Origin of the sequence: Sphaerisporangium sp. NPDC051011, from assembly GCF_040653595.1 — a bacterium.
In the GTDB taxonomy this organism is placed as follows: Bacteria; Actinomycetota; Actinomycetes; order Streptosporangiales; family Streptosporangiaceae; genus Sphaerisporangium.
The window spans coordinates 41,599-97,472 of record NZ_JBFAGG010000017.1; the positions used below are offsets into that span (position 1 = coordinate 41,599).

53 protein-coding genes (1 of these 53 running past the window's edge) are annotated in these 55,874 nt (G+C 71.9%); 19 read left to right on the forward strand and 34 right to left on the reverse strand.

Features of this window, described 5'->3' with window-relative positions:
• Window positions 1-384 precede the first annotated feature (384 nt).
• Window positions 385-3,069: a CDP-glycerol glycerophosphotransferase family protein gene (locus tag AB0H21_RS32365; protein WP_358524332.1), complete on the forward strand. Its 2,685-nt coding sequence runs from the start codon at window positions 385-387 to the stop codon at window positions 3,067-3,069.
• A complete protein-coding gene (locus AB0H21_RS32370; protein WP_358524335.1) occupies window positions 3,066-4,172 on the forward strand; it encodes a glycosyltransferase in 1,107 nt (368 codons plus the stop codon). Before AB0H21_RS32365 ends, AB0H21_RS32370 begins: the two co-directional genes overlap by 4 nt.
• Window positions 4,173-4,195: 23 nt before the next feature.
• Here the strand turns inward: AB0H21_RS32370 and AB0H21_RS32375 are convergent, their stop codons facing one another.
• Both AB0H21_RS32375 and AB0H21_RS32380 read right to left on the reverse strand, forming a co-directional pair.
• Window positions 4,196-5,242, reverse strand: coding sequence for a sulfotransferase (locus tag AB0H21_RS32375; protein WP_358524338.1), 1,047 nt, complete (start codon window positions 5,240-5,242; stop codon window positions 4,196-4,198).
• A gap of 4 nt (window positions 5,243-5,246) precedes the next feature.
• The gene (locus AB0H21_RS32380; protein ID WP_358524340.1) at window positions 5,247-6,536 is read right to left on the reverse strand and encodes a CDP-alcohol phosphatidyltransferase family protein; all 1,290 of its coding nucleotides are present in this window, start codon (window positions 6,534-6,536) and stop codon (window positions 5,247-5,249) included.
• 347 nt (window positions 6,537-6,883) lie between these two features.
• On the opposite strand from AB0H21_RS32380, the gene AB0H21_RS32385 reads away from it, so the two are divergent.
• Together AB0H21_RS32385 and AB0H21_RS32390 are read left to right on the forward strand one after the other, a co-directional pair.
• Complete coding sequence (locus AB0H21_RS32385; RefSeq protein WP_358524343.1) at window positions 6,884-7,591, forward strand: polysaccharide deacetylase family protein; 708 nt, start codon at window positions 6,884-6,886, stop codon at window positions 7,589-7,591.
• 182 nt (window positions 7,592-7,773) lie between these two features.
• On the forward strand, window positions 7,774-8,004 hold the full coding sequence (locus AB0H21_RS32390) for a DUF397 domain-containing protein (RefSeq protein WP_114032791.1): 231 nt from the start codon (window positions 7,774-7,776) through the stop codon (window positions 8,002-8,004).
• Between the two features lie 141 nt (window positions 8,005-8,145).
• Here AB0H21_RS32390 and AB0H21_RS32395 read toward each other — a convergent pair whose 3' ends face one another.
• Both AB0H21_RS32395 and guaA read right to left on the reverse strand, forming a co-directional pair.
• The gene (locus AB0H21_RS32395) at window positions 8,146-9,345 is read right to left on the reverse strand and encodes an acyltransferase (RefSeq protein ID WP_358524345.1); all 1,200 of its coding nucleotides are present in this window, start codon (window positions 9,343-9,345) and stop codon (window positions 8,146-8,148) included.
• Between the two features lie 103 nt (window positions 9,346-9,448).
• The gene (gene guaA / locus AB0H21_RS32400; RefSeq protein ID WP_358524347.1) at window positions 9,449-10,999 is read right to left on the reverse strand and encodes a glutamine-hydrolyzing GMP synthase; all 1,551 of its coding nucleotides are present in this window, start codon (window positions 10,997-10,999) and stop codon (window positions 9,449-9,451) included.
• Between the two features lie 130 nt (window positions 11,000-11,129).
• Between guaA and AB0H21_RS32405 the strand changes: the two genes are divergently transcribed.
• The gene (locus AB0H21_RS32405) at window positions 11,130-13,325 is read left to right on the forward strand and encodes a beta-propeller domain-containing protein (protein WP_358524350.1); all 2,196 of its coding nucleotides are present in this window, start codon (window positions 11,130-11,132) and stop codon (window positions 13,323-13,325) included.
• Between the two features lie 117 nt (window positions 13,326-13,442).
• Here the strand turns inward: AB0H21_RS32405 and AB0H21_RS32410 are convergent, their stop codons facing one another.
• The gene (locus AB0H21_RS32410) at window positions 13,443-15,305 is read right to left on the reverse strand and encodes a glycerol-3-phosphate dehydrogenase/oxidase (protein ID WP_358524352.1); all 1,863 of its coding nucleotides are present in this window, start codon (window positions 15,303-15,305) and stop codon (window positions 13,443-13,445) included.
• Window positions 15,306-15,696: 391 nt separating this feature from the next.
• On the opposite strand from AB0H21_RS32410, the gene AB0H21_RS32415 reads away from it, so the two are divergent.
• The 3 genes from AB0H21_RS32415 to AB0H21_RS32425 all read left to right on the forward strand — a co-directional run bounded on the left by AB0H21_RS32415 (window position 15,697) and on the right by AB0H21_RS32425 (window position 19,478).
• Window positions 15,697-17,013 carry a pitrilysin family protein gene (locus AB0H21_RS32415; protein ID WP_358524355.1) on the forward strand — a complete coding sequence of 439 codons (1,317 nt, stop codon included), beginning with the start codon at window positions 15,697-15,699 and terminating at the stop codon, window positions 17,011-17,013.
• Complete coding sequence (locus AB0H21_RS32420) at window positions 17,010-18,323, forward strand: pitrilysin family protein (protein WP_358524357.1); 1,314 nt, start codon at window positions 17,010-17,012, stop codon at window positions 18,321-18,323. Before AB0H21_RS32415 ends, AB0H21_RS32420 begins: the two co-directional genes overlap by 4 nt.
• Window positions 18,324-18,476: 153 nt before the next feature.
• Window positions 18,477-19,478 carry a LuxR C-terminal-related transcriptional regulator gene (locus tag AB0H21_RS32425; RefSeq protein WP_358524360.1) on the forward strand — a complete coding sequence of 334 codons (1,002 nt, stop codon included), beginning with the start codon at window positions 18,477-18,479 and terminating at the stop codon, window positions 19,476-19,478.
• 14 nt (window positions 19,479-19,492) lie between these two features.
• Here the strand turns inward: AB0H21_RS32425 and AB0H21_RS32430 are convergent, their stop codons facing one another.
• The 6 genes from AB0H21_RS32430 to AB0H21_RS32455 form a co-directional block, all read right to left on the reverse strand.
• Complete coding sequence (locus AB0H21_RS32430) at window positions 19,493-19,780, reverse strand: hypothetical protein (protein ID WP_358524362.1); 288 nt, start codon at window positions 19,778-19,780, stop codon at window positions 19,493-19,495.
• Between the two features lie 2 nt (window positions 19,781-19,782).
• Complete coding sequence (locus AB0H21_RS32435; protein ID WP_358524364.1) at window positions 19,783-20,574, reverse strand: methyltransferase; 792 nt, start codon at window positions 20,572-20,574, stop codon at window positions 19,783-19,785.
• Window positions 20,571-21,857, reverse strand: a complete 1,287-nt coding sequence (locus AB0H21_RS32440) for an MFS transporter (protein WP_358524367.1) — start codon at window positions 21,855-21,857, stop codon at window positions 20,571-20,573. The genes AB0H21_RS32435 and AB0H21_RS32440 overlap by 4 nt, the downstream gene beginning before the upstream one ends.
• Window positions 21,854-22,654 (reverse strand): phytanoyl-CoA dioxygenase family protein, encoded by an 801-nt coding sequence (locus AB0H21_RS32445; protein ID WP_358524370.1) that lies wholly within the window; start codon window positions 22,652-22,654, stop codon window positions 21,854-21,856. Before AB0H21_RS32445 ends, AB0H21_RS32440 begins: the two co-directional genes overlap by 4 nt.
• The gene (locus AB0H21_RS32450) at window positions 22,651-23,808 is read right to left on the reverse strand and encodes a hypothetical protein (protein WP_358524373.1); all 1,158 of its coding nucleotides are present in this window, start codon (window positions 23,806-23,808) and stop codon (window positions 22,651-22,653) included. The genes AB0H21_RS32445 and AB0H21_RS32450 overlap by 4 nt, the downstream gene beginning before the upstream one ends.
• Window positions 23,809-23,949: 141 nt before the next feature.
• Window positions 23,950-24,081 carry a hypothetical protein gene (locus tag AB0H21_RS32455; RefSeq protein ID WP_358524376.1) on the reverse strand — a complete coding sequence of 44 codons (132 nt, stop codon included), beginning with the start codon at window positions 24,079-24,081 and terminating at the stop codon, window positions 23,950-23,952.
• A 383-nt stretch (window positions 24,082-24,464) separates the two neighbouring features.
• Here AB0H21_RS32455 and AB0H21_RS32460 point away from each other — a divergent pair, with 383 nt between their 5' ends.
• Entirely contained in the window at window positions 24,465-24,629 is a 165-nt protein-coding gene (locus AB0H21_RS32460; protein WP_358524378.1) for a hypothetical protein, read from the forward strand.
• A gap of 31 nt (window positions 24,630-24,660) precedes the next feature.
• On the opposite strand, the gene AB0H21_RS32465 is transcribed toward AB0H21_RS32460, so the two are convergent.
• Complete coding sequence (locus AB0H21_RS32465) at window positions 24,661-25,431, reverse strand: DeoR/GlpR family DNA-binding transcription regulator (RefSeq protein WP_358524381.1); 771 nt, start codon at window positions 25,429-25,431, stop codon at window positions 24,661-24,663.
• A gap of 299 nt (window positions 25,432-25,730) precedes the next feature.
• Between AB0H21_RS32465 and nagA the strand changes: the two genes are divergently transcribed.
• Window positions 25,731-26,858, forward strand: a complete 1,128-nt coding sequence (gene nagA, locus AB0H21_RS32470) for an N-acetylglucosamine-6-phosphate deacetylase (RefSeq protein ID WP_358524384.1) — start codon at window positions 25,731-25,733, stop codon at window positions 26,856-26,858.
• Window positions 26,859-26,940: 82 nt separating this feature from the next.
• Here nagA and AB0H21_RS32475 read toward each other — a convergent pair whose 3' ends face one another.
• Window positions 26,941-28,059, reverse strand: coding sequence for a GuaB3 family IMP dehydrogenase-related protein (locus tag AB0H21_RS32475; RefSeq protein WP_358524386.1), 1,119 nt, complete (start codon window positions 28,057-28,059; stop codon window positions 26,941-26,943).
• 115 nt (window positions 28,060-28,174) lie between these two features.
• Entirely contained in the window at window positions 28,175-29,653 is a 1,479-nt protein-coding gene (gene guaB, locus AB0H21_RS32480; RefSeq protein WP_358524388.1) for an IMP dehydrogenase, read from the reverse strand.
• A gap of 229 nt (window positions 29,654-29,882) precedes the next feature.
• On the opposite strand from guaB, the gene AB0H21_RS32485 reads away from it, so the two are divergent.
• A complete protein-coding gene (locus tag AB0H21_RS32485) occupies window positions 29,883-30,260 on the forward strand; it encodes a DUF5319 domain-containing protein (protein WP_358524390.1) in 378 nt (125 codons plus the stop codon).
• Here AB0H21_RS32485 and AB0H21_RS32490 read toward each other — a convergent pair.
• The 4 genes from AB0H21_RS32490 to groES form a co-directional block, all read right to left on the reverse strand.
• Window positions 30,221-30,427 carry a hypothetical protein gene (locus AB0H21_RS32490; RefSeq protein ID WP_358524393.1) on the reverse strand — a complete coding sequence of 69 codons (207 nt, stop codon included), beginning with the start codon at window positions 30,425-30,427 and terminating at the stop codon, window positions 30,221-30,223. The genes AB0H21_RS32485 and AB0H21_RS32490 overlap by 40 nt on opposite strands.
• Window positions 30,424-31,050, reverse strand: a complete 627-nt coding sequence (locus AB0H21_RS32495; RefSeq protein ID WP_358524592.1) for a sigma-70 family RNA polymerase sigma factor — start codon at window positions 31,048-31,050, stop codon at window positions 30,424-30,426. The genes AB0H21_RS32490 and AB0H21_RS32495 overlap by 4 nt, the downstream gene beginning before the upstream one ends.
• 309 nt (window positions 31,051-31,359) lie before the next feature.
• Window positions 31,360-32,982 carry a chaperonin GroEL gene (gene groL, locus AB0H21_RS32500; RefSeq protein WP_358524396.1) on the reverse strand — a complete coding sequence of 541 codons (1,623 nt, stop codon included), beginning with the start codon at window positions 32,980-32,982 and terminating at the stop codon, window positions 31,360-31,362.
• A gap of 112 nt (window positions 32,983-33,094) precedes the next feature.
• A complete protein-coding gene (gene groES / locus AB0H21_RS32505) occupies window positions 33,095-33,409 on the reverse strand; it encodes a co-chaperone GroES (protein WP_082776538.1) in 315 nt (104 codons plus the stop codon).
• A gap of 317 nt (window positions 33,410-33,726) precedes the next feature.
• Here groES and AB0H21_RS32510 point away from each other — a divergent pair, with 317 nt between their 5' ends.
• Window positions 33,727-34,911 carry a class I SAM-dependent methyltransferase gene (locus tag AB0H21_RS32510; RefSeq protein ID WP_358524399.1) on the forward strand — a complete coding sequence of 395 codons (1,185 nt, stop codon included), beginning with the start codon at window positions 33,727-33,729 and terminating at the stop codon, window positions 34,909-34,911.
• 275 nt (window positions 34,912-35,186) lie between these two features.
• Entirely contained in the window at window positions 35,187-36,701 is a 1,515-nt protein-coding gene (locus tag AB0H21_RS32515; RefSeq protein ID WP_358524401.1) for a hypothetical protein, read from the forward strand.
• Window positions 36,702-36,862: 161 nt separating this feature from the next.
• Here the strand turns inward: AB0H21_RS32515 and tsaD are convergent, their stop codons facing one another.
• From tsaD to AB0H21_RS32565, 10 genes are all read right to left on the reverse strand, one after another.
• Window positions 36,863-37,894 (reverse strand): tRNA (adenosine(37)-N6)-threonylcarbamoyltransferase complex transferase subunit TsaD, encoded by a 1,032-nt coding sequence (gene tsaD / locus AB0H21_RS32520; protein ID WP_358524403.1) that lies wholly within the window; start codon window positions 37,892-37,894, stop codon window positions 36,863-36,865.
• The gene (gene rimI / locus AB0H21_RS32525; protein WP_358524595.1) at window positions 37,887-38,339 is read right to left on the reverse strand and encodes a ribosomal protein S18-alanine N-acetyltransferase; all 453 of its coding nucleotides are present in this window, start codon (window positions 38,337-38,339) and stop codon (window positions 37,887-37,889) included. Before rimI ends, tsaD begins: the two co-directional genes overlap by 8 nt.
• 44 nt (window positions 38,340-38,383) lie before the next feature.
• Window positions 38,384-39,082 (reverse strand): tRNA (adenosine(37)-N6)-threonylcarbamoyltransferase complex dimerization subunit type 1 TsaB, encoded by a 699-nt coding sequence (gene tsaB, locus AB0H21_RS32530; protein WP_358524405.1) that lies wholly within the window; start codon window positions 39,080-39,082, stop codon window positions 38,384-38,386.
• A 51-nt stretch (window positions 39,083-39,133) separates the two neighbouring features.
• The gene (locus AB0H21_RS32535; protein ID WP_358524408.1) at window positions 39,134-39,709 is read right to left on the reverse strand and encodes a class F sortase; all 576 of its coding nucleotides are present in this window, start codon (window positions 39,707-39,709) and stop codon (window positions 39,134-39,136) included.
• Window positions 39,710-39,731: 22 nt separating this feature from the next.
• Entirely contained in the window at window positions 39,732-40,370 is a 639-nt protein-coding gene (locus AB0H21_RS32540; RefSeq protein ID WP_358524410.1) for a hypothetical protein, read from the reverse strand.
• A gap of 167 nt (window positions 40,371-40,537) precedes the next feature.
• The gene (gene tsaE, locus AB0H21_RS32545; protein WP_358524413.1) at window positions 40,538-41,020 is read right to left on the reverse strand and encodes a tRNA (adenosine(37)-N6)-threonylcarbamoyltransferase complex ATPase subunit type 1 TsaE; all 483 of its coding nucleotides are present in this window, start codon (window positions 41,018-41,020) and stop codon (window positions 40,538-40,540) included.
• Complete coding sequence (locus AB0H21_RS32550) at window positions 41,017-42,099, reverse strand: alpha/beta hydrolase (RefSeq protein ID WP_358524415.1); 1,083 nt, start codon at window positions 42,097-42,099, stop codon at window positions 41,017-41,019. The genes tsaE and AB0H21_RS32550 overlap by 4 nt, the downstream gene beginning before the upstream one ends.
• Before the next feature lie 12 nt (window positions 42,100-42,111).
• Window positions 42,112-43,254, reverse strand: coding sequence for an alanine racemase (gene alr, locus AB0H21_RS32555; protein ID WP_358524418.1), 1,143 nt, complete (start codon window positions 43,252-43,254; stop codon window positions 42,112-42,114).
• Between the two features lie 96 nt (window positions 43,255-43,350).
• On the reverse strand, window positions 43,351-44,862 hold the full coding sequence (locus tag AB0H21_RS32560) for an NAD(P)H-hydrate dehydratase (protein WP_358524421.1): 1,512 nt from the start codon (window positions 44,860-44,862) through the stop codon (window positions 43,351-43,353).
• Between the two features lie 50 nt (window positions 44,863-44,912).
• Window positions 44,913-45,263, reverse strand: coding sequence for a holo-ACP synthase (locus tag AB0H21_RS32565; protein WP_358524423.1), 351 nt, complete (start codon window positions 45,261-45,263; stop codon window positions 44,913-44,915).
• 354 nt (window positions 45,264-45,617) lie between these two features.
• On the opposite strand from AB0H21_RS32565, the gene coaA reads away from it, so the two are divergent.
• The 5 genes from coaA (at window position 45,618) to AB0H21_RS32590 (ending at window position 50,093) form a co-directional block, all read left to right on the forward strand.
• Window positions 45,618-46,541, forward strand: a complete 924-nt coding sequence (coaA, locus tag AB0H21_RS32570; protein ID WP_358524425.1) for a type I pantothenate kinase — start codon at window positions 45,618-45,620, stop codon at window positions 46,539-46,541.
• A 109-nt stretch (window positions 46,542-46,650) separates the two neighbouring features.
• Window positions 46,651-47,559, forward strand: coding sequence for an ABC transporter ATP-binding protein (locus AB0H21_RS32575; RefSeq protein WP_358524428.1), 909 nt, complete (start codon window positions 46,651-46,653; stop codon window positions 47,557-47,559).
• The gene (locus tag AB0H21_RS32580) at window positions 47,552-48,466 is read left to right on the forward strand and encodes an ABC transporter permease (RefSeq protein ID WP_358524430.1); all 915 of its coding nucleotides are present in this window, start codon (window positions 47,552-47,554) and stop codon (window positions 48,464-48,466) included. The genes AB0H21_RS32575 and AB0H21_RS32580 overlap by 8 nt, the downstream gene beginning before the upstream one ends.
• A complete protein-coding gene (locus tag AB0H21_RS32585; RefSeq protein WP_358524432.1) occupies window positions 48,463-49,380 on the forward strand; it encodes an ABC transporter ATP-binding protein in 918 nt (305 codons plus the stop codon). Before AB0H21_RS32580 ends, AB0H21_RS32585 begins: the two co-directional genes overlap by 4 nt.
• Window positions 49,377-50,093 (forward strand): ABC transporter permease subunit, encoded by a 717-nt coding sequence (locus AB0H21_RS32590; RefSeq protein ID WP_358524435.1) that lies wholly within the window; start codon window positions 49,377-49,379, stop codon window positions 50,091-50,093. Before AB0H21_RS32585 ends, AB0H21_RS32590 begins: the two co-directional genes overlap by 4 nt.
• 41 nt (window positions 50,094-50,134) lie before the next feature.
• Here AB0H21_RS32590 and AB0H21_RS32595 read toward each other — a convergent pair whose 3' ends face one another.
• The 5 genes from AB0H21_RS32595 to AB0H21_RS32615 all read right to left on the reverse strand — a co-directional run bounded on the left by AB0H21_RS32595 (window position 50,135) and on the right by AB0H21_RS32615 (window position 53,884).
• Window positions 50,135-50,764 carry a hypothetical protein gene (locus AB0H21_RS32595; RefSeq protein WP_358524438.1) on the reverse strand — a complete coding sequence of 210 codons (630 nt, stop codon included), beginning with the start codon at window positions 50,762-50,764 and terminating at the stop codon, window positions 50,135-50,137.
• A complete protein-coding gene (locus tag AB0H21_RS32600; RefSeq protein WP_358524440.1) occupies window positions 50,754-52,016 on the reverse strand; it encodes a hypothetical protein in 1,263 nt (420 codons plus the stop codon). Before AB0H21_RS32600 ends, AB0H21_RS32595 begins: the two co-directional genes overlap by 11 nt.
• Window positions 52,013-52,771, reverse strand: coding sequence for an ATP-binding cassette domain-containing protein (locus AB0H21_RS32605; RefSeq protein WP_358524443.1), 759 nt, complete (start codon window positions 52,769-52,771; stop codon window positions 52,013-52,015). Before AB0H21_RS32605 ends, AB0H21_RS32600 begins: the two co-directional genes overlap by 4 nt.
• A gap of 128 nt (window positions 52,772-52,899) precedes the next feature.
• Window positions 52,900-53,046 (reverse strand): hypothetical protein, encoded by a 147-nt coding sequence (locus tag AB0H21_RS32610; RefSeq protein ID WP_358524446.1) that lies wholly within the window; start codon window positions 53,044-53,046, stop codon window positions 52,900-52,902.
• 490 nt (window positions 53,047-53,536) lie between these two features.
• Window positions 53,537-53,884, reverse strand: a complete 348-nt coding sequence (locus AB0H21_RS32615) for a hypothetical protein (RefSeq protein ID WP_358524449.1) — start codon at window positions 53,882-53,884, stop codon at window positions 53,537-53,539.
• 198 nt (window positions 53,885-54,082) lie between these two features.
• Between AB0H21_RS32615 and AB0H21_RS32620 the strand changes: the two genes are divergently transcribed.
• The gene (locus AB0H21_RS32620; protein ID WP_358524451.1) at window positions 54,083-54,631 is read left to right on the forward strand and encodes a hypothetical protein; all 549 of its coding nucleotides are present in this window, start codon (window positions 54,083-54,085) and stop codon (window positions 54,629-54,631) included.
• 83 nt (window positions 54,632-54,714) lie between these two features.
• Here the strand turns inward: AB0H21_RS32620 and glmM are convergent, their stop codons facing one another.
• A protein-coding gene (glmM, locus tag AB0H21_RS32625; protein WP_358524454.1) for a phosphoglucosamine mutase crosses the window boundary here: on the reverse strand, window positions 54,715-55,874 show its 3' portion. The gene runs 202 nt beyond the window's last position; the window shows 1,160 of its 1,362 coding nt (coding positions 203-1,362); the start codon falls outside the window, past its right edge; the stop codon is at window positions 54,715-54,717.

The window sequence follows — 55,874 nt, forward strand, 5'->3', positions numbered from 1 at the left end:
ACCCGCCGCTGAGCGGCACGCACACCCCGCGCACAGCCCCGCTGGTGGCGGCCCTGGCGGGTGTGGTGCTGCTCGGCTGGCTGGTACGACGGCTGCACACCCGCCGCTGAGCGGCACGCACACCCCGCGCACAGCCCCGCTGGTGGCGGCCCTGGCGGGTGTGGTGCTGCTCGGCTGGCTGGTACGACGGCTGCTCACTCGCCGCTGAGCGGCACGCACACGCGGCGGTGGGCGCAGGCATGCGCGGCGGTGGGCGCAGGCATGCGCGGCGGTGGGCGGTAAAAGTCGGGAAAGGGCTGGTCAGCACTCCTTCGGGAGGGGCGGTACGCGGGGCTGGCCGGGAATACCCCGGGGCAGCGTCGGTGCCGACTGGGGGGAACCAGCATGCAGCCGGATGTCAGCGTCGTGCTCATCACGTTCAACGATTCGGCCAGACTGCCGCGCGCCCTCGCCTCGGTGCTGAACCAGTCCCTGCGCAACCTGGAAGTCATCGTCGTGGACGACGCGAGCACCGACGCCACCCCCCGCGTGATCGCCCGCCACGACGATCCGCGCGTGCGGTACATCCGGAGGGAGTCCAACAGCGGCGGCTGCGGCGCGCCGCGCAACACCGGGTTGGACGCCGCCCGCGCCCCGCACGTCATGTTCCTGGACAGCGACGACGAGCTGGCCCCGCACGCGTGCAAGAGCCTGCTGGAGGAGGTGGAGCGCACGGGCGCGGACTTCGCGTCCGGGCAGATCTCGCGGCTGTTCGAGGAGACGGGCCGTACCCAGCGCTACTATCCGTCCCTGTACGCGCCCCGGCGGGTGGTGGAGGGGATCCGCGCCGAGCCGCGCCTGTTCCTGGACGGCTTCGCGACCAACAAGCTGTACCGGACGGAGTTCCTGCGCGAGCACGGCCTGCGCTTCGCCGAGAACCTCCACTACGAGGACCACGTGTTCACCGCGGCCCTGTACTGCGCGGCCCGCAGGTTCGCGGTCGTGCCGTGGGTGGTGTACGTCTGGCGCCGCGCGGCGGGGTCGACGTCGATCTCGTCGTCGCTGCGGGACATGGGCAACGTCCGCGACCGGGTGCGGGCGGCGCAGGTCGGCGACGCGATCCTGCGCGACAACGGCTGCTCGGACCTGGTCGCCGACCGCCAGCACCGTTTCCTGCAGCAGGACCTGCGCGTCTACCTGAACAAGCTGCCCGGACACCCGGCGGTGTGGGTCAAGGAGTTCGCGTCCGTGACGCGCCCGTACCTGGACGACCTGGAGCCCGGGGTGCTCGGCCGCGCCGACCCGATGATCCGGGTGTGCGCCCATCTCATCCGCACCGGCCATCCCGAGGACCTGGTGGTCGCGGCGCGGTCGCTGACCGGGCCGAAGGCGCCACCGCGGCACGCGCTGCGCGTGGACGGCCGGACGTACTGGGGGACGCGCGCGGACCCGGCCATGGACATCACCGCGCTGCGCCTGGCGGAGCTGCCGTTCCAGGCGTCGCGGATCCGCCACGAGGTGACCGAGATGTCCGCGGCGGGGACGGTCGTGTCGATGACGGTCCGCAGCTACGACCCGTTCGCGGTGCTGCGCCGCTGGAAGTGCGCGGCCGATCTGACGGTCAAGGGCCTGACGGTGCCGCTGGAGCCGCGCCGGCAGGCGGACGGCAGCTACCTCATCCAGGTGGAGTTCGACCTGGCGAAGGCCAGGCTCGGCAGGCTGGGCTTCCATGGACGGCGTGACCCGCGTATCGGCTTCACGCGCGAGGACGGGCACCGTACCGCGGACCGGTTGCTGGTCGACCCCGCCATGCCGCCGCTGGTGCTGACGGTGGGCAGGCACGAGGTCGCGGCCGGCCCGGCGGGCGACGGCGCGGTCCTGCGCGTCTCGTGGCGGCCGGACCCGGCGCTGCGCCGGGCGTCACGGCTGCGCGTGCTGCGCGACCTGGCGGGCCGGGCGGACGTGAAGCTGTGGGCGTACCGGCGGCTGATCCGCGTGCTCCCGCGCCGCCGCGACCTGGCGTTGTTCGAGTCCGACATCGGCGCCGGGTACACCGGGAACCCCCGCTACATCTACGAGGAGCTCGTCCGCAGGGGGCTGCCGCTGGAGGTGCGCTGGTCGACGCGCGGGGACGCGGCGGGCTTCCCGGCGGGCCTGCCTCTGGTGCGGCGGATGAGCTGGCGGTACATCTGGCTCCTGGCCCGCGCGGGCTACTGGGTGGACAGCCACGGCCTGCCGCTCGCCTTCCCCAAGCCCAAGGGCACCCGCTACCTGCAGACCTGGCACGGCCAGACGCTGAAGACGGTCGGGTTCGACGCCCCCGACCTGCGCGGCGACTTCCCGGGCCCGCGCGAGCGCTGGCGGGCGGCCGTGGCGCGGTGGGACGCGCTGGTGTCGCCGGGCGCGGAGTTCGAGCGGGTCTTCCCGCCGTCCAACGGGTACACCGGCACCGTGCTGCGCTTCGGCTCGCCGCGCTGCGACGTGCTGGTCAACGGCGACCCCTCGGCCGAGGCGCGCGTGCGCGAGGCGCTGGAGATCCCGTCCGACCGCAAGATCCTGCTGTACGCGCCGACGTACCGCGACCGGGCGAAGTCGGGCGGCGCGTCGGTGCGGGTGGACCTGGACGCGCTGGGCGACGCGCTGGCGGACGAGTGGGTGGTGGTGCTGCGCACCCATCCGGTCGAGCGGTTCGAGGTGCCCGAGCGGGTGCGCCACCTCGTCCGCGAGGCCGGGTCGTACCCCGAGGTGAACGATCTGATCCTCGCCTCGGACGCGCTGCTCAGCGACTACTCGTCGATCATCTGCGACTACGCCTGCACCGGGCGGCCGATTCTGCTGTACGCCGACGACTACGACGAGTACGCGCGGGTGGAGCGCGGGCTGAACTACGACCTGCGGGAGATCGGGCCCGGCCCGGTGCTGTCCTCCACCGGGGAGCTGGTCGCCGCGCTGCGCGACCTGCCCGCCGTCACGGCCGAGTACGCCGCCCGGTACGCCGACTTCGTCACGCTGTTCTGCGCGGAGGAGACCGGCAAGGCCGCTCCCCGCGTCGTGGACGCCTTCTTCCACGGGCCCGGACCCCGCCCATGAGGGCCGCGGGGACGGCACGCCGTGGCGGCAGGACCGTGGTCTTCGCCTGCATGGACGCCGACACGCTCGGCGGCGTCCAGCGGGTCACGCACACCGTCGCCCAGGGGCTCGCGCTGCGCGGCCACGACGTGCACGTGATCGGCCTGCACGAGGCGGCCGACCCGTTCCGCTACGTCGAACGGCCCCTGTACGAGCACCATGTGGCGCAGCGCAGGCCGGTGGGTGAGGGCAGGCGCGGGGCGGCGCGGGCGCGCGTCTCCCGCCTGCTGTCCTCACTGCCGCCCGGCTACGCCGTGCTGACCTCGCCCACGGTGGTGTCGTGGCTGGCGGGCGCGCTGCCGCCCCGGCTGCGGGCCATCGGCCAGTACCACGGCTCGTTCGAGCACGCGCGCGGCACCTGGCACTTCGCCTCGGTCTGCCGCGCCTACGGCGGCCTGGCGCGGTCGCTGTTCCTCAGCCCCGAGGACGCGGCGCGGTTCGCCGAGCAGGCGCTGCTGCCGAACACCGACCACGTCCCGAACCCGCTGGGGGCGTGGCCGGAGGCGACGTCCTTCCTGGACGTGCCGCGGGTGCTCGGCATCGGCCGTCTGGCGGGGGTGAAGCGCTACGACCGGCTGATCACGGCGTTCGCCCGCGCGTCCCGCACGCGCACGCAGTGGGAGCTGCACCTGATCGGCGACGGCCCCGAGCTCGCGCGCCTGCGCTCGCACGCCGCGTCCCTCGGGGTGGCCGACCGCGTGGTGTTCCGCGGCCGGGTCCCGGCCTCGCGGATCGGCCAGGAGTACCTCAACGGGGCGATCCTCGGGCTGTCCAGCGAGCACGAGGGGTTCCCGCTGGTGGTGGGCGAGGCGGCCTCGTACGGCATGCCCGCGGTCGCCTTCGACGTCTCCGGAGGGGTGCGCGCGCTGGTGCGGGACGGCGCGACCGGCGTGCTCGTGCCGCCCGCGGACGTCGACGCGCTGACCGGCGCGCTGAACGGCCTGATGGCAGACCACGCCCGGAGGCGGCGGCTCGGCGCGGCGGCCCGGGCCCACGCCGAGGCGTTCCGGCTGGAGCGGGTGCTGGACCGCTGGGAGGACGTCTTCGCCCGCATCAGCCGCTGATCTCACCGAGACCGGCCCGCGGTTCAGTGTCCGATGAGCTGCCCTGAGGTCGTACGCGGGCGCGGGATGCTCGCCGGCGAGAGCTGCCCGGAGGTCAGCATCGCGGCCAGCGGGCCGGGCTCGCGCATGCGGTTGATCCGGTCGCGGCCGAACGTGCGGGCCCGTGACAGCGCCCGCCGGGTCGCCGTCCTGCGGTAGGCCAGCAACTGCCGGGCGGACACGCCGGAGGCGCCGGACAGCTCGTACCCGTTGGCGCGCAGGCGGTCGCCGAGGGCCTCCTCGCAGAGCGCCGCCTCCCACGGTTCGAGCCGGCCGGCCCAGCTTCCCACGCTGGCCTGGCTGACCTCGCGGTGGGTGTTGCTGTGCCAGACCTTGTGGGCGGGCACCGCCGTCACCGCCACGCGCCGCGGCTCGCACATCGCCGGGTCGTAGTCCTCGCCGAGGAAGGTGCAGATCTTGGCCAGCTCCGCCTCCGGGTCGGCGGTCAGGTCCTCGTAGCGCAGCTCGTGGTAGCTGTCGGCGGGCAGCCGCTCGGCGTGCCGCCGCCCGTAGTCGACGGCCTCGGCCCAGATGGCGACGGCGTGGTAGACGTCCAGCGTGAACCAGGGCATCTCCTTGAGCGAGGCCACGCAGTCGCGGCCGTCCCTGATCAGGTGGATGAACTGCGCGTCGGGGAACAACCGGAGCAGCACGCCCACGTGCTTGGAGTAGCCCGGCCGCTTGTCGCCCCAGCGCGGCTTGCCGAAGCGCCCGGCGTACGAGCGGAATGTCTCGCCGACCACCGACCCGAGCGACCCGGGGCCCGCGGTGGCCCGCTCGACGTAGGCGTCGGCGTCGATGCCGAGCGCGCGGAACTTGGTGGTCTTGTCCCTGGCGATCCACTCGGCGAGCGCGCGCCGGTTCGCGGGCTCGCGCATGTCCCCGTACCACCGGCGGTGGTAGTACGCCGGGAGCAGGTAGCGGGTCTCCGGCGGCACCGCGATCCGCTCGTGCGCGTGCAGCATGAGCTGCAGCATCGTCGTGCCGGAGCGCGGGCAGCCGATGATGAAGACGGGCCGGTCTGGACGCATCGCTCTACACCCCCGTGAAGAAAGGATCGGTCCGCACGTGCGGCTGTTCGTCCTCCTCGGACGCGCCGGGCCGGGCCCGCGCCGCGAGCGCCCGGGTGGAGAGCCACATGCGGTAGACAAGGAAGATCTCGTTGGCGACGAGCAGGCCGCCCGCGAGGGCCGTGACGGGCAGCAGCGCGCCGGGGCCGATCACCGGCGCGACGACGAACACGGCCGCGTGGAACTCGATGCCGCTCATCAGGTGCGAGCGCACGCGGTGCCGGGCCAGGAAGTGGGCGATCCGCTGCCGCGCGCCCGCCGGGCCGTCGCCCTCCCCTGGCGGCTGCGGCGGCGCCTGGTCGTACGGGCGGCCGTGGTCGAGGTCGTCGGCGCCGCCGGAAGCGTCGGCGGGAACGCCGCCGGTGCCGGAAGCGCCGCCGGGAACGCCGCCGCGGTCGCGCTCCTGGTCATACGGCTCGGACGGCGCGACGCGGCCGGGCGCGGGGCGGTCGTGCGGGAGGAGGCCGGGCGGCGGCGGGACGCGCGGGAACGGGTCGCGGGGAATGGGCTGGGTGGACCCGAGCGAGTCCGGGTACCGGGGCGCCTGCCGGGGAACGGCCGGTGTGGGCCCTGCGGGCTCGTGCGGCGCGGGCGCGTCGCCGGGGCGGACGGCGGGCTCTCCGGCACGGTGGTCGTGGTCGAGGGGCGCGGGCGGCGGGAACGGGTGCTCGTGGGCGGGTGGGGGCGGGTAGTCGTAGGCTCCCCTGTCGAGCGACTCGACGGCCATCGCGTCGCGTACCGCGTCCAGTTCCTCCCTGCGCGCGGCGCGCCGCCGGGCCTTGGCGGTCTGGCGCACGCGCTTCATCTGGGGGGCGTTGACGTAGCGGAACAGGTCGAGGATCGCGATCCCCGCGCCGAGCAGCACGTACGCGAGCCGTCCGGTCGCGGCGTACTGGCCGTAGGCGAGGCCGGCGGCGCAGCAGACGACGCGGATCCGGTCGCCCACGTAGTCCAGCCAGAGTCCGAACGGCGTGCCGGTGCCCTTCAGCCGGGCGATCTTGCCGTCGACACAATCGATCATGAAGCTGACGTAGAAGAGCAGCGCGCCGAGAACCAGGCGATTCCACGCGAAACAGGCCGCCGAGGCCATGCCGAGGATCAGCGAGAAACGCGTCAGCGTGTTCGGCGTGATCTCGGTGCGATTCGCTACGAACAGTGCCACCCGGCACGCGACCGGGTCGACCATGAACACCGTCCACCATGAGTCTCTGCGTTTGCGCGTCGCGAGGACGTCATTCAGCGAATAGGACCTCATGGCTGCCAGCATGGCGACGTGAAGCCACCGAAAACTCACCGTCTGTAACTACCATGTGATCTCTAGGCGCTTTCTTGACCGCCGCGGGCGACTGGCCTCCGCGGCTTGACCTCCCGCCACAGGAAGGCTTCCGGGACGGGGGCCCGGACCCGGGTCCAGTGAACGATTAATACCGATTTTGTGTGATTTTTACGTTCCAATGGGAAACCGGGATAGGGTTACGCGGCGTCGGCGGCGGCGCCGCACCCGGTGTTCGCCCCGGTGATCACCACTGTGTTCGACCCGCCGTTCAACCCGGTGTTCAACCCGGTGTCTCCCACGGAGTCCCACACGGAGGAGAAGGTCACATGCGGCGATGGATCCCGGTCGTGGTCGCGGCCGCCCTGGCGCTGACGGCGACGACGCCCGCGGCGGCCGACTCCACCCGCCGCCCGCTCGACTGCGCGCGTGTGAAGTGCATCGCGCTGACCTTCGACGACGGCCCCGGGCCCTACACCGGCAAGGTGCTGGACATCCTGCGCGCCCACCACGCGAAGGTCACGTTCTTCCTGGTCGGCGAGCACGTCCGGAAGTACGCGGGGACGGTCCGCAGGATGGCGCGCGAGGGCCACCAGATCGGCGACCACACCTGGGACCACCCCCACCTGACCACGCTGCACGACGGCGAGATCCGCGATGAGCTCAGCCGCACGCAGGACGCCATCGAGGCCGTCACCGGCAGGCGCCCGGACCTCATGCGCCCCCCGTACGGCGACACCGACGCGCGCGTGGGCGCCATCGCGGCCGAGCTGGGCCTGGCGCAGATCCTGTGGAACCGCAGCTCGCACGACTGGGAGCTGCGCGACACCAAGGCCCTGACGGCGAAGGTTCTCGACACGGCCAAGCGCGACCGGGTCGTCCTGATGCACGACATCCAGCCCCACACGGTGAAGGCCCTGCCGCAGATCCTCTCCGGCCTGGAGAAGCGCGGCTACCACGTTGTGCCGGTCCAGAAGCTGCTGCGCGGCAGGACGCTCCTCCCAGGTGAGATCTTCCCCGTGGGCGGCTGGAACTGACCGAGTATGGCGGGACTATCGGCGGAATCGCTTGCGCGGCCGCCCCGCGGCGGTCTTAAGGTGGGGTGAACGCGCCGGCGGGCCGGACGTCCGGGAGACACCGGCCGATCTCGCCGGCGGTGACCATCCGCGGTTTCGTCATGGCCGTTACCGGCCGCCACAGAGGGAGACCTGGTCGAGGGATGAGCGACGTACGCGAGAAGGCCGAGCTCTACGCCATGGACATCTCTGACGTCACCTGGCTGAGCGCCCCGGGCAGCGCCTCGGAGGACCGCATCGAGATCGCCTACCTCCCCGGCGGCGCGGTCGCCATGCGCAACCCGTCCGACCCCGCCGGCACGGTGCTGCGCTACACGGCCGCCGAGTGGAACGCCTTCGTCCTCGGCGTCCGCGACGGCGAGTTCGACGACTGACCTGTTCGAGGCGCGGCGGTGTTCTGGAGGAGGAGGGAGGAAGGGGTGAGGTACGAGCCCCTTCCGAGTGACGACGGAAGAACGCCGCCTAAAGGAGCGCCTCGAACCGCCGTGCCGGAGGCGCGGCAATAGGCACAGCGGCTACCGCTCCGCGGGCAGGGACATCGTCAGGCCGCGCCCCACGCGCTGCATGGGCCGTTCGACGTACCGGTACGTCAGCGCGCTGACGCCGAGCACCACGGCGATGAACGCGGCGGCGAGCGCGGCCTGCGTGAGCACGGGCATCCGGGCGGGATCGCCGATGATCGTCAGGAACAGCTTCAGCAGCGGGACGTGCACGAGGTAGACCGAGTAACTGATCACGCCCAGCCACACCAGCGGGCGCGGCACCACGCGGTCGCGCACGGCGATCCCGAGCGCGAACGTCGCCCCGGCCAGCACGACCGTGGTGATCCAGACGCGCGGCGAGGCCCACCACGTGCTCGGGACCGCGAAGAACGGCACGATCGCCAGCAGGACGACCGCCGCCGCGACCGCGCGCAGCCCGGAGATCCGCCCGGCGTCCCAGCGGTACAGCGCGGTCCCGATGAACATCACCGCCAGGATCGCCGGGCCGAGCCACGGCGTGCGCCCGCCGAGCAGCACCAGCGTGACGGCGAGCGCCCCGAGCGCGAGCGTGCCCGCCGTGCGCACCCATCCCGGCCCGGCGGCCACGCACCCGAACCCGGCCGCGAACACCGCCAGCGTGACCAGAGAGGCCGGGCCCGGCGTCAGGGCGGGCACGGCCAGCGCCAGGGCCACGACCAGCGCCGCCGCCGCGAACGCCACGGCCCACAGGCCGCTGCGCCGATGGGTCCCGGTGGCGAACAGCGCGGCCACGACCAGGTAGAACACCATCTCGTACGACAGCGTCCACATCGTCTCGACGACGCCGGGCGACCCCAGCACGTCCACGAGCATGGTCGCGTGCCCGGCGAGGGCGGCGAGGTCCGGCTTGAGGTCGCCGCGCAGCGGGACGACCGGCGCCGCCGCCATGACGGCGGCGATGACCACGAGGTACAGCGGGTAGAGCCGGAACAGCCTGCCCACCCAGAACGCCCGCACGTCGCCCCGATGCTCCAGCGAGGCCGGGATGACGTACCCGCTGACCAGGAAGAACACCAGCACGCCGTAGATGCCGAGGTTGAACCAGTACGGCCGCAGCCCGGGCAGGAAGCGGTAGAGCATGTGCTCCAGCATCACGGCCGTGGCCCCGAGGCCGCGCACGGCGTCCAGCCACGCCAGCCTTGGCCGCGCGGACGGGGAGGGGGCGGTCGTGGGGGACGACCCGGCCGTCAGCATTTACCGCAATTTACCGGACCACGGCGCGGCATAACCGGCCCGATCGCGTTTTCGCATGGTTAACGCGTGCCGGCCGGGGGCTGTTCAGGACGCGGAAGCCCGCTCACTCCCACTCGATGGTGCCCGGGGGCTTGCTCGTCACGTCCAGGACCACGCGGTTGATCTCGCGGACCTCGTTGGTGATGCGGGTCGAGATGCGGGCGAGCACGTCGTAGGGGACGCGGGACCAGTCGGCCGTCATCGCGTCCTCGCTGGTCACCGGCCGCAGGACGACCGGGTGGCCGTACGTGCGGCCGTCGCCCTGGACGCCGACCGAGCGGACGTCGGCCAGGAGCACGACCGGACACTGCCAGATCTCGCGGTCGAGGCCGGCGCGGGACAGCTCCTCACGGGCGATCGCGTCGGCCTCGCGCAGGATGGCGAGGCGGTCGTGGGTGACCTCGCCGACGATGCGGATGGCGAGCCCGGGGCCGGGGAACGGCTGGCGCCACACCATGGCGGACGGCAGGCCGAGTTCCTCGCCCGCGCGGCGCACCTCGTCCTTGAACAGCGTGCGCAGCGGCTCGACCAGCGAGAACTTCAGGTCGTCCGGCAGGCCGCCCACGTTGTGGTGGGACTTGATGTTGGCCGTGCCCGTGCCACCGCCCGACTCGACCACGTCGGGGTAGAGCGTGCCCTGCACCAGGAAGTCGACGGGGCCGTCGGCGAGGATCGCCCGCTGCTCGTCCTCGAAGACGCGGATGAACTCGCGCCCGATGATCTTGCGCTTCTCCTCCGGGTCGCAGACCCCGGACAGCGCCTTGAGGAACCGCTCCTGGGCGTCCACGACCCGCAGCTTGACCCCGGTGGCGGCGACGAAGTCGCGCTCGACCTGCTCGGCCTCGCCCTTGCGCAGCAGCCCATGGTCGACGAACACGCAGGTCAGCCGGTCGCCGATGGCGCGCTGGACGATCGCGGCGGCCACGGCGGAGTCGACCCCGCCCGACAGGCCGCAGATCGCGCGCCCCTCGGGGCCGATCTGCGCGCGCACGGCCTCGATGGCGTCCTCGACGATGTTGAGCATCGTCCACGACGGCCGGCAGCCGGCGGCGTCCAGGAAGTGCTTCATGACGGCCTGGCCGTGCTCGGAGTGCAGCACCTCTGGGTGGAACTGCACGCCGTACAGGCCCTTGGCGCGGTGCTCCATGGCGGCGACGGGCGTGTCGGGCGTCCACGCGGTGACCTCGAAGCCCTCCGGGGCCGCGACGACGCTGTCGCCGTGGGACATCCACACCGACTGGGCCACGGGCAGGCCGGCGAACAGCACGCCCTCGCCGACGACGGTGAGCGGCGTGCCGCCGTACTCGGCGATGCCGGTCTGGGCGACCTGGCCGCCGAGGACCCGGGCCATCTCCTGGAAGCCGTAGCAGATGCCGAAGGTCGGCACCCCGGTGTCGAACAGGCCCTGCGGCGCGGCGGGGGCGCCCTCGGCGTACACCGACGCGGGGCCGCCGGACAGGATGATCGCCTTCGGGTTCTTGGCGAGCATCTCGTCCACCGGCATCGTCGAGGGGACGATCTCGGAGTACACGTGGCACTCACGGACCCGCCGCGCGATCAGCTGCGCGTACTGCGCGCCGAAGTCGACGACAAGGACCGTGTCGAACTCAGACACCGAAAAGACCTCCCAAAAGACGCCGCGGTCCTCACAGTCTAGCGACGGCGGCCGATGCGAACGCTGCCGGTGATCTACGGTCGCCGTACCGGCCGCTGAACCGGGTCACCACAGAATGCGTCGTAGGGGCATGAGGACTTCGATCGGTACGGCAGCGGCCGTGGCGCTGGCCTGCGGCCTGGCGGTGACGGCCTGCACGAGCGGCGGCGGGCCCGTCAAGCCCGCGGCCGATGAGCCCGTGGCCTTGGGGAACATCAAGCTCGTCGCGTACACCGGATGCGACGACATGCTCGACGGCCTGCGCGAGGCCGCGGCGAAGAACGTCGGCCCGTGGGGCTTCGGCGGCAACATGATCTTCTACGCGGCCGACGGCGCGGCGAGGATGGACGCGAAGGCGGTCGCGCCCTCGTACTCCACCACCAACGTCCACGAGGCGGGCGTCGACGAGCCCGACATGGTCAAGACGGACGGCCGGCGGATCATCAGCTACGCGGGCGGCGTGCTGCGCGTGATCGACGCCGCGTCCAAGAAGGTGACCGGCACGCTGCGGCTCGTGCCGAAGGAGCAGGCCTGGGCGCCCGGGGACCTGCTCGTCCACGGCGACCGCGCGCTGGTGATGTTCAGCGGCGGGGAGGCGATCCCGGTCGGCGCCGTCGCGAAGCGGCCCGCCACCGCCGGCCCCAAGTACACGCTGGTCGATCTGAAGGAGCTGAAGGTCCTCGGGTCGATCACCCCGCAGGGCATGCACGTGGACGCCCGGATGGTCGGCTCGACCGTCCGCCTCGTGGTCAGGTCGCAGCCGACCATCACCTTCGCCGAGGGCCGCCCGGACGAGAAGGAGGACGAGCGGACCCGGCGCAACCAGAACGACGTGCGCAACGCGCCCATCGAGGCGTGGCTGCCGACCTACGAGGTGGACACCCCCGGTGAGGCCACCCGCACTGAGAAGCTGAAGTGCGAGGCGATCAGCCACCCGGCCGAGTACACCGGCACCTCCATGCTGACCGTCCACACCATCGACCTGGAGGCCGGGCTCACCTCCGACGACCCGATCGCGGTGGCCGCCGACGGCGACACGGTGTACGCGACGCCCACCAGCCTGTACGTCACCAGCAACCCGCGCTGGTGGTTCCCCCGCATGATGATCGACGACACCCCGCCCGCCCCCGTCGAGAACGCGCCGAGCGGGGACGTCTCCCCCGCCCCGGCGACCACGCCGAGCGCGGCGGCGGTTCCCGGCGCGGCGGCGGCCCCCGAGACGGCGCCGACGGCCGTCGCCCCGCGCGACCCGGCCACCACGACGCCCGCGGAGAAGATCGAGCCGAGCAACGACCCGTCGATGCCGTCGCTGCTCCCCGAGCCGACGGCGTCCCCGTCCGGCCCCGCCCCCACGACCCCCGTCCCGGCCTCCCCCACAGAGCCCACCGGGTCCCCGACGGCCGAGGCGGCGCCGCCCGAGCAGACCGAGATCCACCGGTTCGACATCGGCGGCGCCGGCGCGCCCCGGTACGTCGCCTCCGGCGTGGTGCCCGGACGCCTGCTCAACCAGTACTCCCTGTCGGACTTCCAGGGCAACCTGCGGGTCGCCACCACCTCCGACGCCGCCCCCGGGGCGAACCCGTCGCGCGGCTCCAGCGGCGTGTACGTCCTGAAGGCCGACACCCTGGCCAAGGTGGGCGAGGTCACCGGCCTCGGCAAGGGCGAGCGGATCTACTCGGTCCGCTTCATCGGCCCCGTGGGCTACGTCGTGACGTTCCGCCAGGTCGACCCGCTGTACACGCTCGACCTGCGCGACCCGGCGAACCCCAAGGTCACCGGCGAACTGAAGATCACCGGCTACTCGGCCTACCTGCACCCGGCGGGCGAGGGACGGCTCCTCGGCATCGGCCAGGAGGCCAGCGAGCAGGGCAGGACGCTCGGCATGCAGGTCTCGCTGTTCGACGTCAGCGACCCGGCCAAACCGGCGCGCCTGGCGCAATTCCACCAGAAGGACTCCGGGTCCGAGGCCGAATGGGACCCGCACGCCTTCCTGTACTGGCCGGAGTCCGGGCTGGCGGTCGTGCCGGTCAACAGCTGGGGCGGTCCCGATCCCTCCACGGCCCAGATGGCCGCTATGGTGCTGAAGGTCGGCGACGGGTCCATCACGCGGGCCGGGCTCGTCACGCACCCGAAGCAGGCGCGGACCGACGAGCCGATCCAGTTCGACACGGCGATCCGCCGTTGCCTGATCATCGGGGACACGCTGTGGACCGTCTCCGACACGGGCATGAAGGCCAGCAGCGCCACCACGCTGGCCGGCGAGGGCTGGATCCCCTTCGAGGTGTGAGACCGCCTCGCACGCTTCCGGGCCGTATCGCGCAGTACGGCCCGGAGTGCCCCGGCCGCACGGGATGGGTTCCCGGTGACGGGATCCCTCCGTGCGGCCGGAAGGCAGACCCCCGGATCAGACCTCCTTGGTCGCCGGCTCGCCCACCGGGACGATCTCCGGCGCGCCGAGGCGGATCGCGTCGGCCTCCTGGTCGGTGTCCTGTTCCTGGGACAGCCGCTCGGCCTCGACGCGCTTGGTGTAGTACTCGACCTCGCGCTTGACCTGCTCGTCGTCCCACCCGAGCGGCCCGGCCATCAGCTCGGCGGCCTCCTGCGCCACGGCGGTGCCGCGGTGGAAGGTCTCGATCGAGATGCGCGTGCGACGGGTGAGCACGTCGTTGAGGTGGCGGGCGCCCTCGTGGGTGGCCGCGTAGACGACCTCGGCCCTGAGGTAGTCGTCGGCCCCGGCCAGCGGGCGGGCCAGCGACGGGTCCCGCTCGATCAGGGCGAGCACCTCGTCGATCAGCGACCCGTACCGCTGCAGCAGGTGCTCGATGCGGGCGACGTGCAGCCGGGAGGAGCGCGCGAGCCGGTGCCGCTGGTTCCACAGCGCCTGGTAGCCCTCGCCGCCCACCAGCGGGACCGTGTCCGTGCAGGACGGGGGCACGCGCTGGTCGAGGCCGTGCGCGACCGCGTCCACCGCGTCCTTGGCCATGACGCGGTACGTCGTGTACTTGCCACCGGCGATCATGACGAGGCCGGGCACCGGGTGGGTGACGACGTGCTCGCGCGACAGCTTGGAGGTCTCCTCCGACTCCCCGGCGAGCAGGGGGCGCAGTCCCGCGTACACGCCCTCGACGTCGTCGCGGGTGAGCGGCACCGAGAGCACGGCGTTGACGTGGTCGAGCACGTAGTCGATGTCCTGGCGGGAGGCGGCCGGGTGGGCCTTGTCCAGCGACCAGTGGGTGTCGGTGGTGCCGACGATCCAGTGCCGCCCCCACGGAATCACGAAAAGCACCGATTTCTCGGTGCGAAGGATGATTCCGGTGAGCGACTGGATGCGGTCACGGGGCACCACCAGGTGGACGCCCTTGGACGCGCGCACGTGGATCTGCCCGCGCCCGCCCACCATCTCCTGGATCTCGTCGGTCCACACCCCGGTGGCGTTGACCACCTGCCGGGCGCGCACGTCGAACTCGGCGGTGCTCTCCAGATCACGCACCCGCACGCCCGTGACCCGCTCGCCCTCCCGCAGGAACCCGCAGACCTGGGTGCGGGACGCGACGTACGCCCCGTACGCGGCCGCCGTGCGCAGCATCGTCGTCACGTAGCGCGCGTCGTCCACCTGGGCGTCCCAGTACTGCACCGCGCCGGTCAGCGCGGACTTGCGCAGCGCCGGGGCCAGCCGCCGGGCGCGGCGGCGCGACAGGTGGCGGTGCCCGGGCATGCCCCGGGTCAGGCCGGTCGAGAAGCCGAGCGTGTCGTACAGCGTGAGGCCCGCGCCGACGTACGGCCGCTCCCACACGTGGTGGGTGAGCGGGAACAGGAACGGCACCGGGCGCACCAGGTGGGGGGCGATCCGCTGGAGCAGCAGCGCCCGCTCCTGCAGCGCCTCGCGCACGAGATCGAAGTTGAGCTGTTCGAGGTAGCGCAGCCCGCCGTGGATCAGCTTCGACGAGCGCGAGGACGTGCCGGACGCGAAGTCGCGCGCCTCGACCAGGCCCACCGACAGCCCGCGGGTGACGGCGTCCAGCGCGACGCCGGAGCCGACCACGCCGCCGCCGACGACGATGACGTCGAGCTCGTGCGCGGGATCGGCCAAGTAGTCCAGGGCGGCCGATCTCTCTTCGGGGCCGAGCCGGGCGGAATGCGTGCCGCCGCCCTCCCCGACCCGGGACCGGGCGCCGACGCGCCTGTCCTCAATGCCGCCTCGCCCGGCCTCCACGCCGATCCCACCCTCCTGCGCCGCTCGTTCCCTCGCACCGTCCTGGCTGTCCATCGCGATCCCCCTGGGGTACGGCTCGTCGCGTTGCGTCCTATTTCTACCCGACAGCGGATACCCACATGCCAATGAAGGGCCAGCGTCGATCATGACACCGCCACGTCGGAACACCGCGGGTGCCCTGCTCTCGCATCGTGGTCTCAGGGGCTCCCGGCCGACATGGCACGACGGGTAGATCTTTGGGCCCGCCCGCCGGATCGCGGTGCCTCCGGCGGCCGGCCCGGGGCGAACGGCGAGCCGGTCGCGGCCCGCTCCTGGCCGGTTCCGCCGGAGCGTCAGGGCGGCAGGAAATGACCACTTCCTGCCGACTCTCCCCTCGAGAAAGCTGGATGGAGGTCGATCCGTCCGCCCGGGCCGAGAGGGGCACCATGACCACGGGGACGTCATCATGAGCGTCGTCTCGCACGCCCACGCCGTCGTGCGTGGCACCTACCAGGTCGAGCGGTTCACCCTCGGCAACGGGCTGCGGGTGGTGCTGAGCCCCGAACCCGGCGCCACGGTGGCCGGCGTCACGGTCGTCTACGACGTGGGCATCCGGTCCGAGCCCGAGGGCCGCACGGGGTTCGCCCATCTCTTCGAGCACCTGATGTTCCAGGGGTCGGCCAACCTGGAGAAGCTCGCGCACTTCCGCCACGTCCAGGGCGCCGGCGGCACGTTCAACGGCTCCACGCACCTCGACTACACCGAGTACTTCGAGACGGTGCCGGGCAACGCCCTGGAGCGCACGCTGTTCCTGGAGGCCGACCGCATGCGCGGGCCCCTGTTCACCCCCGAGAACCTCCGCAACCAGATCGACGTGGTCAAGGAGGAGATCAGGGTCAACATCCTCAACCGGCCCTACGGCGGCTTCCCCTGGCTGCGGCTGCCGCCCGTGATGTTCGACACGTTCGCGAACGCGCACGACGGGTACGGCTCGTTCGAGGACCTGGAGGCGGCCGGCGTGGAGGAGGCGGCCGACTTCTTCGACAAGTACTACGCCTGCGGCAACGCCGTGGTCAGCGTGGCCGGGGACTTCGACGTGGACCGGGCGCGGCTGCTGGTCGAACGCCACTTCGGGGATGTGCCCGCGCGCCCCGCGCCGCCCGCGCGGTCGTTCGCGGAGCCGGACCTCACCGCCCCGCGTCACCGGGCGTACGTGGACCCGGCCGCGCCCGCGCCGATGATCGCCGCCGCGTGGCGGGTGCCCGACCCGGTCGCCGATCTGGCCGGATACCTGCCGTACGTGGTGCTGGCCGAGGTCCTGACGGACGGCGTCGCCTCCCGCCTGGTCGACCGGCTCATCCTCAGGGACCGCACGGCCACCAGCGTCGGCGGCTACATGGGCTTCATGGGCAAGCCCTTCGACGTGCGCGACCCCACAGCGCTGCTCCTCCAGGCCAATCTGCCGCGCGGCGGCGCCGCCGGGCCGGTGCTCGATGCCGTCGACGAGGAGCTGGACCGGATCGCCCGTGAGGGGCTCGTCCCCGCCGAGCTCGCCCGCGTCCAGGCGCGGATGGCCGCCCTGCTGCTGCGGGCGACCGACCCGATGATCGGCCGCGCGGTGCAGATGGCCGTCCTGGAGCTGCAACGCGGCGACCCCGCCCTGATCAACGAACTGCCCGCGCTGATCGCCACCGTCACCGAGGAGCAGGTCAGCGCCGCCGCCACCCGAATGCGCCCGGACCGCAGGGCCTCGGCCGAGATCGTTCCCGGAGGTGCCCGGTGAGGACCCTGCCCCACATCGAGCCGGGGTGGCGGTTCGCCCTCCCGCCGCGTACCGAGATGGTCCTGCCCAACGGGCTCACCGTGACGGCCGTCGCGCGGCGTTCGGTGCCGCTGGTGGAGCTGAGGCTGTCGGTGCCGGCCTCCACGACCGACCTGGCCGCCGACGCGTTGCTGGCGCAGACGCTGTTCACCGGCGTCCCCGGCATGTCGGCCGCAGAGATCGCCGTCGAGACGCAGGCCATCGGTGGCGCGCTGAGCGCCAAGGCCGACCCCGACCGGTGGCTGGTCACCGGAAGCGCGCTGGCGTCCGGCCTGGACCGGCTGCTCGAACTGCTCGCGCAGGCCCTGCGCCACGCCGTCCATCCCGATCGCGAGGTCGCCGTCGAGCGCGAGCGCCTCGCCGGCCGCGTCCAGGTCGCGCTGAGCCAGCCGGGCTCGATCGCCAAGGCCGAGCTGCTGAAGCGCGTCTACGGCGACCACCCGTACGGGGTGGAGATCCCCTGCGCGGCCAGTGTGCGGGCGGTGGTGCCCGAGCGGGTCAGAGAGCTGCACAGGACGCGCATGAGCCCACGGGGCGCCGGCCTGGTGCTGGTCGGCGACATCGATCCCGACGCCGCCGTCGAGCTGGCGGCGCGGCGGCTCGGCGACTGGGCCGGGGAGGGAACCGCCGCTTCGACGCCGCCCGCGCCTCCGGTGCGGCCGGGTCCGCTGCTTCTGGTCGACCGGCCGGGCGCGGTGCAGTCGACGATCCGGATCGCGCTGCCCTCGCCGGGCCGCGAGCACCTGGACAACGCGCCCCTCCAGCTCGCCAACCTCGTCTTCGGCGGCTACTTCTGCTCTCGGTGGACGGAGAACATCCGTGAGGACAAGGGGTACTCCTACACGCCGACGTCGATGATCGACCATTCGCGGGCGGGGTCGATCCTGATGCTGTCGGCCGACGTCGCGACCGAGGTGACCGTTCCGGCGCTGGTGGAGACGTTCTACGAGCTCGGCAGGATCGTCGCGCTTCCGCCGAGCGCGGCCGAGGTCGGGCAGGCCAGGCGGTACGCGCTGGGGGCGTTGCAGCTGAGCATGGCGACCCAGGCGGGCCTGGCGGGTCTGACCGGGGCGCTGGCCGGGTTCGGCCTCCGGCTCGACTATCTCGCCGCGCACGCCGAGCGGCTGGCGTCGGCGACGCCCGAGGACCTGCATCGGGCGGCTCAGGCGTACATGGGGCCGGCCCGGGCGTCGGCGGTCGTGCTCGGCGACGCCGCCCGGTTCGCGGGGGCCCTCGCCACGGTCACCGACGTCGAGGTGGCGGCACGCTGACCGGTGAGGTGACGGCGCTCTGACCAGCGATGTCAAACACAGAGTCCCGACATATCCATTTTCCGTTACATATGAGTAGTGGTCATGTCTCCATCTTGAGTGATGGTGTAGGGGCCCCATAGATTCCCGTTAGGCCGAGTTGGTGGGGGATCCATGTTCGAGGCACTGGGACTCAACAGCCTGACCGAGTCCGTGTACCTGGCGATGCTGCGGTTCCCCGACGCGGGCGTCAGCGACCTCACCCGGACACTGGCGGTCGACGAAGATCAGGTACGCGCCGCCCTGGACGACCTGGCCAGGATGGCCCTGCTGCGCACCCCGGCGTCCGGCACCGAGACGCCCCGGCCCGTCAACCCCAAGGTCGGCCTCTCGGCGCTGCTGGCCCGTAAGGAGGCGGAGGTCGCCCGCCGCCGGCAGGAGATCGAAGAGACGCGCGTGGCGTTCACCGCGCTGCTGGCCCAGCAGTCCGACACCCGTTCCCGGATGTCCGAGGACGGGGTCGAGCGCGTCGAGGGCATCGACGAGATCCGGGAACGCCTGCGCGAGCTGGCGGCCACGTGCGAGTGGGAGGCGTGCTCGTTCATCCCCGGCGGCGCCCAGTCGGAGGCCAGCCTCACGGCGAGCCGCGAGCTGGACGCCGACGCGATCGAGCGGGGCGTACGGCTGCGGACGATCTACCTGGACAGCGTCCGCAACGACCAGCCCACCTTCGAGTACGCCCAGTGGCTCGCCGGGCTCGGCAGCGAGGTGCGCACCGTGCCGACGCTCCCCCTGCGCATGCTGATCGTCGATCGCAAACTGGCCCTGGTCCCCGTCGACACCGAGAACAGCGCCGCCCTCGCCGTGGAGGTCTCCAACCGCGGCGTGCTCACGGGCCTGGTCGCCCTGTTCAACTCGGTGTGGAAGACCTCGGTGCCGCTCGGCGTGACCCGGCGCCGCGACGACGAGGGCCTGTCGCCGCAGGAGAAGCAGGTGCTGCGGCTGCTGGGCGAGGGGCACACCGACGAGATGATCGCCCGGCGCATGGGCGTCTCGGTCCGTACGGCGAGGCGCGTCGCCTCCACCCTGCTGACCAGGCTGAACGCCCAGAGCCGGTTCCAGGCGGGGGCGCGGGCCGTGGCCAAGGGCTGGATCGATCCCGAGGATCTCGGCTGAGCCGGCCCCGCGGGTCACCCCGTGCCGGGCATCGTCCTGGTCGACAGCACCGCCCACTCCTTGGACGCGGGCGACAGCGCCGCCATCGTCCTGCGGCAGAGCTGCTCGGCGTGCGCCGCCGCCTCCTCGGGCGAGGAGGCGCGCAGATAGAGGCAGAAGACGACGTGGCCGTCCTCGTCCACCAAAAGGTGGACGTGCTCAAGACCGTCCGCCACCGTCGCGCCATCACCAAGCGCCCGGTGCAGGATGCCGAGGGCGACCTGCCAACCGGGCGTGCGGATCTTGATGGCGACGAGGTACATGGCTACATCGTGCGTGATCGCCGTGCCAAGACGTGGAAGAGCCGGCCGAGCCGGCGGTAGGGATCGCGCGCGCCGGCCCGCCACTCCAGCTCGCAGAGATCGTCGAAATCCGGTCCGGGCGGCACGTCGCCCAGATGGTCGGAGAACAGGCGCAGGCCGTACCAGGTGATCGCGGGCGCTCCGGCGTCCGCGAGGATCCCCGAGACCTCCTCGACGAGGTCCGCGCGGTGGGCCAGGTTGTGCCCGCCCTCCTCGACGCCGCTCTCCAGGCCGGCCAGCGCGTCGGCCCAGCGGCCCCGCATGGCCGGGCGCATGGCGATGGCCTCGCGGTTGATGGCCAGCACCGACAGCAGGCCGCCCGGAGCGGCCAGCCGGGTGAGGACGCGCAGCAGACCGGCCGGCTCCGGCAGGTACATCAGGATGCCGTGACAGCACACCACGTCGAATCCGCCCTCGCCGACCAGCGACGGCGCGTCCTCCCCGTACCCGAGCACGGTCCGCACCCGGCCGCGCACGCCCGCGTCCTCGGCGGCGAGCCGCTCCTCGGCCGCCCGCAGCATCGCCGGGTCGGGATCGAGGAGGACGACGTCGTGACCGGCCCTGGCCAGCTCGATCGCCTGGTACCCGGCGCCGCCGCCGACGTCGATGACCCGCTGCGGCCACGGAGCCATGTGCGCCTCCAGGGCGCGGGCCAGCAGGCGCTGGCGCAGCATGCCGAGCACCCCGTCGTTGTGCTGGGCGTACGCCTCCACGAGCGCCGCGGAGTTGGACATCCACGAATTGTCGTACGTCACCGGATCTCCATGGGGTCGATGGTCCAGCGCGCCGCGGACCAGCGGACGAGTTGAGGAACGAGGGTCACCAGCAGCAGCGCGGCGCCCGTCGCGACGGCGCCGCGCGGTCCCGCGAACGTGCCGAGCAGCCCGCCCACGAAGACGCCGCACAGCGTCGCCACCTGCAGCAGGGTGCCCGCCAGCGCCATGACCTTGGCCACGCTTCCCTCCCCGGCGGCGGCCTGCAACGCGCCGAAGATCGTGGCGATCATCAGCGTGCCGCCGAAGCTCCCGCACAGCTCGAACGCCACCACCGTCGCCGCGCCGGTGACGCCCGGGCCGCCGAACGGCAGCAGGGCCGGAGCGCACAGGCTGATCACCGTGCCGATGGCCAGGGTGCGCCCCCCGCCCCGGCGTCCGATGATCCTTCCCACGGTGAGGCCGCCGGTGATCCCGCCGAACGCGCCGAGCCCGAGCAGGAGCCCGATGGCCGACGGGGCGAGCCGCAGGTCGTGGACCATGAACAGGACGAGGACCGGCTGCATGATCCCGTTGACGAACGCCACGGCGCAGCCGGCCCGCATCCCCGATCGCCTGACGAGCGCGACGCCGAGGGTGCACACGTCCCGCACGGCGCCGCGGGTGGCGCGTCCCCGTCCGGTGCCCGCCTCCCCCGGGGGTGCGCCGCCCTCCCGCGCGGGGACCGGCCTGACGCGGGTCAGCAGCAGGGCGGAGGCCACGAAGGACGCCGCGTCGATGAGCACGACCAGCGGCAGCGCCACCACCGACATCAGCGCGGAGCCGATCGCGGGACCGCTGATGTCGGCGACGCTTCTCGTCGCGCTCGTCTTGCCGTTGGCGTCGACGAGGTGCTCGGCCGGCACGATCTGCACCAGCAGCGGACTGGACAGCGACGAGTAGACGCCGAGCGCGAGCGAGGCGAGGCCCGCGAGGGGCAGCAGCGTGGCCAGGCTCAGCACCCCGGCCCACCACAGCACCGGGATCAGCGCCATCACGGCGGCCTGGACGGCGTTGCAGGCGATCATGTAGGGAACCCTGTCGCGCAACGAGTCCGACCAGGCGGCCGCGGGCAGCCTGACCAGCAGGCAGGGGGCCAGTTCCATGAAGGCGAGCCAGGTCATCTGGCCCGGCGTGGCCCCGAGGGTGACCACGCCGATCAGCGGGACGGCCACCATGCTGACCGCCGATCCGAGCTGGGAGACGCCCAGCGCCGACCAGTAGGCGATGAAGCCACGGTCGGGGAAGCGCGTCTCCCTGGCCGTTCCGGCGATCTCCATGGTCATGGCGTGCTCACCACCACGCCCGCCCCATCGGCGGCCGAGACGAACCAGGCCGGGAAGTCGGCGGGGTAGCGCAGCCGTGAGATCTCGTCCAGGCGGGGGATCACCCGCGAGACGCCGTCCACGGTGCGCACCTTGCCGTGCCCGAACTGGGACATGAAGCGGTGGTTGTCGCCGAGGTCGTTCCTGCCGTAGCTGAAGAAGACCCCGAACTTCGGCCGCTCCTGTTCCCGCCGTGCCACGGTGCTCGCGTGCATGAGGCGGCCGTGCCACATCACCACGTCGCCCGCCCGCATGTCCACGGTCTCCCGCAGCGAGCTCGCGGCGAGGGTCCGCGCGGGGACCTCGTACTCCGGGCGCGTCCGGCCGTACCCGTCGAAGGACATCAGGTGAGAGCCGCGGATCACGTCGATCGCGCCGCCGGTCTCCGGGTCGTTGTCCTGCAGATAGAGCCCCGCCTGCACGTGCGTGAAGCCCGGCTCCCAGACGTACTCGTGACCCGGCCCCACGAAGGTCGAGTCGACATGCCACGGGACGTACACGTTCTGCCGCGCCGTGCAGTTCGGGTAGAGGACGGGGTGCTCGCCGAGCAGCCGCCGGGCGACGGAGACGATCCGCTCGCGCAGCGGGATCTCGGCCAGCTCGGGGGTGGCGAGGAAATCGGAGGTCATCATCTCCGCCTCGCCGGTCCCGGTGAGGTTGTCGGCGCAGACCTTGCGGGCGCGCTCGACCTCCCCGGCGTCCAGGACGCCTCTGATGACGACGTAGCCGCGGTCGGCGAACGCCTCCTCGATGGTCATGGCCGCGTCCTACCGCTTGACCCGGCCCTGTCGACCCGGCAGGCCAGGGTCTCGAGCTGCCCGAAGCCGAGGCCGCAGCAGTCGCCGGTGATGTCCTCGTCGAGCGCGTCCACCGGGTGGGGGACGTCGGTGGGCACCACACGGTTCAGGTCGATCGGCTCGGGGTCGTCGTCCACCCACACCAGCGCGCCGTTGGTGATCAGGTCCAGGTGCACGTCGGCGACGTAGGGGACCCGCGCCAGGCTCTGGTTGTGCTGGCCGAAGCCCAGGTGGACGCCGCAGCGCCGCTCGTTGATGTGGGAGTTCGCGGGGATGAACTCGTCGATGCCGAAGTTGGTGCCGAGCCCGAGCTCCCCGACGTTGCGTCCGTGCGGGCTGTCCAGGCAGAGCTGGAACATCTCCTCCAGAGCGGGGTCGGCGCAGGTCAGACTGAGGGCCTTGCTGTTCTCGACCTCGATCCACACCGGGTGGTCGGCGAGCCTCGCCGGGAGCGAGGTGATGACGTTGGCGTTGTACGCGCCGTCGGCGACGAAGATGCCGTCCACCTTGGCGGGATACGTCGCGATCTCGCCCGCGGGCAGGATGGTGAAGCCACCCGGACGCCACACACCCCGGTTGCTGACCCACTGGTAGCGGTCGGAGTCGATCTCGATCGTGAGGTCGGTGCCGCCGTCGCTCTTCACCCGGATCTTCTTGGCCGGCTTGATCCGGTGCAGCAGGGAGGCGTTGAGCGCCGACAGCTCGGTCGGCGTGACGTTGAGCGCCTTGGTGAAGAACTCGGTCGAGGCGCTGATGAGCCTCGTGACCATGATGCGGTCGTGGCCGTACCGGCTGAGCAGGGGCGCGAAGACGTTGAAGTGCGACATGGTGTCGCGTTCCATCGTGAGCACCACCAGGCGGCCGGGCAGGGTGGCCGGGTCGGGCAGGACCTCGTCCAGCCGCGCGCCGAACGTGGGGTCCACCAGCGGGCGCATCGCCAGGATCTCGGGGGCGAACCCGCGCTGCCGCAGGGCCAGCGCCACCCAGGCGGCCGGTTCACGGCTGTCGGGCGTGTAGGCGATGACGAACCGGTCGCTGTCGGACGCCATCACGTAGTCGTCGAGGAGGACCTTGACCCCTTGGAAGACACTTTCGTCGGGAAATGAAAACGTCATTTCTGAATCCAGCCTTTTTTAACGGTTCCTACGGTTCCTACGGTTCCTGCGGTTCCAGCGGTTCCTGCGATGAGGCCCCCACCGCCTCGGCCGTTCCCCCGGGAACGGCCGAGGCGGTGGATGGATTTACCAGGGCGGCGGTCAGGCCCGGTAGGTCGTGTAGGAAATGGTCCAGCCGAGGTTGCCGTTCTCGTCCTCGTCCGACTCGGTCGCCTCCGGCTCGACGGCGGCCATGGCACCGATCAGCTTCTCGAGCTCGTCCTTGGCAGACATGTGGTCTCCTTCGTGGAGTTCGCCGGCACCTTGCCGACAACCACGATGTTTCGCCGCCGGGGCGCCGGCCGAAAGTGGTGAAATGCTGTCAGCTCCGGCGGCGGCCGATACCGGCCAGCCCGTCCCGACTGTGGACTGTTGTTGTCCCGGCAGCCTCATGCCAGCCCCGCGGTGGTGACCCCGGCCCCGATGGACGGTAGAAATCATCTCAGCAGGGACACATCGAAACGGAGGCGGAAATGCTTCGGCTGACGGGAATGGCGAATCCGTGGAGTTCGGCGCTCATCCTCGTGCCCGCGGCGGCCACGGGCCGGGGTCACGACGGCGTGAACCCCGGGACGACCCTTTCAAACGGCTTCAGCTGGGATTAGGAGAAGCCCGAAATGTACGTGTGCATTTGCGCGACGACGGCCAAGCCCGAATTCGGCTCCGCGACCAAGAACGGCGCCTACAGCAAAGAGACCCTCGGCGACACGTGCGGTGCCAGCACCGGGTGCGGCAACTGCCAGAACGCCGGCGACGACCCGGTCGCCACGCTGCCCTTCTGATCGAGACTCGGTCAGGCCGGTTCAGGCCGGTTCAGACCCTCAGCACCTGGACGCCGGCCTCGGTGAAGGCGCCCGCCGCGGCGTCCGACAGCCCCGAGTCCGTGATCAGCGTATGGATGCGGTCGATGCCGCAGATGCGGGCGAAGGCGCGGCGTCCGATCTTGGAGGCGTCGGTGACGGCCACGACGCGCGCCGCCCGGCCGATCAGCAGGTTGTTCACGCTGGCCTCGCCCTCGTGATGGGCGAAGGCGCCGGCCTCGGCGTCGATGGCGTCGACGCCGAGGAACGCGATGTCCAGCGTCACCTGCTCCAGCACCCCCGACGACAGCGGGCCGATCAGCTCGTACGACTGCGGCCTCGCCACCCCGCCTGTCACGACGAGCTTGACGTTCTGCCGCACGGTCAGCTCGGCCGCGATGTTCAGGGCGTTGGTCACCACGGTGAGCCGCGCGCCGGGGTCGGCGCGCGCGGCCAGCGTCCGCGCGACCTCGGAGGTCGTGGTGCCGCCGTTCAGGCCGACGACGGCGCCGGGCGCCACCATCTCGGCCGCCGCCTCGGCGATGCGCTGTTTCTCCCCGGCGTGCCGGGCCGTCTTGTAGCGCAGCGGGAGGTCGTAGCTGACGCTCTGCGCGACGGCGCCGCCGCGGGTGCGCATGAGCATCTGCTGCTGGGCCAGCTCGTCGAAGTCGCGCCGGATCGTCGCCGTGGACACGTCGAGCGTCTCGGCGGCCTCCTCGACCGTCAGCCGCCCCTGCTGAGCGAGAAGCTCCAGAAGGGCGTTCCAGCGTTCATACCGGCTCATGACTCCAAAGCGTGGCACAAGAACGCCGTCACTGACGCGCCGGTGGATCCTCGGTCTGGCACTGCACAATCATGCTCATTAGTGCTATACAAAGTGCAGAACCCGGCTTCGAGGAGGCCCCATGGCAGGGCACACCGAGTCCGAGATCGCCTCTCAGCCCGTTGGAGCCGCGCCGCCGAGCTCGCGCCGGCCGTCCCCCTGCCGCGTCCCGGCGAGCGGGTCGCCGTGGCCCGCGCGCACGCCCGCGGAATGGACCCCGACCAGCCACTGCACCTCACCCGATCTGTGATCCTGTCCTCATGAGCATCACACTCGCCGACGCCCGCGTCGTCACTCCCGGCGGCGTGCACGAGGGCTGGATCACCATCGAGGACGGCCGCTTCACCCACATCGGGCGAGGGCAGGCCCCCCGCGACGGGCACAGCCTCGCCGGGCGGCACGTCGTCCCCGGCTTCGTCGACATCCACTCCCACGGCGGGGCCGGGGGCTCCTTCCCCTCGGGCGACCAGGAGGAGGCGCGGCGCATCGCCGCCTTCCACGCCCGGCACGGCACCACGACCATCATGGCCAGCCTGGTGACCGCCGCGCCGTCCGACCTCGCCCGCGCGACCGCCGCCCTGGCCGACCTGTGCGACGACGGGCTGCTGGCCGGCATCCACTTCGAGGGGCCCTACATCGCGCGGTCCCGGTGCGGCGCGCACGACCCCGCGCTGCTGCGCGACCCCTCCACGGCGGAGCTGGCGGACCTGCTCAAGGCCGGGCGCGGCCACGTGCGCATGCTCACCATCGCCCCCGAGCTTCCCCGCGGGCTCGACACCGTCCGCGCGGCCGTGTCCGAGGGCGTGATCGCCGCGCTGGGGCACAGCGACTCGACCTACGACCAGGCCCGCGAGGCCATCGACGCCGGCTGCACCGTCGCCACCCACCTCTACAACGCGCTGCCGCCGCTGCACCACCGCGACCCCGGGCCGATGGCGGCGCTGCTCCAGGACGAGCGCGTCACGGTCGAGCTGATCAACGACGGGGTCCACGTGCACCCGGCCATGGTCGGTCTCGCGCACGGCGTCGCGGGCACCGCCCGCACCGCGCTCATCACCGACGCGATGGGGGCCACCGGCATGGGCGACGGCGTCTACCGGCTCGGCTCCATGGAGGTCGAGGTCTCCGGCGGCACCGCGCGGCTGGTGGAGGGCGGGGCCATCGCGGGCAGCACGCTGACCATGGACGTCGCCTTCCGGCGCACCGTCGAACAGGTCGGGCTGCCGCTCGCCGAGGCATCCGTCATGGCGTCCCTGACCCCGGCGCGCGTCCTCGGCGTGGACGACCGCGTCGGCTCGATCGCCGTGGGCAAGGACGCCGACCTGGTCGTCCTCAACGACGACCTGACCGTCCACTCCGTGATGCGCCAAGGCACCTGGCTGACCTGACCGGCCCGCCGGCGCGCCCGGAGCGGACGTCCGGTCCACTCCGGGCGTGCCCAAGGCACGGGCGGCGAGACGGCCTTCGTCGTCAGTGGGTGTGCGGGGCGACGACGACCTCGACGCGCTGGAACTCCTTCAGGTCGGAGTAGCCGGCCGTGGCCATCGTGCGGCGCAGGGCGCCCATCAGGTTCATCGAGCCGTCGGCGACGCTGGACGGGCCGTGCAGGATCTGCGCCATCGTGCCGATGGTGCCGACCTCCACGCGGGCGCCGCGCGGCAGCTCGCCGTGGTGGGCCTCCGACCCCCAGTGGTGACCCCGGCCCGGGGCCTCCGCCGCCCGGGCGAGCGGCGAGCCGACCATCACCGCGTCGGACCCGCAGGCGATCGCCTTGGCGATGTCGCCGGAGCTGGTCATGCCGCCGTCGGCGATGACGTGGACGTACCGGCCGCCCGACTCGTCGAGGTAGTCGCGGCGGGCGGCGGCGACGTCGCCGATCGCGGTGGCCATCGGGACGGCCACGCCCAGCACCGTCCGGGTGGTGTGGCCCGAGCCACCGCCGAAGCCCACGAGCACGCCCGCGGCGCCGGTGCGCATGAGGTGGAGGGCGGCGGTGTAGGTGGCGCAGCCGCCGACGATCACCGGGACGTCCAGCTCGTAGATGAACTGCTTGAGGTTCAACGGCTCGGCCCGGCCGGAGACGTGCTCGGCCGAGACCGTGGTGCCGCGGATGACGAAGATGTCGGCCCCGGCGTCGATCACGGCCTTGTAGTGCTGCGCGGTGCGCTGCGGCGACAGCCGCGCGGCGGCGGTCACGCCGGCGGACCTGATCTCTTCGATGCGGCGGCCGATGAGCTCGTCGCTGATCGGCGCGGCGTAGATCTCCTGGAGGCGCTTGGTCGCGGCCTCACCGCGCAGCTCGGCGACCTCCGACAGCAGCGACGAGGGGTCCTCGTAGCGGGTCCAGAGCCCTTCCAGGTCGAGCACGGCGAGCCCGCCGAGCCGCCCGATCTCGATGGCCGTCTTCGGCGAGACCACGCTGTCCATCGGGCTCACCACGACGGGCAGGTCGAAGCGGTAGGCGTCGATCTGCCAGGAGATCGAGACCTCCTCGGGGTCGCGGGTGCGCCGCGAGGGCACGATGCCGATCTCGTCCAGGGCGTAGCCCCGGCGCCCGCTCTTGCCGCGCCCGATTTCTACCTGAGTCATGCTTTTCGTCGTTCCCGTCGTCTGGAAAACCGGTGTACTCGTGGTGACTATGCCCCGACCGACGCCTGCCGGCCCGCGCCGCCCCCCCGCCGTGCGGGCTCCGGGCGGGCGGGAGTCAGCGCCTGTGGTAGTTGGGCGCCTCCACGGTCATCTGGATGTCGTGGGGGTGGCTCTCTGTGAGGCCGGCCGCCGTGATCGGCATGAGCATGGCGTTCTCGTGGAGCTCTTCGATGGTGCGGGCGCCGGTGTACCACATGCCCTGACGCAGGCCGCCGACGAGCTGGTGGGCGACGGCCGCGACCGGGCCCCGGTAGGGGACCTGGCCCTCGATGCCCTCGGGGATGAACTTGTCGTCGCCGGAGACGGCCTCCTGGGCGTAGCGGTCCTTGCTGAAGGAGCCGCCGCGCTCGCGGTTGCGCACCGCGCCGAGCGAGCCCATGCCCCGGTAGGACTTGAACTGCTTGCCGTTGATGAAGATCAGCTCGCCGGGCGACTCCTCGCACCCGGCCAGCAGCGAGCCCAGCATCACGGTGTTGGCGCCGGCGGCGAGGGCCTTGGCGATGTCGCCGGAGTACTGGAGGCCGCCGTCGCCGATCACCGGCACGCCGGCCGGGCCACAGGCCAGGGACGCCTCGTGGATCGCGGTGACCTGGGGCGCGCCGACGCCCGCCACGACGCGGGTGGTGCAGATGGAGCCGGGGCCCACCCCGACCTTGACGGCGTCGGCGCCCGCGTCGATCAGCGCCTGCGCGCCCGCCCGCGTGGCGACGTTGCCGCCGATGACGTCGACCCGGCCGTTCGCCTTGATCTTGGCGATCATGTCGCACACGCCGCGCGAGTGACCGTGGGCGGTGTCGACGACGATGACGTCCACACCCGCCTCGACCAGGGCCATCGCGCGGTGCTCGGCGTCGCCCGCGACCCCGACGGCCGCCCCGACGACCAGGCGGCCGTCGGCGTCCTTGGTCGCGAGAGGATATTGCTCGCTCTTGGTGAAGTCTTTGACGGTGATGAGGCCGCGCAGCCTGCCGTCCGGGTCGACGATCGGGAGCTTCTCCACCTTGTTGTGGCGCAGCAGGCGGAAAGCCTCGTCGCGGGACACGCCGACCGGTGCCGTGACCAGGGGCATTGAGGTCATGACCTCGTGGACCGGGCGCTTGAGGTCGCTCTCGAAGCGCATGTCGCGGTTGGTCACGATGCCCACGAGGACGCCGTGCTCGTCGGTGACCGGGACGCCGGAGATGCGGTACTCGGCGCACAGGGCCTCGACGTCGGCGAGGGTGTCGCCGGGCGCGCAGGTCACGGGGTTGGTGACCATGCCGGCCTCGGAACGCTTGACCAGGTCGGCCTGCTGGGCCTGGTCGGCGATGGACAGGTTGCGGTGGAGCACGCCGAGCCCGCCCTGCCGCGCCATCGCCACGGCCATGCGCGCCTCGGTGACGGTGTCCATCGCGGCGGACACCAGCGGGATGCGCAAGGTGATCGACCTGGACAGGCGGGTGGTGGTGTCGGCCTCACCCGGCTGCAGGTCGGAATACGCGGGCACCAGGAGCACGTCGTCGAACGTGAGCCCGGGTTCGGTGAACTTGGCCATCTACGACCCTCCTGCCATGGCGCGCTGAAGATACTGATGGGGTCAGGCGCCCGCCCCCGCAGCCAGTTTAGTGTCCCGCTGGTCACAGCCACTGCGGACCTGTGGATAACCTGACGGCGACCGCTCGGTCACCGATCGCCCACGGGCGGCCCACGACAGGGTAGGTCGGTTTACTGGTTCACCACCACTTGCCCTCATCAGGGTAGGTGGGGGTCATAAGGTGGAATGCGTGCTGGAAGAAGTCCCCCGCGATCCCTTCGCGGACGACCCGAACGACCCCGCCGCGGCGCTGGGCGAGCTCGACGACTCCGAGCCCCTGACGTCGGCCGAGCGCGACGAGGCGCTCACCGACCTCGCCGACGTGGAGGTCTTCCGCTCCCTGCTGGAGCCGCAGGGCGTGCTCGGGCTGGTGCTCGACTGCCCGGAGTGCGGCGAGCAGCATTACTTCGACTGGGATCTGCTGCGCGGCAACCTGCGGCAGATGATCGACCACGGGCGCCCGCAGGTGCACGAGCCCGCGTTCGAGCCCGACCCCTCCGACTACGTCACCTGGGAGTACGCCCGGGGTTACGTCGACGGGGTGATCGACACCGAAGAGAGCCGCTGATCGACGTCCTCGGTGAGGGCGCGCAGCAGGCTCACCACGGCATCCTCCTGCTCGCCGGGCGCCTCGCGCCGCGCGAGCGCGTCGATGATCGCGTCCGTCCTGAGCACCTGGGGGTCGGTCTCGGCCCCGCGTTTTCGGAGCGAACGCGCCGGATGGACAGCGGTCAAGCTATCGACTCCATCTCGGCCATCGCCCGAAGCCTTGCCAGTGCCCGATGCTGGGCGACCCGAACCGCACCTGGTGACATACCGAGTACGTTACCCGTCTCCTCGGCCGACAGTCCCGAGACCACACGCAAAATGATCAGTTCGCGCTGGTTCTCGGGAAGGCGCGAGAGCAGCTCCCGGGCGTGCGCCGCCTCGATGTACCGGACGACGGTCTCCTCCGGCCCCGGCCCCTGGTCCGGCCCGTCCGGAAGGTCCTGCGTCGGCACGGCCGAGCGGACCGAGCTGCGCAGGGCGTCCGCGACCTTGTGGGAGGCGATGCCGAAGACGAAGGAGGCGAACGGGCGGCCCATGTCGCGGTAGCGCGGCAGGGCCGCCAGCACCGCGATGCAGACCTCCTGGGCCACGTCGTCGGCTATGTGGTAATGACCGGACACCCGGCCCAATCGAGCACGGCAATAGCGCACCACCATCGGGCGCAACTGCCCCAGCAATGATTCGATCGCGGTGCGATCCCCCTGGACGGCAAGGCTCGTCAGTTCCCTGAGGTCGGACTCGTCCGATCTCGTCGCAAGCCTTACCCCAGTCTTGGCGTCGGCGACGCATCCCTCGGTCACGTTAGGCATGATGCCCGCCACGATCGCGCATGTCGTCATGGTGAACGGATACGGATTGGTCACATTGACGCGACGATAACGCAGGGTAATCAATCGCACACAGTCGCGTTTGCGCATTTCACGCGTGCCACCGAATTCGCGGGATATTCGCCAGATGTCTCACCTGCTCGCCGGGGGGCTCGACTGACGCCCGGGGCCGCCGATCGGTTTACCCCGGCGTCAAATCCGCGACCGCGAAAATCGATTCAACAAAAAGCACGGCCCGCGTCCGTGGGGACGCGGGCCGTGCTCGGAGCCGTACCGGGGCGGGGCCCAGGCTCAGTGGCCGTGACCGTGGCCGTGACCCTGGCCGGCGGCGGCCGGGGACTCCTCCTCGGGCTTGTCGACCACGAGGGCCTCGGTCGTGAGCAGCATGCCGGCGATGGACGCGGCGTTCTGCACGGCCGAGCGGGTGACCTTCACCGGGTCGATGACGCCCTGGGCGACCAGGTCGCCGTACTCGCCGGTCGCGGCGTTGAGGCCGTGGCCGACCGGCAGCTCGCTGATCTTCGAGGTGACGACGTAGCCCTCCTGGCCGGCGTTCTCGGCGATCCAGCGGGCGGGCTCGACGAGCGCCCGGCGGACGATGGTGACGCCGGTGGCCTCGTCCCCGGTCAGGCCGAGGTCGTCGAGGTCCTTGGACAGGTGCACGAGCGCGGAGCCACCGCCGGAGACGATGCCCTCCTCGATCGCGGCGCGGGTCGCGGAGATCGCGTCCTCGAGACGGTGCTTCTTCTCCTTGAGCTCGACCTCGGTGGCCGCGCCGACGCGGAGGATGCAGATGCCCCCGGACAGCTTGGCGAGGCGCTCCTGGAGCTTCTCGCGGTCCCAGTCGGAGTCGGTCTGCTCGATGGCGTACTGGATCTCGCGGACGCGGTCGGCGATCGCCTGCGGGTCGCCGGCGCCGTCGACGATGGTCGAGTTGTCCTTGGTGACCACGATGCGGCGGGCGGTGCCGAGCACCTCGGTGCCGACGTTGTCCAGCTTGAGGCCGAGCTCCTCGGAGACCACCTGGCCGCCGGTGAGGATCGCGATGTCCTGCAGCATGGCCTTGCGGCGGTCGCCGAAGCCGGGGGCCTTGACCGCGACGGAGGTGAACGTGCCGCGGATCTTGTTGGTGACCAGGACGGCAAGGGCCTCGCCCTCGACGTCCTCGGCGACCACGAACAGCGGCTTCTTGGTCTGGGCGACCTTCTCCAGCAGCGGCAGGAACTCGGCGATCGAGGCGATCTTGCCGCTGGTCAGCAGCACGTAGGCGTCCTCGAGCACGGCCTCCATGCGCTCGGGGTCCGTCACCATGTAGGGCGACAGGTAGCCCTTGTCGAACTGGAGACCTTCGGTGAACTCCAGCTCCAGGCCCATGGTGTTGGACTCTTCGACGGTGATCACACCGTCCTTGCCGACCTTGTCGAAGGCCTCGGCGATGAGCTCGCCGATCTTGGCGTCCTGCGCGGAGATCGTGGCGACGTTGGCGATCTCCTTCTTGTCCTCGACCGGGCGGGAGCGCTCGAGGAGGCGGTCGCTGACGGCGCGGGCGGCCAGGTCGATGCCGCGCTTCAGCGACAGCGGGGAGGCGCCGGCGGCGACGTTGCGCAGGCCCTCGCGCACCATGGCCTGGGCCAGGACGGTGGCGGTGGTGGTGCCGTCACCCGCGACGTCGTTGGTCTTGGTCGCCACTTCCTTGGCGAGCTGGGCGCCGAGGTTCTCGTAAGGCTTGTCGAGCTCGACCTCACGGGCGATCGTCACGCCGTCGTTCGTGATCGTGGGGGCGCCGAACTTCTTGTCGATGACGACGTTACGGCCGCGCGGCCCGAGGGTCACCTTGACCGCGTCCGCGAGGGCGTTCACACCACGCTCGAGAGCGCGCCGCGCGTCCTCGTCGAACTCCAGGATCTTGGGCATTTAAGGTCCTCTCAGCGTCAGAGGCCCCGGGGCCTCAGTGACAGGACCCCGGGGCATGACACGCGTATTTTGTAAGGCTCCGGACTGGCTAGTCGCCGGCGCGTTCCGGGCTTTACTTCTCGATGATCGCGAGAACGTCACGGGCGGAGAGCACGAGGTACTCCTCGCCGCCGTACTTGACCTCGGTACCGCCGTACTTGCTGTAGAGGACGACGTCCCCTTCCTTGACGTCGAGCGGAATGCGCTTCTCGCCGTCCTCGTCCCAGTTGCCGGGGCCCACCGCGAGGACCTTGCCCTCTTGCGGCTTCTCCTTGGCGGTGTCCGGGATGACCAGACCGGAAGCGGTCGTCTGCTCGGCCTCAAGCGGCTGAACCACGATGCGGTCGCCGAGCGGCTTAACGGGAACCTTGGTGGCGGTCGTCACGATCGGACCTCCCCTTCAGATTTGTGGTGATGAGCTGAAGAGGCGACCAGCGGCCTGCCGTCGCGGGTGTCAGACCTGCCTCGTCGCATTTTCGTCTTGGCACTCTCAATGGGCGAGTGCCAACACTGAACAGTATGCAAGCCCGCCGACGCAGTCAACACGGACAGGCCGTCCCAGCTCAGAACGCTTTCTCCCCCGCGCGAACACACCATACGACTCGCCCCGAATGTCCGTATTGACCGAAGGCTAGTGCCCAGTCGGCAGTGATCGGGCCGCCCGCCGCCGCCGGAGCCGTCCCGCGGACGCTAGCGTCGGGAGGCATGGAGCTTGAGGCCTTCCGTGAGTTGCTGACGCCGCGTGGACAGGAGGCGCTCGGTGAGGCCGTGGCTGCGGTCGCGGGGGACGCCGATCCGCTGCCGGCCGCGAGCCGGCTCAGGAAGAGCTACGACGCGCCCCTCACCGGCGCCGCGCTCACGCAGGCGCGGCTACGGGCGCGCGGTGCCGTGAAGTTCGGCGAGGACGCCGCGCGCATGTACTTCACCCCCGACGGCCTGGAGCAGGCGACCCGCGCGGAGGTCGCCGCCCACCGCGCCCGCCGGTTCGCGCCGGGCACGCGGGTGGCGGACGCCTGCTGCGGCATCGGCGGCGACCTGATCGCCCTGGCCCGCGCCGGCTGCCAGGTGGACGCCGTGGACCTGGACCCGCTCACCGTGGAGGTCGCCCGGGCCAACGCCGCCGCGCTGGGCCTCGCCGGCCGCGTCACCGTCCGCGTGGGCGAGGCGTCCGAGATCGAGCCCGAAGCCTACGACGTGCTGTTCGCCGACCCCGCGCGCCGCTCGACCGGCAGGCGCGTCTTCGACCCGATGGCCTACTCCCCGCCCTGGCCGGTCGTGCTCGGCCTCGTGGCGCGGGCGCGCGCGGCCTGCCTGAAGGTCGCGCCCGGCATCCCGTACGAGCTGATCCCCGAGGGCGCCGAGGCCGAGTGGGTGTCCTACCGGGGCGAGGTCAAGGAGGCCGTCCTGTGGACCGGCGACCTCGCCGCGCGCCCCGGCGGCGGCCCCGGCAGCAGGGCGACGATGCTGCCGTCCGGCGAGACGCTCACCGCCGACCCCTCGCTCGGGCCCGCCGGGCACGGCCCCGTGGCGCGATACCTGTACGAACCGGACGGCGCCGCGATCCGCGCGCACCTGGTGGCCGAGGTCGCCGCCCTGGTGGACGGCCACCTGATCGACCCGCAGATCGCCTACATCACCGGCGACGCCCCCGTGAGCACGCCGTGGGCGGCGCGGTACGAGGTGCTGGAGACGCTGCCCTTCTCGCTGAAGCGCCTGCGCGCGGCGCTGCGCGAGCGCGAGATCGGCACGGTGACGCTGAAGAAGCGCGGCTCCGCGCTGGACCTGGAGCGCCTACGAAAAGATCTCCGTCTTTCTGGCGATAAATCGTGCGTCGTCGCCCTGACCCGCATCGGCGCGCGTCCTTTCGCTTTCATCTGCCGGCCCGCGTGAACTCGACCGCCGGACGTGCGCGATATTCACGTACCACCGCGCTGACCTGCGCCAATGGCTCATATCCCGCCGAACCCGCCATAATCACGAAGTTTTAAAGTCGGCCCCGAAAGTCTTCCGCCGAGCCACTACAGTTGGCCAGCGCGGGATTTTGGCCCGATCGATCGCCGACCCGCCTCTTTCGTCAAGAACGTCGACCAATTCGTCGTGCCACGACGACCAGGGACCGACCCCACCGCCGTGCGGCCGAGCGCCCGCGAGTGAAGGAGCTTCCGGTGGATCACTCCAACCACACCCTCCTCCAGGCGGGCGACCAGACCGCCATCTCCGACAGGATGCGCGAGCTCCTCGCCCGGGCGGCCCAGGACCACGTCTACGAACAGCGCACCCAGGGGGCCGTTCTCGACGAGATCCGGCAACGGCTCGAAGGCATGGAGTGGCTCCTTCGCGAGGTCCGCGAGCGCGAGCTCGGCGGCCTCAGCGGCGCGCTGGAGGGGGTCAGCGGGCGGCTCGGCGAGCTCACCACCCGGCCGCCCGTGTGGGCCGAGGGCCTGGCCCAGCATGTCGAGGCCGTGCGCGACCGGGTGGACGGCGTGGGCAACCGCCTCGCCGGGCTCGGCGACCGCATCGAGGTCGTCAGCGACCGCGTCAAGCCGATCGCCGACCTGTCCGGCCTGTGGACCGACCTCGCCACGGTCCGCGAAGGCGTCGCCGAGGCCCTCAAGCGCCTCCAGGCCGTGCTGGACGGGGGCCAGGCGATCCCCGAGCGCCTCGGCGAGTTCGGGCGCCGCCTGGACCGGCTCGCCTCCAGCATGGAGGCCGCGGGCGGCCGGTTCACCCGCCTGGACAAGGCGCTGACCGACCTCGCCCAGCGCACCGAGCGGCTGGAGGGCGGCGTCCTCGACCTCACCGAGGGCCTGGAGGAGACCCTGCCCTCGGCGATCGACCGCCTCACGAGCACCGTCGAGCGGCTGGCCGGCAAGCTGGACGGCGTGAGCACCAGGCTGGAGGCCGCCGAGACGCGCCTGAGCGAGCGCCTCGACGCGGTGGACGGGCGCGTGGCCGGCGTCGAGACCCACCTGGCCGGCATGGACGGCTCGCTCGCGGCCCTCCCCGGGCGCTTCGACGACGTCGACAGCCACCTGGGCGCCGTGCGCGGCCGCTTCGACACGGTGGACGCCCGGCTGCGCGGCCTGGACGAGCGCGTCGAGGCCGAGGGCGCCCGCCTCGCCGTGCTGGACGACCTGGGCGAGCGGCTCACCGGCGTCGGCACCGGGCTGACCGGCCTCGACCGGCGGCTCACCGACGTGGACGGCCGCCTCACCGCGTTCGATCAGCGGTTCACCGGCATCGACGGCGCCCTGTCGCGCCACGACGAGCGTTTCGGCACGATCGACGCGAACTTCGAGGACGTCAACGAGCGACTGGAGATGGTCGACGACCGCGTGGAGGCCGTCAACCAGCGCGTCGGCCGGCTCCCCGCGCTGCTGGAGGTCGGCGAGGTGCACAAGCGCGTCGGCGAGCTCCTCGACGCCAAGGGCGACGACCAGGGCAGGCGGTTCGACCGCATCGACGAGAAGCTCGCCGAGACCGTCGCGTCCCTGCCCCCGCTGGGGGAGCTGATCGAGCTGGTGCGGGCCCGCCCCGACCGCGACCAGCTCTCGAAGACCGTGGACGAGGTCGTCCAGCCCGCCCGCACCGACCTCACCCGCAGGCTCGGCGCCCTGGAGGAGACGATGCTCGCCCTCGCGGAAGCCCTGCTGCGGCCGGCCCGCCCCGTCAAGGACTGATGCTGCCGCGCCTCCGGCACGGCGGTTCGGAGCGCCCCTTAGGCGGCGTTCTTCCGCCCTCGCACGCAAGGGATCGTCCCCCACTCTCGCGCCCGAGGACTCCAGAACACCGCCGCGCCCCGAACAGGATCAGAGCGAAGCGCGCAATAGACACAACACGATCACATGTGGACGGTGGTGATCGGCAGTGAGGAGTCGGCCGGGATGTCCAGGGGCGAGGGGCCGATGCCCGCGGCGACCAGCTCGGAGCCGAGCGCGGCGATCATCGCGCCGTTGTCCGTGCACAGCCCCGGGCGCGGCACGCGCAGCCGCACCCCGGCGGCGTCGCACCGCTCCTGCGCCAGCGCCCGCAGCCGTGAGTTGGCCGCGACGCCGCCGCCGATCAGCAGGTCCTTCACGTCGTACCGCTGACACGCCTGCAGCGCCTTGCGGGTCAGCACGTCCACGACGGCCTCCTGGAAGGACGCGGCGACGTCCGCGACCGGCACGGCCTCCCCCGCGCGCTCCTTGGCCTCGACCCAGCGGGCGACCGCGGTCTTCAGGCCGGAGAACGAGAAGTCCAGCGTGCCGTCGTCGTACTTGCCCCTCGGGAAGGCGACCGCCGCCCCCGACCCCCGCGCGGCGGCGCGGTCGATGTGAGGCCCGCCCGGGAAGGGCAGGCCGAGCACCCGGGCGACCTTGTCGAACGCCTCGCCCGCGGCGTCGTCCACCGTCGAGCCGAGCGAGATCACGTCCTTGGCGACGTCGGGCACGAGCAGCAGCGAGGAGTGGCCTCCCGAGACCAGCAGCGCGATCGACGGCTTGGGAAGCGGGCCGTGTTCGAGCTGGTCCACGGCGACGTGGGCGGCGAGGTGGTTCACTCCGTACAGCGGCACCCCGAGGCCCATCGCGTACGCCTTGGCGGCGGCGACGCCCACCAGCAGCGCGCCCGCGAGCCCGGGGCCCGCCGTCACGGCCACGGCGTCGATGTCGGAGAAGCGCACGCCCGCCTGTTCGAGGGCGCGCTCGACCGTCGGCGTCATCGCCTCCAGGTGGGCGCGCGAGGCCACCTCGGGTACGACGCCGCCGAACCGGGCGTGCTCCTCCACGCTGGAGGCGACGGCGTTGGCGAGCAGGGTCTGCCCGCGCACGATGCCGACCCCCGTCTCGTCGCACGAGGTCTCGATGCCCAGCACCAAGGGCTCGTCAGCCATCTCGATCATCCCCCTGGCCGTTCAGCGACCTCATCATCATGATCGCGTCGGTTCCGTCGTCGTAGTAGTTACGGCGCAGGCCGATGCGCTCGAACCCGAAGCGCTTGTACATCGCCTGCGCGGGCGGATTGTCCGCGCGGACCTCCAGGAACACCGCCGTCACGCCCCGGCGCGCGGCCTCGGCGAGAAGCTCGGTCAGCATCGCGCTGCCGATGCCGGACCGCTGGCGGCTCGCGAGCACCGCGATCGTCTGCACGTCCGCCTGGTCGGCCGCCGCCGCGAGGCCCGCGTACCCGACGATCTCGTCGCCGGCCACGGCCACGATGTAGTGGCGGCTGCGCGGCTGGTCGGCCAGCTCGCCCCGCAGCATGCCCTCGCTCCACGCGTCCAGCGGGAACGTCGAGCGCTCGATGGCGAGGACGGCGGGCAGGTCGGCCTCGGTCATCTGCCGCAGCGTCGCCGCGCTCAGGCTGCGGCCCTCCGCCGGGCTCACGCCGTGACCTTCTTCGGCGGGCCAGGCACGTGGGCGTCCGGACGGCGCAGGTAGATCGGGTGCGGCAGGGTCAGCACGGCGTCGTGGGGGGCGGGCCCGGAGACCTGATCGGCGTGGCCGCCGGCCGTGAGCGTCAGGCGTTCGGCGGCCAGCGCGGCCAGGGCCCCGGCGCTCGGATACTCGGGAGCGCCCGCCACCAGACGCGCCTCGCCGAGCACGTCCGCGTGCAGGCGCGCGCCCGCGCCGACCAGGGGCAGGCCGCCGGGCACGTCGGCGGGGCGGTCCACGGACGGCCCCGAGACCCGCGTGCGCATGTCCGCGTACTTGGCCCAGAACACTTCTTTTCGCCGCGCGTCCGTCGCGACGAGGAACGGCTCGGACAGCCCGCTCGCGTAGGCGAGGACGTCCAGCGAGCACAGGCCGTACGCCGTGACGCCCGTCGTGGTCGCCAGGGCCTGGGCGGTCATCAGCCCGACCCGCAACCCGGTGTACGGCCCCGGTCCCGACCCGGCCACGATCGCCGTGACGTCCGCGAGCGCCGCCCCCGCCTCCCGCAGCACCTCGCGCACGGACGGAATCAGCAGCTCACCGTGCCGCCGAGCGTCAACCGTCGTGACCTCGGCCAGCACACGCTCGCCGTCGTGAAGCGCGGCGGTGACGGCGGGAGTCGCAGTATCGAAAGCCAAGACCAGCACAAACCTCAAGCGTAGTGGCTACCGGACCCCGCCTGGGCGGCTCGGTCGCTCTCACACCCGCGGATCGGAGACGGGCCCCACCAGCGCCGCGTAGACGATCACATTGTCCAGGTATTCGTGGGTCTTGCGGTCGAAGACGCCGCCGCAGGTGACCAGGCGGAGGCCGTCGTCCACGTAGACGCGTTCGGACGGGAAGCGGTCCTTGGAGATCTGTTCCACCGACTCGACGCGGTACTGGGCGGTCTTGCCGTCGCTGCGCAGGACCTTGATGACGGCGCCCTTCTTGACCTCGCGGAGGTGGTAGAAGACGGCGGGGGCGGTCTTGGTGTCGACGTGGCCGATGATCACCGAGGGCCCCTCGTCGCCGGGGACGACGCTCTGGTCGAACCAGCCCGCCGTCGAGGGCTTCTCGAACGGCGGCAGCTCGACCTCCCCGTCGTCGGCGAGCCCGAGCTTCATCAGCGGGGCCTTCAGGCCGAGCGAGGGGATGTCGAGTCGTTTCGGGACGGCGGCCGTGACGCGGGGCGCCTCGGCCTCCTTACGGGGCCCGCCGGTGAGGGCGTACATCACCGTGCCCACGACGAAGCCCGTCACCAGGATCTTCAACCACTTGGGGGTGTCGGCCATCGGCGGGAGGCGTGTTCGGGGGTCAGCGCGACCTGGAGTTGTGCCGTGCCAGGGCGACGCCGCCGCCGAGGGCCGCGAGCAGCGCCACGACGGTCACGGCCGTCGGGATGCCGGACGGCTCGTCCACGGACGCGGCGCCCGCCGCCGTGCCGCCGCCTCCGGCCCGGGGCGCGTGGCTGGGCACGACGCGCGTCCGGGTGGGCTTGGGCTCCGCGCGGGCGGTGAGGGTGAGCGTGGTCCTGCCGGTGTCGTTGGTGCCGTCGCACTTGACGTCGACCTGGTAGCTGCCGGGCCGGGCGTCCTCGTCGACGAGCGCGAAGCCGTGCACCTCGGGCGACGGCGCCGAGGTGACCGGGGTGGACGACGCGGCGGGGGTGGACGGCGGGGGCTGGGTGAGGGTGACGACGCCGGTGAAGGAGTTGGACCGCGCCGTCGCGCGGTAGTCGGTGCCGCCCTGGGGCACCGGGCAGAACGCCAGGACGCGGACCGACCGCGAGGCCCCGCTCCGCACCTTGTCCGGGACGAGCTGGACGCGAATGTCCTGCCTGCTGACCGTTGGACTCGGCGCCGAACTCGCGCCGGTCTGGGCTTCGGCGGTGCACGCGACGCCGCCTAAGAGAAGGAATGCACCCGACACCGCGACCCGCCCGACCCTGTGCACCGTCGCACTCCACTTCGCCGTACGATCCGACCCCGCCCGATACGACCGCACCTGGGCTTTACCTAACCTGCATACCCAGAAATGACAGGCCAATCCATCGGCTCGATCTTCATTACCGATGATCCGCAACATCTCAGGAGTGCGTCAATACAGGCAAGATTACCGGTCTAGATCGGCGGACGCGGGCCATCCGGGGAGGCGCCGGCATCGTTCCACCGCGCCCCGACCCCCCGGACCTCGACGAACCGCTCCTCGCCGGTCTCGCCGCGCCGGATCGACACCTCCAGCCGGTCGTCCGCCAGCCCTTCGACCAGGCCCTCACCCCACTCGACGACGGTCACCGAGTCCTCCAGGGAGGCGTCCAGGTCCAGGTCGTCGACCTCCAGCGCGCCGCCGATGCGGTAGGCGTCGGCGTGGACCAGCGCGGGGCCGTCGGCCAGCGGGGGATGGACCCGGGCGATCACGAACGTCGGCGAGGTGATCGGGCCGCGGACCTTCAGGCCCTCGGCGAGGCCCTGCACGAGGGTGGTCTTGCCGGCGCCGAGCGGCCCCGACAGCACCATCAGGTCGCCGGGGCGGAGCAGCCGGGCGAGCTCCTCACCCAGGGCGCGCATGTCTTCGGTCGTGGGCACGTGCCGTGAAAGGCTCATACGGCCTCCTTCCCCTCCCCCGCGGAACGGCCGCCCGCGTCCTCGGCGCGCTTGATCAGCTCGGTGAGGGACTGGTTCACGGCGTCGGGCCTCTCCAGGAGCACCAGGTGGGAGGCGCCGTCGATGACGGTCAGCCGGGCGCCGGGCAGGCCCGCGCTGATCGCCCTGCTGTGGTCCGGTGGCGTCAGCCAGTCGCCCGCGCCCACGATGATCTCGGTGGGCACCTTGTCGAGCACGCCGAGCGCGGCCAGCTTGTCGTGGGACATCAGGGCCGGGTAGAAGTCGGCGATGACGTCGGTGGGCGTGGAGCGGATCATCGACTCGGCGAAGTCGACCACCGTCGGGCTGATCGAGGACGGATCGCCGAACGCGAGGTAGCGCAGCGCCAGGAAGGACACGTCGTTGCCCGCCTGCCTGCCCTTGTCGATCAGCGCGGCGCGGCGGCCCAGCAGGGAGACGGCGGGCGCCGCCGCCCAGTGGACGGCCTTGGAGAACAGGGCGGGGAGCCCGAGGGTGATCTCGGCGAGCTTGCCCGCGGAGGTGGAGATCAGCGCGACGCCGCGCACCTTGTCGCCGAACAGCTCGGGGTGGCTGTCGGCCAGGGCCATCACCGTCATGCCGCCCATGGAGTGGCCCACGAGCACGCACGGCCCCGGGACCAGCGTCTTGAGGACCTCGGCGAGGTCGGCGCCCAGGCGGTCGATCGTGCAGTCCTCGGCGGGGGTGCGGGTGGAGCGGCCGTGGCAGCGCTGGTCCCAGAGCACCACGCGGTGGGTGCGGCGCAGGTCACGGCGCTGGTAGTGCCAGGAGTCGAGGTTGAGCGTGTAGCCGTGGCAGAGGACGACCGTCAGCGGCGCGTCCTCGGGCCCGTCGACCTCGGCGTACAGCTCGACCCCGTCGGAGGTCTCGACCATGACCGGACGGCCGCGCAGCTCACCGAAGGGCTCACTCGCCTCCAGGTCGGGCCTGAGGCGGATGCGCCCCACGGCGTACCTTTTGGCGAGGGCGGCGGCCGCCACGCCCGCCGACGCGGTTCCGACGATCGCCCCCGCGATGCCGACCCTGCGGCGTGTGGGCATCCCGACCTCCTCTTAACGGTAAACGCGCGGAACGCGTGAACCAATCCTGGTCACGATCTCATGAGTGATCGTGCCAAGGGAATCCGCCCATTCCTGCGCGGTCGGCTCCCCGTCCGTACCCGGCCCGAACAGCACGACCTCGTCTCCTTCCGCGATCGGGTCGTCCCCGACGTCGATCATGAACTGGTCCATGCAGACCCGCCCGGCGACCCGGCGGCGGCGCCCGGCCGCGAGCACCTCGGCGCGGTTGCCGGCGCCGCGCAGCACGCCGTCGGCGTACCCGAGGGGGACCAGGGCGATGGTGGTCTCGCGCTCGGTCGTGTAGAGGTGCCCGTACGACACCCCCGTGCCGGGCGGCACACGCTTGGCCAGGGCGACGCGTGCGGTGAGCGTCATCGCCGGGCGCAGGCCGAAGTCGCCGAGCTCGGGGATGGGGCTGAGGCCGTACACCGCGATGCCGGGGCGGACCATGTCGTAGTGGGTGCCGGGCAGCGACACCGTGGCGGCCGAGTTGGCGAGGTGGCGCAGGACGTGCGACCCGTTGACCCCGGCCTTCTCGGCGAGGCCCACCGCGTCGTCGAACTCGGCGATCTGACGGGCGATCGAAGGGTGGCCGGGGATGTCGGCGCAGGCGAAGTGGGACCACAGGCCGGCGATCTCGATCGTGCCCTCGGCCTGGGCGGCGAGCGCGCGGTCGAGCAGCGCGGGCCACTCGCGGGAGGTCGCGCCGCCGCGCGTGATGCCTGTGTCGATCTTGAGGTGGACGCGCGCCACGCGGCCGGTGCTCCGGGCGGCCCCGGCGATCTCACCGACCAGCCAGGGGGCTCCCGCCGACAGCTCGACGCCGGCCGTGAGCGCCTCGTCAAGGGGCTCGCCCGGCGTGAGGATCCAGGACAGGACGGGCGCCGTGACGCCGGCCGCGCGCAGCTCGAGAGCCTCACGCAGGTAGGCGGTGCCGAGGCGGGTGGCTCCGCCCTCCAGGGCGGCGCGCGCGCAGGGCACCATGCCGTGCCCGTAGCCGTCGGCCTTGACGGCGACCATCATCTCGGGGGCACGGGAGTGCTCGCGCAGGAGGGCCACGTTGTGCCTGATCGCCGAGAGATCGACCCGGGCCTCGGCAGGTGTGACGAGGGAACCGCGGATGGGGAAACTCACCCTTTCAGTCTCGCAGGATCGCGCCCGTGGCCGTGCGGGTTCGCGTGGTGACCGCCTGTCCGGAGCACGGGCGTACCCTGCCCACCGGTGGGCCGGTCAGGCGCCCGCCGTGAGAGCGCGGATCGCGCCGGGCAGCTCCAGCGCGACGTCCAGCGCCACGATGGGCGCCTCGCCCATGCGCGGATCACCCGCGGCGGCGCGGGCGGCCAGGCCGTGCGCATGGGCCGCGCACGAAGCCGCGTCATAACAGCTCAACCCCCCGGCGAGGAGGGCGCCCGCGATGCCGGCGAGCACGTCGCCCGTGCCGCCGGTGGCGAGCCAGGGAGTGCCCGTGAGGTTCACACGGACCGGCCGGCCCTCCTCCGCGACCAGGGTAGTCGACCCTTTGAGCAAAACCGTCACGCCGAGTTCCTCGGCCGCGCGCCGCGCGTAGTGGAGCCTGCGGGCCTCGATCTCGCCGGACGGTACGCCGAGCAGGCGGCCGAGTTCGCCGGTGTGGGGCGTGATGAGCGTGGGAGCGTCGCGCCGCAGCAGCGAGCGGTCCCGGGCGGCCAGCGTCAGCCCGTCGGCGTCCACGAGCACCGGCACATCGGAGCGCAGGACGGACGCGGCCAAAGCATGGGCGTCGTCGCCGGTTCCCATGCCGGGCCCGAGCACCCACGCCTGCACCCGCCCGACCTGCTCCACCCCCTCGCCCGGGCCGAGGATCGTGGTGATCGCCTCCGGCCACTTGGCCCTGACGTACCGGACAGGCTCGGCGGCGCTCGCGAAACGCACCAGCCCGGCGCCCGCACGCACGGCGCCGCCGACGGTGAGCACGCCCGCGCCGGTGAAGCGGTCACCACCGGCGACGACGCCCACCACCCCGCGCCGGTACTTGTTCGACTCCGCCTCGGGCCTCGGGAGCAGATCGGCGACGTCGGGGCCGGTGAGAGCCGTCACGCCCGGCTCGGGCAGCCAGGGGCGAAGGCCGATGTCGACCGGGCTCAGCGCGCCCACATGGCTCGCCCCGGGGTCGATCAGCAGCCCGGCCTTCACGGCGCCGAAGGTCACGGTGACGTGCGCGCGCACCGCGTCGCCCCCGACCTCGCCGGTGCTCGCGTCCACCCCGCTCGGCACGTCCACGGCGACGACGATGCCGGAGGCGCGCGCGCTGAGCCGCGCCAGCGTGGCGTACGGCTCGCGCAGCGCGCCGGAGCCGCCGATGCCGACCAGCCCGTCCAGGATCACGTCGGCGCGGTCGATCAGCCGGGCGGCGTCCCCTTCGACGTTCTCACCGGCCTCACCGGCCTCCCGCAGGTCCAGCGTCCTGCCGCCCGCGCGGCGCAGGGCTCCGAGGCCGCCCTCGTGCGCCGACCTGCCGGCCAGCACGGCGTCCACGCGCGCGCCCCTGCGGGCCAGGTCCGCCCCGGCGTACAGGGCGTCGCCGCCGTTGTCCCCGGCGCCGATCAGCAGCACGACGCGCGCGCCGTACACGCGGGGCAGCAGACCGGCGCAGGCCGCGGCGAGCCCGGTGGCGGCGCGGCGCATGAGCGTGCCCTCGGGCAGGCGGCTCATCAGCTCGCGCTCGGCCGCCCTGATCTCGTCGGAGGTGTACGCGGTCAGCATTCCACCGAATCTAGCCCTCCCCGATCATCGGGGCGAAGGCCACCCGCCGCTCAGCCCTCGGCGATCACGTACGCGATGGCGAAACCGCCGTCGTGGCTGAGGGAGACGTGCCACCGGCGCACGCCCAGCTCGCGGGCGAGGTCGTTCACCCGCCCGGTCAGCCGGAGCACGGGCCGGCCGAGGGCGGCCGTCGTGATCTCGGCGTCGCGGTGGGCGAGACCGGGCGGCGCGCCGAGCGCCTTGGCCGCGGCCTCCTTGGCGGCGAACCGCGCCGCGAGGGAGGCGATGGGCAGCCCGATCTCGGCCTCGGTGAACAGGCGCTCGCGCAGCTTGGGGGTACGTTCCAAAGCGACGTCGAGGCGGGCGATCTCGACGATGTCGACGCCGATGCCGACGATCACCGGCCCGCCCTCCCCTGCGCCCAGGAGCGCATTAGGGGTGGCGAAGCGTGCCGCCCGGCCTTGACAGGCAGGGGGACTCCATGCGGCACCCGCGCACAGGCGGGGGGCCCGACGCTCGGGCGCACCGGAGCGGCAGGTGGCGGCCATTGCGTCACGGTCCAATCTTGCCCCACTCCAGCAGCTCAGGTCTCCTTGCAGCACCCCCCGGTATCGCCCCACCCCTACCCCTAGGGCGACACCCCTGTGTCGGGGTTTCGAAGATCCACTCCCCCTTTTCACCCCCTGGGAGACCGCGCCCGCCGCGCCGAGACCCCCGAGCGGCCGGGCGCGCGGCCCTCAGTAGAGTTTGCGGCCATGGAGGCACCCACCCCGTACGTCGAGCTGAGCCGCGCGCAGTGGCGGGACCTGCGCCTGAACACGCCTCTCACCTTGACGGCCGAGGAGCTCGAAGAGCTGCGCGGCGTCGACGACCCGATCGACCTCGCCGAGGTCACCGACATCTACCTGCCGCTCACCCGGCTGCTCAACCTGCACTTCACCGGGGCGCGGCAGCGCAGCGCGGCGGTGAACACCTTCCTCGGCGACGACCACGCCCCGCCGCCGTACATCCTCGGCATCGCCGGCAGCGTCGCGGTCGGCAAGTCGACCACGGCGCGGCTGCTGCACACGCTGCTGGCCCGCTGGCCGGAGCACTCCCGGGTCGACCTGATCACCACCGACTCCTTCCTCTACCCGAACGCGGTGCTGGAGGAGCGCGGCATCCCCCACCGTAAGGGCTTCCCCGAGAGCTACGACCGCCGGGCGCTGGTCCGCTTCGTCGCCGAGGTGAAGGCCGGGGTCCCGGAGGTCCACGCGCCCGTCTACAGCCACCTGGAGTACGACATCGTGCCCGGGGCGGTGCAGACCGTGCACCGGCCGGACATCCTCCTCGTCGAGGGGCTGAACGTGCTGCAGCCGCCTCCCCCGGCCGCGCTGGCGGTGAACGACTACTTCGACTTCTCGATCTACGTGGACGCCAAGGTGGAGGACATCCGCGCCTGGTACGTCGACCGCTTCCACAAGCTGCGCCGCACGGCCTTCGCCGACCCGAAGTCGTACTTCTCCTACATCGCCGACATGTCGGAGGAGGAGGCGACCCGGTTCGCCAAGAACGTCTGGCGGGACGTCAACGAGCTGAACCTGGTCGAGAACATCCTCCCCACCCGCGGCCGCGCGGGCCTCGTCCTGCACAAGGGCCCCGACCACTCCATCCGCCGCGTCCGCCTGCGCCGCACCTGACGCCTCCCGGCGTACGGCCCGCGCATCGCGCCGCCCGCCCGGCGGATGAGGAGGAACTCCTCCGTGTGAGGGAGGCCACACCGGACGCGCGTTGGATAGTGTCCCGGGCATGACCATCCTCGCCACCGAGGGACTCACCAAACGCTTCCCCCGGGTGACGGCGCTCGACCGCCTCACCGTCAGCGCGGGGGCCGGCGTCACCGGCCTGGTCGGCGCGAACGGCGCGGGGAAGTCCACGCTCATCAAGATCCTGCTGGGGCTGCTCCCGCCCACCGAGGGCACCGCGACGGTGCTCGGCCTCGACCCGGCCACGCGCGCCCTCGACATCCGCAGATCCGTCGGCTACATGCCCGAGCACGACTGCCTCCCGCCCGACGTGTCCGCGACCGAGTTCACCGTCCACATGGCCCAGATGTCCGGCCTCCCGCGCAGCGCCGCCCGCGAGCGCGCCGCCGACACCCTGCGCCACGTCGGGCTGTACGAGGAGCGCTACCGGCCCATCGGCGGGTACTCGACCGGCATGCGCCAGCGGGTGAAGCTGGCCCAGGCACTCGTCCACGACCCCAAGCTGGTCTTCCTGGACGAGCCGACCAACGGCCTGGACCCGCAGGGCCGCGACGACATGCTCGCGCTGATCCGGCGCATCGGCACCGAGTTCGGCATCAGCGTGGTGGTGACCTCCCACCTGCTGGGCGAGCTCGAACGCGTCTGCGACCACGTCATCGTCATCGACGGGGGCCGCCTGCTGCGGTCCTCGGCCATCGGCGAGTTCACCCAGGCCACCCGGACGATCACCGTCGAGGTCGAGGAGGGCCTGCCGGCCCTGGCCGACCGGCTGACCGCCCTCGGGCAGACGGTGACCACGCACGGCCGCCTGCTGAGCGTCGAGGCCGGCTCCCCGGAGACGTTCGACGTCGTCCGCGACGCCGTCGTCGACCTGGACCTGTGCCTGGTCCGGCTGGAGCAGGGCCGCCACCGCATCGAGGACGTCTTCAGGGAGGAGGCCGTCAATGTCTGAGCCGTCCCCCGCGACCGCGCAGGCCGCCCCCGCCGCGCCGACCGGCGTCATCCACGACATCGGCTACCGCCACTACGAGGGCCCGCGGCTCGGCCGGGGCGCCGCGCTGGCCGCGCTCACCGTCCAGAGCCTCCGCGGCGTCTTCGGCCTCGGCCGCACCGCCCGCGCCAAGATCATGCCGTTCCTGCTGACCGGCATCATGATGCTGCCCGCCGTGGTGTCCATCGCGCTCCTGGCCGTGGTCAAGCGCGTCGAGGTGTCGGTGAGCTATCCGGCGTACGCGGTGATCATGCAGACCGTGCTCGCCGTGTTCCTGGCCGCCCAGTCCCCCTACCTCGTGGCCCCCGACCTGCGGTTCCGGGTGCTGCCGCTGTACATGTCGCGCCCGGTGAAGACCGCCGACTACATCACCGCCAAGCTCGCGGCCATGGCCCTGGCGATGTTCCTGCTCATCGCCGTGCCGCTGACCGTCATGTACGCCGGCGAGCTGCTGATCGACCTGGACGGCCCGCCGCGGAGCAAGGAGTACTTCGCGGCGCTGGCCACCAGCGTCATCTTCGCGGTCCTGCTGGCCTCCGTCGGGGTGGCCATCGCGTCCTTCACCCCGCGGCGCGGGCTCGGCGTCGCGGCCGTCATCGCGGTCTACCTGCTGACCTCCGCGGTGTCCCTCGTGCTGGTGGGCGTGCTGATGTCGGTGAGCCGCGACGGCGAGGCCGCCTGGGCGTGGCTGGTCAACCCGTTCTTCCTCGTCGACGCCGTGCAGGTGTGGCTGTTCGGCACCACCCCGAACAACGACGGCGGGTATCCGAGCGCGGGCGGCCCCGTCGCGCTGGCCGCCATCCTGGTGGTGATCGCCCTGAGCGTGACCGCCCTCGCCCTCCGCTACCGCAAGGCGGCCTCATCGTGAACATCGAACTCGCCCAGGTCTCCCGCTGGTACGGCAACGTGGTCGCCGTCAACGACGTCACGATGACCGTCGGGCCCGGCGTCACCGGCCTGCTCGGCCCGAACGGCGCCGGCAAGTCGACGCTGCTGCACATGATGGCCGGGTTCCTCGCCCCCTCCACCGGCACGGCCACCCTCGACGGCCGGCCGATCTGGCACAACCACCAGATCTACCGCTCCATCGGCCTCGTGCCCGAGCGCGAGGCCGTGTACGGCTTCCTCACCGGCTGGCAGTTCGTGCTGTCCAGCGCCCGCCTGCACCGCCTGCCGTCCCCCGAGGACGCCGCCTCCAAGGCGCTGGCGATGGTCGACATGGAGGGCGCGAAGGACCGGCGCGTCGAGACCTACTCCAAGGGCATGCGCCAGCGGGTCAAGGTCGCCGCCGCGCTCGTCCACGACCCGCAGGTGCTGCTGCTGGACGAGCCGTTCAACGGCATGGACCCGCGCCAGCGCCTCCACCTGATGGACCTGGTCAGGGAGCTCGGCGCCGCCGGGCGCACCATCCTGTTCAGCTCCCACATCCTGGAGGAGGTCGAGCGGGTCGCCCAGCAGATCGAGGTGCTGGTCGCGGGCCGCCACGCCGCCTCGGGCGACTTCCGCGAGATCCGCCGCCGGATGACCGACCGCCCCCACCTCTTCCGCGTCCGCTCCAGCGACGACCGGCGGCTGGCGTCCGCCCTGATCGCCGACGCCTCCTCGGGCGCGGTCTCCCTGGGCGAGGCGGGCCTGGAGGTCCAGGCGGTGGACTTCCGCAGGTTCACCTGGCTGCTCCCGCGGCTCGCCCGCGACGCCGGTGTCTCCGTCTGGCAGGTCTCTCCCGCCGACGAGGACCTCGAAAGCGTCTTCTCCTACCTGATCTCCGGGAGCTCCCGATGAACTCCGTCGTCGCCGGAATCACCTACCGGGCCGTGCTCGGGCGGCGCAGGGTGCTGCTGCTGATCCTGCTGCCGCTGTTGCTGATCGGCCTCGCGGTGCTGCTGCGGGCCATCGGCAGCACGGACGAGAACGCCACGATCAGGCTCATGCAGGTCTACGCGATCGGCATGATGCTGCCGCTGCTCGGCCTGATCGCGGGCACGGGCACGATCGCCCCGGAGATCGACGACGGCACGATCATCCACCTGCTGTCCAAGCCGATCTCCCGGCCGTCGATCGCCGTCACGAAGTTCGCCGTGGCCGCCTCGCTGCTCGCGCTGTTCGCGGCCGTCCCGACGTACCTCGCCGGCTACATCGTCCTCGGGAACGAGGCGGGCATCGCCCCCGGTTTCGCGCTCGGCGCGCTGATCGGCGGCGTCGCCTACGCCGGGGTCTTCCTGTTCCTCGGCGTCGTCACCCGGCACGCGGTGACGGTCGGCATCATCTACGCCGTGGTGTGGGAGGGCCTGGTCGGCCAGTATGTGCCCGGCGCGGGCAACTTCTCGATCCAGCAGTGGGCGCAGACCTTCGCGGGGCAGCTCATCACCTCCGGCTTCTTCAAGACCTCGGTCAGCATGGGCTTCGCCGTCCCGGCCGTGCTCATCGTGACGATCGGCTCGGTGGTGTGGGCGGGCCAGCGTCTGCGTTCCATCTCCCTCACCGGCGAGGAGTGACATCTCCCGGCCGCCACCGATCGCCGCGGCCGGGGGTTTGCTCACACCGCCACGGAGCGCGAGCCCTTGAGAAGCCGTGGCGGCATCACGACCGCGGCGAGTCCCAGCAGCAGCACGACCAACGCGCCGCCCCATGAGGCCCCGACGTCATAGGACTGGTATGGCCAAGCCCACCAGTGCGGGCCACTCCCGTCCGCCCCCCAGAACGCCGCGACGACGAACCCGGCGAGTGGCAGGATCCAGGACAGCGGCCTCCCGAACGCCCGCCCCGACACCAATGCCAGACCCGCGTACAGCACCAGATTCCGTACGGCCTCGGCGCCGGCCGCCACAGACCCGCTCGTCGCGGTCGCGCCGCCCACCAGACCGGCCGCGACGACCAGTGCCGTCGCCAGATGGAGCAACTCCGCCCGGATCAGCCGAGTGCCAGCGGCCCGTTCGAGCGACGCCATGGAACTGTGCAGGCTCCCCGCGGCCAGGACGGCGAACGGGATGGGCGTCAATAAAGTGCTCGCCATCTGCGACCACCCCCGGCTGTTGGCGGCGGGCAGGACGAACTCACCCCCGCCCGTCCACCAGGTGACGACCATCGCGACCACGTACCCGGCCAGCAGTTGCACCAGGTGGTGGGCGCGGGCGTAACGCCAAAGATCAGCACGGTCACCTGTCACGGCAATTTTCTCCGGCCCTGCGGATCGCCGCCAGGCGGTCGCTCACCCACTGAGCCTGTACCCGCTCAGGACGGTGGGCGACATCGGCGATCTCCCGCATGTCGACCCCGGGCGGACCGCCTCCGCTCCCCAGGGCCTCCGCGGTGCCGTAACTCCGTACTTGAAGATAGGCGTCGAGGCGGAACGCCTCGTGGGTGAACTTCTCGCTGTTCGCCGCGGGCACGTCACAGACAGGCAGGGTGCTATTGAGCACCGCCGAGGACAGGAACGAGGGCACCGACACGCCGCCCTCCAGGAGGCGGAAGTCGGCCGCGGCGTCGGGGATGGCCGGATCGCGCAGCCCTGCCTCATAGAACGTCTCCGGTAGCTTGAGCCCCCCACCGGGCAGCGCGGCCAGACGAGCCGCCATCGCACTGACCAGGCCGACGTACCTGCCCTCCTCCGGCCACAGGCACACACGGGGCTTCGCGGCCGAGCACAGAGGCTGGGACGGAGCCGCACGCGTCACCTGCAACGGGCCGGCCATGGCGATCATCACGAGACCGGCCATCACCGTGACCGCTGCCAACGGCCGGAGAACACCTGCGGGAGTTCCACGCGTGTCGCGGTGGACGGCGCGAGCCGGAATCGTCACCGCGAGCACCGCCATCACGAGGGCGAAGGCGAATCGCGTGGCGAACGCCGTGGCCGCGATCTCGACCTGGACGTGCCCCGAGAGCACATAGAACCTGACCGGCCGCAGCACGGTCTGGCCGAACAGGCAGATCGCGACCGCGATGGGGGGAACGAACCTGGACGACCAGAGCTTGCCGGCCAGATGCCCCGCCGAGGCACTGAGGACGACGAGGCAGACGCCGATCCCTAGATAGGACAGCCACAGGAATCCGGGCCCGGCATGCGGCGCGCTCACCACGGCGGCGATCATGACCCCGGGCGCATAGGCGACCAGCCCGTAGATCAACGTGCTGCTCAGGAGCAGGAGTTCCGCCGGCCACCGTAGCCGGGCTGCCGCCGCGAGTTGCTCGGCGATCCCGGCCCGGTGCACCCGCCCCGCCGTCCAAGCCGCTCCGCCTCCCAGCACCATGCCGAAGAAGTAGGCGGGAAGCTGGGCGGCCGCGCTCGCCTCCGGCCACACCCCGATCCACCATGTGCTGCGACCGAACAGCATGGCGACGTCCAGTGCGATCAGCACCGGCAACCACCAGCGCAACGGGGAGCGACGCACCTCCGTCCAGAGCATGACTGCCGTCACGCGATGGCCCCCTGTCCTCCGAGAAGGCTCATGTAGCCGCGTTCCAGCGGAGTGTCGCCATCCGCCGAGGGAAGAGCCGCGGCCGCCAGGCTTTCCGGATCTCCCCGCCAGATCAACCGCCCGTCCCTCATCACCACCACGTCGTCGCAAACCGCCGCCACGTCCTCCACGAGGTGGGTGCTGAGCATGACCGCCACGTTCGCGGCGCGCAGCCTGCGCAGCACCGCGCGGAATTCCAGCCGCTGCGCCGGGTCGAGACCCACCGTGGGCTCGTCCAGCAGCACGAGCCTCGGCCGGCCCACGATCGCCGAGGCGATGCCACATCGGCGGATCATCCCCCCGGACAGCGACCTGAGCTTGGCCCCTGACCGTTGCGACAGGTCCACGAAGTCGATGGCCTCACGGGTGTTGGCGTCGATGGTGTTCGCCGGAACCCCGCGCAGCCACGCGCAGTACCGGACGAAGTCATAGACGGTGAAACCGGGATAGAAGCCGAAGTGCTGAGGAAGGTAGCCGATGTGCCGCCGTACCCGCCGGGCCGCCCGCTGCGAGACCACCGGTGTTCCGCAGACTGAGAGGGCGCCTCGAGTGGGCGGGGCGACCGTCGCCAGCGTCCTCAACAGGGTCGTCTTGCCCGCGCCGTTCGGCCCTAGCAGCCCCAGCACACCGGGCCGCACGTCGAGGTCCAGCCCACTGATCACCTCCCGGGCGCCGTAGCCCTGCCCGACGCCGCGCAGTTCCACGACCGGCTCCAACCTGTCCCACCTCACTCATCAACACGGGTGCCCACTCCCGTGGGCACCCGCTGGTCGTGTAGTTCTTATGCTCGTCCGCTGACTGGCGGGCGGCTTTCGTTCACTGGCGAACCCGCATGAAGGCTACGTCAGCTGAACAGCAGGTAGGCCTTGTTTACAGAGAACGTGCACTCGTTGCTGTCGAACGTTCCCGAGTACCCCTTGCTAATCGAGAAAGGCCCGTCCTCCCAGTCCAGTTCGGCCGAGCAGTCGCCATAGACGTAGACAGGCCACATGGCCTTGGTCGCGGACGAACACTTACCAGCGAAGGCGGTGTTCCACCACTGCGCATAGCAACCGTTGGTGGGGGGGGACGTGCCAGCGGCACTTGCGGCGGACGAGAGTCCCGCCACACCACCTGCCACCAGGATTGAGCCCAGAGCGAGGCCTATTCCGGCTCGCTTAAAACCCGACGTGAGGCTCATTGAGGTGTATCCTCCTCGTGCATCGTTGATGCGCTGCGGGCGTTGATTCTTCGCGGGACCGGCGTCCGCAGCTGCTGACGGACAGATTTGATCATAAGCTGTAAAAAAAAAAGCAACTGCGTATGTAAAGTTGCCACCCTGTGGGGCTGACTTGACCTGCGACAGGGAGCCTCTTCGGTGTCGCCTGCGTAGAGCCGCCTGATACGGCCGTTTGACGTCAGAAGCGGGCGCGCGCCGGTGCCGCGTCAGAAACGATGAGGATGCTCGTCGCTCCTGTGACGTTCATGTCTGGGTTTCGCCGTCAGCGGCGGAACATCAGGCGGACGCAGACGCCGATGGCGATGCAGCCGACCGCGAAGACCAGCAGGATCGTCGAGGAGACGAAGCCCACGACCCACAGGCCGCCGGTCTCCGGGCGTGGGCCGATGCCCTGCCACAGGGCCGCCAGCGGTTGCGGCACCGCGAAGGGCACCAGCGTCGCCACCGCGCTCTTGACCGTCACGGTCACGCCGAGGACCAGACCGCCGATCAGCACCACGGCGTACGTCCACGGGTACAGCAAGGAGCGGAAGAAGTAGCCGTCGGTGCCGGTCGAGGCGAGGATCCAGGTGACGATCGCCCCCGCGAGGAACGAGACGACGGCGATCATCTGATACCTGTACCGATTGACCACGAACAATCACCCTAAATGACAATGCAGCCGCGTGCCGTCGCGCGGCCGGCCCGTCCGCGTCGGGAACCGTCCCGTAATCCGGCTTGAGTCTCCACCTGCTGGAGACTGGAAGGTTGTTCCTCGAAGGCACATCCGTAGTGCCGCGCTAAGCACCGAGTATGGATATATGAGGAGATGACCATCATGGCGGACCGGCCGACCGCGCGAGAGCGGCAGCAGATCATCGACGCGTTCGTGAGCGAGACGTTCGCCGGCGTCGACCCCGGCGCGCCCGGCGCGCGCATCGCCGAGGGCATGCGGCAACTGCCCGCCGACGCCCCAGACGAGCTGGACGCGGCCAAGGCCCAGGCCTGGGACGAGCTGGCGGAGCTGGTCGCCGACCCCGCGTTCCGGCAGCGCGTGCGCCAGATGGCGGTCAACGGCGCCCAGGCCGGCCAGGAGCAGCCGTTCGATTCGCAGCCGGTCCTTGAGCACGCCGGCGCCGCGTTGGCGGCGGGCATCGCCCCCGGCTCGCCCGAGGGGCGGGAGGTCCTCGGCAGGATCGTCCCGGAGGACACCCCCGCCGAGGAGCGCCGCCGCCTGGCCGACCAGATGGGGACCTTCACCGACCGGCGGGTGGAGCGGTTCTGGGAGTTGACCGGCGTCCTCAACGACCGGCAGCCCTTCCCGACCGGCGTCCCGGCGTTCGAGTGGCTGATCGAGGCCCTGCGCGCCCACGCCTGAGGCGCCACGAGTCCTGGACGACGAAAGGCGGGGCCCTCTCCAGGAGGACCCCGCCCTTTCGGTACCGCTCTACGCGCCTGGGATCAAGCGCAGGTGGTGCGCACGACCTCGGCCAGCTTCCCGGCGATGAGCTCGGCCTCGTCCTGCGACTCGGCCTCCACCATCACCCGGACCATCGGCTCGGTGCCGCTCGGCCGGATGACCACCCGGCCGGTGTCCCCGAGCGAGCTCTCGGCCTCTGCCACCGCCGAGGCGAGCTCCTTGGACGTTGCGGCCTTGGCCTTGGAGACGTCCCGGACGTTCACCAGCACCTGGGGCAGCCGCGTCATGACAGACGCCAGCTCCTCCAGCGACCGGCCCGACCGGGAGACCTCCGCGAGCAGGTGGAGGGACGTCAGGAGACCGTCCCCGGTCGTGGCGTGGTCGAGCATCACGACGTGACCCGACTGCTCGCCGCCGAAGTTGTACCCCCCGGCCTTCATCGCCTCCAGGACGTACCGGTCGCCGACCCCGGTCTCCACCATGGTCAGCCCGGCCTTCCGCAAGGCGATCTTGAAGCCGAGGTTGGACATGATCGTCGCGACGACGGTGTCCTTCGCCAGGGTGCCCGCCTCGTGCATGGCCAGCGCCAGGATCGCCATGATCTGGTCGCCGTCCACCACCTCGCCCGTGGCCGTCACGGCCAGGCAGCGGTCGGCGTCGCCGTCAAAGGCGATGCCCGCGTCCGCGCCGCGCTCGGCGACGGCCTCGCGCAGCGTGTCCAGGTGCGTGGACCCGACGCCCTCGTTGATGTTGAGACCGTCCGGCGATGCGCCGATCGTCTCGACGGTCGCGCCCGCGCGCAGCAGCGCCTCCGGGGCCACCATGTGCGCCGCGCCGTGCGCGCAGTCGACCACCAGCCGCAGGCCCTCGAGACGGCCGTCGACCGTCGTCAGGACGTGCGAGACGTACCGGTCGGCCTCGCCGTACGCGTCGCGCACCCGGCCGACGGCGGCGCCCACCGGGCGGTTCCACTTCTCGCCGAGCCGCCGCTCGATGTCGTTCTCGACCGCGTCCGGCAGCTTGAAGCCGCCCCGGGCGAAGAACTTTATGCCGTTGTCCGGCGCCGGGTTGTGCGAGGCGGACAGCATGACCCCGAGATCAGCCCCGAGGGCCGAGGTCAGGTAGGCGACGGCCGGGGTGGGCAGCACGCCGAGGCGCAGCACGTCCACACCGGACGACGCGAGGCCGGCGACCACCGCGG

Bases quoted from the DNA above. Each gene is read 5' to 3' on its own strand.
- AB0H21_RS32365 (WP_358524332.1), top strand. From the start codon at position 385: ATGCAGCCGGATGTCAGCGTCGTGCTCATCACGTTCAACGATTCGGCC.
- AB0H21_RS32370 (WP_358524335.1), top strand. From the start codon at position 3,066: ATGAGGGCCGCGGGGACGGCACGCCGTGGCGGCAGGACCGTGGTCTTC.
- AB0H21_RS32375 (WP_358524338.1), bottom strand. From the start codon at position 5,242: ATGCGTCCAGACCGGCCCGTCTTCATCATCGGCTGCCCGCGCTCCGGC.
- AB0H21_RS32380 (WP_358524340.1), bottom strand. From the start codon at position 6,536: ATGAGGTCCTATTCGCTGAATGACGTCCTCGCGACGCGCAAACGCAGA.
- AB0H21_RS32385 (WP_358524343.1), top strand. From the start codon at position 6,884: ATGCGGCGATGGATCCCGGTCGTGGTCGCGGCCGCCCTGGCGCTGACG.
- AB0H21_RS32390 (WP_114032791.1), top strand. From the start codon at position 7,774: ATGAGCGACGTACGCGAGAAGGCCGAGCTCTACGCCATGGACATCTCT.
- AB0H21_RS32395 (WP_358524345.1), bottom strand. From the start codon at position 9,345: ATGCTGACGGCCGGGTCGTCCCCCACGACCGCCCCCTCCCCGTCCGCG.
- AB0H21_RS32405 (WP_358524350.1), top strand. From the start codon at position 11,130: ATGAGGACTTCGATCGGTACGGCAGCGGCCGTGGCGCTGGCCTGCGGC.
- AB0H21_RS32410 (WP_358524352.1), bottom strand. From the start codon at position 15,305: ATGGACAGCCAGGACGGTGCGAGGGAACGAGCGGCGCAGGAGGGTGGG.
- AB0H21_RS32415 (WP_358524355.1), top strand. From the start codon at position 15,697: ATGAGCGTCGTCTCGCACGCCCACGCCGTCGTGCGTGGCACCTACCAG.
- AB0H21_RS32425 (WP_358524360.1), top strand. From the start codon at position 18,477: ATGTTCGAGGCACTGGGACTCAACAGCCTGACCGAGTCCGTGTACCTG.
- AB0H21_RS32430 (WP_358524362.1), bottom strand. From the start codon at position 19,780: ATGTACCTCGTCGCCATCAAGATCCGCACGCCCGGTTGGCAGGTCGCC.
- AB0H21_RS32440 (WP_358524367.1), bottom strand. From the start codon at position 21,857: ATGACCATGGAGATCGCCGGAACGGCCAGGGAGACGCGCTTCCCCGAC.
- AB0H21_RS32445 (WP_358524370.1), bottom strand. From the start codon at position 22,654: ATGACCATCGAGGAGGCGTTCGCCGACCGCGGCTACGTCGTCATCAGA.
- AB0H21_RS32450 (WP_358524373.1), bottom strand. From the start codon at position 23,808: ATGACGTTTTCATTTCCCGACGAAAGTGTCTTCCAAGGGGTCAAGGTC.
- AB0H21_RS32455 (WP_358524376.1), bottom strand. From the start codon at position 24,081: ATGTCTGCCAAGGACGAGCTCGAGAAGCTGATCGGTGCCATGGCCGCC.
- AB0H21_RS32460 (WP_358524378.1), top strand. From the start codon at position 24,465: ATGTACGTGTGCATTTGCGCGACGACGGCCAAGCCCGAATTCGGCTCC.
- AB0H21_RS32465 (WP_358524381.1), bottom strand. From the start codon at position 25,431: ATGAGCCGGTATGAACGCTGGAACGCCCTTCTGGAGCTTCTCGCTCAG.
- nagA (WP_358524384.1), top strand. From the start codon at position 25,731: ATGAGCATCACACTCGCCGACGCCCGCGTCGTCACTCCCGGCGGCGTG.
- AB0H21_RS32475 (WP_358524386.1), bottom strand. From the start codon at position 28,059: ATGACTCAGGTAGAAATCGGGCGCGGCAAGAGCGGGCGCCGGGGCTAC.
- guaB (WP_358524388.1), bottom strand. From the start codon at position 29,653: ATGGCCAAGTTCACCGAACCCGGGCTCACGTTCGACGACGTGCTCCTG.
- AB0H21_RS32495 (WP_358524592.1), bottom strand. From the start codon at position 31,050: ATGCCTAACGTGACCGAGGGATGCGTCGCCGACGCCAAGACTGGGGTA.
- groL (WP_358524396.1), bottom strand. From the start codon at position 32,982: ATGCCCAAGATCCTGGAGTTCGACGAGGACGCGCGGCGCGCTCTCGAG.
- AB0H21_RS32510 (WP_358524399.1), top strand. From the start codon at position 33,727: ATGGAGCTTGAGGCCTTCCGTGAGTTGCTGACGCCGCGTGGACAGGAG.
- tsaD (WP_358524403.1), bottom strand. From the start codon at position 37,894: ATGGCTGACGAGCCCTTGGTGCTGGGCATCGAGACCTCGTGCGACGAG.
- rimI (WP_358524595.1), bottom strand. From the start codon at position 38,339: ATGACCGAGGCCGACCTGCCCGCCGTCCTCGCCATCGAGCGCTCGACG.
- AB0H21_RS32535 (WP_358524408.1), bottom strand. From the start codon at position 39,709: ATGGCCGACACCCCCAAGTGGTTGAAGATCCTGGTGACGGGCTTCGTC.
- tsaE (WP_358524413.1), bottom strand. From the start codon at position 41,020: ATGAGCCTTTCACGGCACGTGCCCACGACCGAAGACATGCGCGCCCTG.
- AB0H21_RS32550 (WP_358524415.1), bottom strand. From the start codon at position 42,099: ATGCCCACACGCCGCAGGGTCGGCATCGCGGGGGCGATCGTCGGAACC.
- AB0H21_RS32560 (WP_358524421.1), bottom strand. From the start codon at position 44,862: ATGCTGACCGCGTACACCTCCGACGAGATCAGGGCGGCCGAGCGCGAG.
- coaA (WP_358524425.1), top strand. From the start codon at position 45,618: ATGGAGGCACCCACCCCGTACGTCGAGCTGAGCCGCGCGCAGTGGCGG.
- AB0H21_RS32575 (WP_358524428.1), top strand. From the start codon at position 46,651: ATGACCATCCTCGCCACCGAGGGACTCACCAAACGCTTCCCCCGGGTG.
- AB0H21_RS32580 (WP_358524430.1), top strand. From the start codon at position 47,552: ATGTCTGAGCCGTCCCCCGCGACCGCGCAGGCCGCCCCCGCCGCGCCG.
- AB0H21_RS32590 (WP_358524435.1), top strand. From the start codon at position 49,377: ATGAACTCCGTCGTCGCCGGAATCACCTACCGGGCCGTGCTCGGGCGG.
- AB0H21_RS32610 (WP_358524446.1), bottom strand. From the start codon at position 53,046: ATGTGGCCTGTCTACGTCTATGGCGACTGCTCGGCCGAACTGGACTGG.
- AB0H21_RS32615 (WP_358524449.1), bottom strand. From the start codon at position 53,884: ATGATCGCCGTCGTCTCGTTCCTCGCGGGGGCGATCGTCACCTGGATC.
- AB0H21_RS32620 (WP_358524451.1), top strand. From the start codon at position 54,083: ATGACCATCATGGCGGACCGGCCGACCGCGCGAGAGCGGCAGCAGATC.